Annotated in this window: 59 protein-coding genes and 1 tRNA gene (2 of these 60 only partly in view); 21 read left to right on the forward strand and 39 right to left on the reverse strand. The window is 68.1% G+C overall.

What is annotated here, in order from left to right; translation table 11 throughout:
- Positions 1 to 28: the end of a 16S rRNA (cytidine(1402)-2'-O)-methyltransferase gene (gene rsmI / locus ASD34_RS09840; RefSeq protein ID WP_056576391.1), read on the forward strand. Its footprint begins 932 nt before the window's first position; the window shows 28 of its 960 coding nt (coding positions 933-960); the start codon falls outside the window, past its left edge; it ends in the stop codon at positions 26 to 28.
- Between the two features lie 3 nt (positions 29 to 31).
- Here the strand turns inward: rsmI and ASD34_RS09845 are convergent, their stop codons facing one another.
- The 4 genes from ASD34_RS09845 to ASD34_RS09860 form a co-directional block, all read right to left on the reverse strand.
- Complete coding sequence (locus ASD34_RS09845) at positions 32 to 760, reverse strand: glutathione S-transferase (protein ID WP_056576394.1); 729 nt, start codon at positions 758 to 760, stop codon at positions 32 to 34.
- 95 nt (positions 761 to 855) lie between these two features.
- Positions 856 to 1,080, reverse strand: coding sequence for a hypothetical protein (locus tag ASD34_RS09850; RefSeq protein ID WP_056576397.1), 225 nt, complete (start codon positions 1,078 to 1,080; stop codon positions 856 to 858).
- A 163-nt stretch (positions 1,081 to 1,243) separates the two neighbouring features.
- Positions 1,244 to 1,318 (reverse strand) — tRNA-Arg (locus ASD34_RS09855).
- Between the two features lie 42 nt (positions 1,319 to 1,360).
- Positions 1,361 to 2,035: a TetR family transcriptional regulator gene (locus tag ASD34_RS09860; protein WP_082548571.1), complete on the reverse strand. Its 675-nt coding sequence runs from the start codon at positions 2,033 to 2,035 to the stop codon at positions 1,361 to 1,363.
- A gap of 179 nt (positions 2,036 to 2,214) precedes the next feature.
- Here ASD34_RS09860 and ASD34_RS09865 point away from each other — a divergent pair, with 179 nt between their 5' ends.
- The 4 genes from ASD34_RS09865 to ASD34_RS09880 all read left to right on the forward strand — a co-directional run bounded on the left by ASD34_RS09865 (position 2,215) and on the right by ASD34_RS09880 (position 8,870).
- Positions 2,215 to 3,528, forward strand: a complete 1,314-nt coding sequence (locus ASD34_RS09865; protein WP_056576399.1) for an efflux RND transporter periplasmic adaptor subunit — start codon at positions 2,215 to 2,217, stop codon at positions 3,526 to 3,528.
- Positions 3,529 to 3,543: 15 nt separating this feature from the next.
- Complete coding sequence (locus ASD34_RS09870) at positions 3,544 to 6,708, forward strand: efflux RND transporter permease subunit (RefSeq protein ID WP_056576402.1); 3,165 nt, start codon at positions 3,544 to 3,546, stop codon at positions 6,706 to 6,708.
- Positions 6,701 to 8,125, forward strand: a complete 1,425-nt coding sequence (locus tag ASD34_RS09875; protein WP_056576404.1) for an efflux transporter outer membrane subunit — start codon at positions 6,701 to 6,703, stop codon at positions 8,123 to 8,125. The genes ASD34_RS09870 and ASD34_RS09875 overlap by 8 nt, the downstream gene beginning before the upstream one ends.
- A 115-nt stretch (positions 8,126 to 8,240) precedes the next feature.
- Positions 8,241 to 8,870, forward strand: a complete 630-nt coding sequence (locus ASD34_RS09880) for a c-type cytochrome (protein WP_056576407.1) — start codon at positions 8,241 to 8,243, stop codon at positions 8,868 to 8,870.
- Positions 8,871 to 8,969: 99 nt separating this feature from the next.
- Here the strand turns inward: ASD34_RS09880 and ASD34_RS09885 are convergent, their stop codons facing one another.
- The 4 genes from ASD34_RS09885 to ASD34_RS09900 form a co-directional block, all read right to left on the reverse strand.
- Complete coding sequence (locus tag ASD34_RS09885; RefSeq protein ID WP_056576409.1) at positions 8,970 to 9,518, reverse strand: DUF2946 family protein; 549 nt, start codon at positions 9,516 to 9,518, stop codon at positions 8,970 to 8,972.
- Positions 9,511 to 10,527: a YheT family hydrolase gene (locus ASD34_RS09890; protein WP_056576412.1), complete on the reverse strand. Its 1,017-nt coding sequence runs from the start codon at positions 10,525 to 10,527 to the stop codon at positions 9,511 to 9,513. Before ASD34_RS09890 ends, ASD34_RS09885 begins: the two co-directional genes overlap by 8 nt.
- 81 nt (positions 10,528 to 10,608) lie before the next feature.
- Positions 10,609 to 11,061: a YybH family protein gene (locus ASD34_RS09895; RefSeq protein WP_056577215.1), complete on the reverse strand. Its 453-nt coding sequence runs from the start codon at positions 11,059 to 11,061 to the stop codon at positions 10,609 to 10,611.
- Positions 11,062 to 11,113: 52 nt separating this feature from the next.
- Positions 11,114 to 11,917 carry a hypothetical protein gene (locus ASD34_RS09900; protein ID WP_056576416.1) on the reverse strand — a complete coding sequence of 268 codons (804 nt, stop codon included), beginning with the start codon at positions 11,915 to 11,917 and terminating at the stop codon, positions 11,114 to 11,116.
- Between the two features lie 47 nt (positions 11,918 to 11,964).
- Here ASD34_RS09900 and ASD34_RS09905 point away from each other — a divergent pair, with 47 nt between their 5' ends.
- The 3 genes from ASD34_RS09905 to ASD34_RS09915 are packed head-to-tail and all read left to right on the forward strand — an operon-like array spanning position 11,965 to position 14,037.
- Complete coding sequence (locus ASD34_RS09905; protein WP_200937565.1) at positions 11,965 to 12,564, forward strand: LemA family protein; 600 nt, start codon at positions 11,965 to 11,967, stop codon at positions 12,562 to 12,564.
- 13 nt (positions 12,565 to 12,577) lie between these two features.
- Complete coding sequence (locus tag ASD34_RS09910) at positions 12,578 to 13,501, forward strand: TPM domain-containing protein (protein WP_056576419.1); 924 nt, start codon at positions 12,578 to 12,580, stop codon at positions 13,499 to 13,501.
- A 5-nt stretch (positions 13,502 to 13,506) separates the two neighbouring features.
- Positions 13,507 to 14,037 carry a TPM domain-containing protein gene (locus ASD34_RS09915; protein WP_056576422.1) on the forward strand — a complete coding sequence of 177 codons (531 nt, stop codon included), beginning with the start codon at positions 13,507 to 13,509 and terminating at the stop codon, positions 14,035 to 14,037.
- 38 nt (positions 14,038 to 14,075) lie between these two features.
- Here ASD34_RS09915 and pdeM read toward each other — a convergent pair whose 3' ends face one another.
- Complete coding sequence (gene pdeM, locus ASD34_RS09920) at positions 14,076 to 14,753, reverse strand: ligase-associated DNA damage response endonuclease PdeM (protein ID WP_056576424.1); 678 nt, start codon at positions 14,751 to 14,753, stop codon at positions 14,076 to 14,078.
- Positions 14,754 to 14,830: 77 nt separating this feature from the next.
- On the opposite strand from pdeM, the gene trxC reads away from it, so the two are divergent.
- Positions 14,831 to 15,277 carry a thioredoxin TrxC gene (gene trxC / locus ASD34_RS09925; RefSeq protein ID WP_056576427.1) on the forward strand — a complete coding sequence of 149 codons (447 nt, stop codon included), beginning with the start codon at positions 14,831 to 14,833 and terminating at the stop codon, positions 15,275 to 15,277.
- A 5-nt stretch (positions 15,278 to 15,282) separates the two neighbouring features.
- Here the strand turns inward: trxC and ASD34_RS09930 are convergent, their stop codons facing one another.
- The 19 genes from ASD34_RS09930 to ASD34_RS10020 all read right to left on the reverse strand — a co-directional run bounded on the left by ASD34_RS09930 (position 15,283) and on the right by ASD34_RS10020 (position 35,421).
- Positions 15,283 to 17,895, reverse strand: coding sequence for a ligase-associated DNA damage response DEXH box helicase (locus ASD34_RS09930; protein WP_082548572.1), 2,613 nt, complete (start codon positions 17,893 to 17,895; stop codon positions 15,283 to 15,285).
- Entirely contained in the window at positions 17,892 to 19,547 is a 1,656-nt protein-coding gene (locus ASD34_RS09935) for an ATP-dependent DNA ligase (RefSeq protein WP_056576430.1), read from the reverse strand. Before ASD34_RS09935 ends, ASD34_RS09930 begins: the two co-directional genes overlap by 4 nt.
- Complete coding sequence (locus ASD34_RS09940; protein ID WP_056576432.1) at positions 19,544 to 20,593, reverse strand: ligase-associated DNA damage response exonuclease; 1,050 nt, start codon at positions 20,591 to 20,593, stop codon at positions 19,544 to 19,546. The genes ASD34_RS09935 and ASD34_RS09940 overlap by 4 nt, the downstream gene beginning before the upstream one ends.
- An 86-nt stretch (positions 20,594 to 20,679) precedes the next feature.
- Positions 20,680 to 21,204: a DUF3617 domain-containing protein gene (locus tag ASD34_RS09945; RefSeq protein ID WP_056576435.1), complete on the reverse strand. Its 525-nt coding sequence runs from the start codon at positions 21,202 to 21,204 to the stop codon at positions 20,680 to 20,682.
- Between the two features lie 69 nt (positions 21,205 to 21,273).
- A complete protein-coding gene (locus tag ASD34_RS09950) occupies positions 21,274 to 21,963 on the reverse strand; it encodes a phosphatase PAP2 family protein (RefSeq protein WP_056576438.1) in 690 nt (229 codons plus the stop codon).
- Between the two features lie 55 nt (positions 21,964 to 22,018).
- Positions 22,019 to 23,149, reverse strand: coding sequence for a Gfo/Idh/MocA family protein (locus ASD34_RS09955; RefSeq protein ID WP_414929869.1), 1,131 nt, complete (start codon positions 23,147 to 23,149; stop codon positions 22,019 to 22,021).
- 37 nt (positions 23,150 to 23,186) lie between these two features.
- Positions 23,187 to 24,152, reverse strand: coding sequence for a substrate-binding domain-containing protein (locus ASD34_RS09960; RefSeq protein ID WP_056576445.1), 966 nt, complete (start codon positions 24,150 to 24,152; stop codon positions 23,187 to 23,189).
- A 44-nt stretch (positions 24,153 to 24,196) separates the two neighbouring features.
- Positions 24,197 to 25,234 carry an ABC transporter permease gene (locus ASD34_RS09965; protein ID WP_056576448.1) on the reverse strand — a complete coding sequence of 346 codons (1,038 nt, stop codon included), beginning with the start codon at positions 25,232 to 25,234 and terminating at the stop codon, positions 24,197 to 24,199.
- Positions 25,200 to 26,735, reverse strand: a complete 1,536-nt coding sequence (locus ASD34_RS09970) for a sugar ABC transporter ATP-binding protein (protein WP_056576450.1) — start codon at positions 26,733 to 26,735, stop codon at positions 25,200 to 25,202. The genes ASD34_RS09965 and ASD34_RS09970 overlap by 35 nt, the downstream gene beginning before the upstream one ends.
- Entirely contained in the window at positions 26,732 to 27,901 is a 1,170-nt protein-coding gene (locus ASD34_RS09975; RefSeq protein ID WP_056577220.1) for an ROK family protein, read from the reverse strand. The genes ASD34_RS09970 and ASD34_RS09975 overlap by 4 nt, the downstream gene beginning before the upstream one ends.
- A 316-nt stretch (positions 27,902 to 28,217) precedes the next feature.
- The gene (locus tag ASD34_RS09980) at positions 28,218 to 28,637 is read right to left on the reverse strand and encodes a F0F1 ATP synthase subunit epsilon (RefSeq protein WP_056576453.1); all 420 of its coding nucleotides are present in this window, start codon (positions 28,635 to 28,637) and stop codon (positions 28,218 to 28,220) included.
- An 18-nt stretch (positions 28,638 to 28,655) separates the two neighbouring features.
- Positions 28,656 to 30,071 (reverse strand): F0F1 ATP synthase subunit beta, encoded by a 1,416-nt coding sequence (atpD, locus tag ASD34_RS09985; protein ID WP_056576456.1) that lies wholly within the window; start codon positions 30,069 to 30,071, stop codon positions 28,656 to 28,658.
- A gap of 43 nt (positions 30,072 to 30,114) precedes the next feature.
- Entirely contained in the window at positions 30,115 to 30,990 is an 876-nt protein-coding gene (atpG, locus tag ASD34_RS09990) for a F0F1 ATP synthase subunit gamma (protein WP_056576459.1), read from the reverse strand.
- A gap of 33 nt (positions 30,991 to 31,023) precedes the next feature.
- Positions 31,024 to 32,637: a F0F1 ATP synthase subunit alpha gene (gene atpA / locus ASD34_RS09995; protein ID WP_056576462.1), complete on the reverse strand. Its 1,614-nt coding sequence runs from the start codon at positions 32,635 to 32,637 to the stop codon at positions 31,024 to 31,026.
- Positions 32,638 to 32,684: 47 nt separating this feature from the next.
- Positions 32,685 to 33,215: a F0F1 ATP synthase subunit delta gene (locus ASD34_RS10000; RefSeq protein WP_056576465.1), complete on the reverse strand. Its 531-nt coding sequence runs from the start codon at positions 33,213 to 33,215 to the stop codon at positions 32,685 to 32,687.
- Positions 33,216 to 33,222: 7 nt separating this feature from the next.
- Positions 33,223 to 33,693 carry a F0F1 ATP synthase subunit B gene (locus ASD34_RS10005; protein ID WP_056576467.1) on the reverse strand — a complete coding sequence of 157 codons (471 nt, stop codon included), beginning with the start codon at positions 33,691 to 33,693 and terminating at the stop codon, positions 33,223 to 33,225.
- A 33-nt stretch (positions 33,694 to 33,726) separates the two neighbouring features.
- Entirely contained in the window at positions 33,727 to 33,996 is a 270-nt protein-coding gene (atpE, locus tag ASD34_RS10010; protein ID WP_056576471.1) for a F0F1 ATP synthase subunit C, read from the reverse strand.
- Positions 33,997 to 34,045: 49 nt separating this feature from the next.
- Entirely contained in the window at positions 34,046 to 34,924 is an 879-nt protein-coding gene (gene atpB / locus ASD34_RS10015) for a F0F1 ATP synthase subunit A (RefSeq protein WP_056576474.1), read from the reverse strand.
- 26 nt (positions 34,925 to 34,950) lie between these two features.
- Positions 34,951 to 35,421: an ATP synthase subunit I gene (locus ASD34_RS10020; protein WP_056576477.1), complete on the reverse strand. Its 471-nt coding sequence runs from the start codon at positions 35,419 to 35,421 to the stop codon at positions 34,951 to 34,953.
- Positions 35,422 to 35,558: 137 nt separating this feature from the next.
- On the opposite strand from ASD34_RS10020, the gene ASD34_RS10025 reads away from it, so the two are divergent.
- The 9 genes from ASD34_RS10025 (at position 35,559) to ASD34_RS10065 (ending at position 43,381) form a co-directional block, all read left to right on the forward strand.
- Positions 35,559 to 36,452 (forward strand): D-amino acid aminotransferase, encoded by an 894-nt coding sequence (locus ASD34_RS10025; RefSeq protein ID WP_056576479.1) that lies wholly within the window; start codon positions 35,559 to 35,561, stop codon positions 36,450 to 36,452.
- Positions 36,449 to 36,757 (forward strand): YbeD family protein, encoded by a 309-nt coding sequence (locus ASD34_RS10030; protein ID WP_056576482.1) that lies wholly within the window; start codon positions 36,449 to 36,451, stop codon positions 36,755 to 36,757. The genes ASD34_RS10025 and ASD34_RS10030 overlap by 4 nt, the downstream gene beginning before the upstream one ends.
- A gap of 53 nt (positions 36,758 to 36,810) precedes the next feature.
- The gene (gene lipB, locus ASD34_RS10035; protein ID WP_235510033.1) at positions 36,811 to 37,428 is read left to right on the forward strand and encodes a lipoyl(octanoyl) transferase LipB; all 618 of its coding nucleotides are present in this window, start codon (positions 36,811 to 36,813) and stop codon (positions 37,426 to 37,428) included.
- A gap of 7 nt (positions 37,429 to 37,435) precedes the next feature.
- Positions 37,436 to 38,419 carry a lipoyl synthase gene (lipA, locus tag ASD34_RS10040; RefSeq protein WP_042577540.1) on the forward strand — a complete coding sequence of 328 codons (984 nt, stop codon included), beginning with the start codon at positions 37,436 to 37,438 and terminating at the stop codon, positions 38,417 to 38,419.
- 249 nt (positions 38,420 to 38,668) lie between these two features.
- On the forward strand, positions 38,669 to 40,198 hold the full coding sequence (locus ASD34_RS10045; protein ID WP_082548581.1) for a class I adenylate-forming enzyme family protein: 1,530 nt from the start codon (positions 38,669 to 38,671) through the stop codon (positions 40,196 to 40,198).
- Complete coding sequence (locus ASD34_RS10050; RefSeq protein ID WP_056576491.1) at positions 40,199 to 41,332, forward strand: SLC13 family permease; 1,134 nt, start codon at positions 40,199 to 40,201, stop codon at positions 41,330 to 41,332. It begins immediately after the preceding gene.
- 38 nt (positions 41,333 to 41,370) lie between these two features.
- Positions 41,371 to 42,060: a helix-turn-helix domain-containing protein gene (locus ASD34_RS10055; RefSeq protein ID WP_056576493.1), complete on the forward strand. Its 690-nt coding sequence runs from the start codon at positions 41,371 to 41,373 to the stop codon at positions 42,058 to 42,060.
- Positions 42,061 to 42,124: 64 nt separating this feature from the next.
- The gene (locus tag ASD34_RS10060) at positions 42,125 to 42,976 is read left to right on the forward strand and encodes a DMT family transporter (RefSeq protein ID WP_056576495.1); all 852 of its coding nucleotides are present in this window, start codon (positions 42,125 to 42,127) and stop codon (positions 42,974 to 42,976) included.
- A gap of 78 nt (positions 42,977 to 43,054) precedes the next feature.
- Positions 43,055 to 43,381, forward strand: a complete 327-nt coding sequence (locus ASD34_RS10065) for a hypothetical protein (protein WP_056576498.1) — start codon at positions 43,055 to 43,057, stop codon at positions 43,379 to 43,381.
- Between the two features lie 142 nt (positions 43,382 to 43,523).
- Here ASD34_RS10065 and ASD34_RS10070 read toward each other — a convergent pair whose 3' ends face one another.
- The 10 genes from ASD34_RS10070 to ASD34_RS10115 all read right to left on the reverse strand — a co-directional run bounded on the left by ASD34_RS10070 (position 43,524) and on the right by ASD34_RS10115 (position 51,809).
- Entirely contained in the window at positions 43,524 to 44,567 is a 1,044-nt protein-coding gene (locus ASD34_RS10070) for an NADP-dependent oxidoreductase (RefSeq protein WP_056576501.1), read from the reverse strand.
- Between the two features lie 158 nt (positions 44,568 to 44,725).
- The gene (locus ASD34_RS10075; RefSeq protein ID WP_414929870.1) at positions 44,726 to 46,033 is read right to left on the reverse strand and encodes a sensor histidine kinase; all 1,308 of its coding nucleotides are present in this window, start codon (positions 46,031 to 46,033) and stop codon (positions 44,726 to 44,728) included.
- A gap of 89 nt (positions 46,034 to 46,122) precedes the next feature.
- Complete coding sequence (locus ASD34_RS10080; RefSeq protein ID WP_056576506.1) at positions 46,123 to 46,821, reverse strand: response regulator transcription factor; 699 nt, start codon at positions 46,819 to 46,821, stop codon at positions 46,123 to 46,125.
- A gap of 115 nt (positions 46,822 to 46,936) precedes the next feature.
- Positions 46,937 to 47,329, reverse strand: coding sequence for a DUF4260 domain-containing protein (locus ASD34_RS10085; protein WP_235510025.1), 393 nt, complete (start codon positions 47,327 to 47,329; stop codon positions 46,937 to 46,939).
- Between the two features lie 94 nt (positions 47,330 to 47,423).
- Entirely contained in the window at positions 47,424 to 47,888 is a 465-nt protein-coding gene (locus ASD34_RS10090) for a Spy/CpxP family protein refolding chaperone (protein ID WP_056576513.1), read from the reverse strand.
- An 83-nt stretch (positions 47,889 to 47,971) separates the two neighbouring features.
- Positions 47,972 to 48,355 (reverse strand): hypothetical protein, encoded by a 384-nt coding sequence (locus ASD34_RS10095; RefSeq protein ID WP_056576516.1) that lies wholly within the window; start codon positions 48,353 to 48,355, stop codon positions 47,972 to 47,974.
- Between the two features lie 169 nt (positions 48,356 to 48,524).
- Positions 48,525 to 50,330 carry a phosphoenolpyruvate--protein phosphotransferase gene (gene ptsP, locus ASD34_RS10100; RefSeq protein WP_056576519.1) on the reverse strand — a complete coding sequence of 602 codons (1,806 nt, stop codon included), beginning with the start codon at positions 50,328 to 50,330 and terminating at the stop codon, positions 48,525 to 48,527.
- Positions 50,331 to 50,433: 103 nt separating this feature from the next.
- Complete coding sequence (locus ASD34_RS10105) at positions 50,434 to 50,703, reverse strand: HPr family phosphocarrier protein (protein WP_056576523.1); 270 nt, start codon at positions 50,701 to 50,703, stop codon at positions 50,434 to 50,436.
- A complete protein-coding gene (locus ASD34_RS10110) occupies positions 50,672 to 51,127 on the reverse strand; it encodes a PTS sugar transporter subunit IIA (protein ID WP_056576526.1) in 456 nt (151 codons plus the stop codon). The genes ASD34_RS10105 and ASD34_RS10110 overlap by 32 nt, the downstream gene beginning before the upstream one ends.
- 145 nt (positions 51,128 to 51,272) lie before the next feature.
- Positions 51,273 to 51,809: a hypothetical protein gene (locus ASD34_RS10115; RefSeq protein ID WP_056576529.1), complete on the reverse strand. Its 537-nt coding sequence runs from the start codon at positions 51,807 to 51,809 to the stop codon at positions 51,273 to 51,275.
- Positions 51,810 to 51,912: 103 nt separating this feature from the next.
- On the opposite strand from ASD34_RS10115, the gene ASD34_RS10120 reads away from it, so the two are divergent.
- On the forward strand, positions 51,913 to 52,410 hold the full coding sequence (locus ASD34_RS10120; protein ID WP_056576533.1) for a TlpA disulfide reductase family protein: 498 nt from the start codon (positions 51,913 to 51,915) through the stop codon (positions 52,408 to 52,410).
- A 152-nt stretch (positions 52,411 to 52,562) separates the two neighbouring features.
- On the opposite strand, the gene ASD34_RS10125 is transcribed toward ASD34_RS10120, so the two are convergent.
- Positions 52,563 to 53,009 (reverse strand): c-type cytochrome, encoded by a 447-nt coding sequence (locus tag ASD34_RS10125; RefSeq protein ID WP_056576536.1) that lies wholly within the window; start codon positions 53,007 to 53,009, stop codon positions 52,563 to 52,565.
- Between the two features lie 167 nt (positions 53,010 to 53,176).
- On the opposite strand from ASD34_RS10125, the gene ASD34_RS10130 reads away from it, so the two are divergent.
- Positions 53,177 to 53,884, forward strand: a complete 708-nt coding sequence (locus ASD34_RS10130) for a cytochrome b/b6 domain-containing protein (protein WP_056576540.1) — start codon at positions 53,177 to 53,179, stop codon at positions 53,882 to 53,884.
- On the forward strand, positions 53,881 to 54,106 hold the beginning of the coding sequence (locus ASD34_RS10135; protein WP_056576542.1) for a GNAT family N-acetyltransferase. 365 nt of this gene lie beyond the right edge of the window; the window shows 226 of its 591 coding nt (coding positions 1-226); the start codon lies at positions 53,881 to 53,883; its stop codon lies off the right edge, out of view. Before ASD34_RS10130 ends, ASD34_RS10135 begins: the two co-directional genes overlap by 4 nt.

The following is a 54,106-nucleotide window of genomic DNA, read 5'->3' on the forward strand; positions in this document are numbered from 1 at the left end:
CAACGAAGCCGACAGCGACAGCGCGTAGCCCTCAGCCATCCAGTTCGGCATAGCGCCGAAAGATCCCGTCCTCGTTGAACGCAATGCGGCGCGGGCTCTGCAGATAGTCGTGCACGCGCTGGCGCCGCCGGATGTTGGCGTGCAGCTTCACGACCGCAGGCACATCGGCCAGTGCCCGCGCGGCGGCTCTCGGAAAGGCGTACTGCAGGCCGTCCACCAGCTGGAACAGCGACAGGTCGGCGTAGGTGAGCACGTCGCCGACGAGGTGCAGGTCGCCCGCAGGGTTGCGCTGCAGCACCTGCTCGAACCAGTTCAGGAACTTCGGGATGCGTGCTTCGCGGAAGGCACGTGCACGCTGCACGGCCGCGTCGCGCTGGTCTTCGTAATAGTCACCGGTCGAGATCGGGTGGTGGGTGTCGTGCGCCTCGGCCACGGCATCGGCGATGGTCAGTTGGAGCTGATGGGTCCACAGGCCGTCCGATTCGCCGATGCCGGCCAGTCCGAGCTTGGGTCCAAGGTACAGCAGGATCGCCGCGGTCTGGCCGACCACGATGTCGCCATCGATGAGGAACGGCGGCGCGAATGCGGCGCGCGGGTTGTCGGGATCGCCGAGGCGCTGCCCCAGCGCGGACTCGCCACCGCCTTGCGACGCGGGCAACCGCGCGACGTCGACGTAGTCGGCGCCCGCGGCCTCGAGTGCGAGCCGCACGAATTCGCCGCGGCCCTGGATCGTGGGCCAGTAATGAAGTTGGTATGCCATGCGGTCATGGTGTCAGGGCCGACGGGCGCCCGCAACCGACGACCAGCCATGAGCGGTGTCGGATCAGGCCGCGCCGGCCCGCGACCGCAACCGGATCACCAGAACTTCCACCACGGGCGCGGCGGCTGCCGCAGGGCCAGGGGGCGGGTGTCCAGGTCGGCGCTCTGGCTTGGGGGAATCGAATCGCCAAAGCGGCGCCGCATTTCGGTCTCGAGGGCATGTGCGATGCCGCGGGCCTGTTTCTCGCCGCGCAGCGCGCGCCGACGCCATTCGGCGGCGTGTGCTGCGAGGCTGGTTTCGTCCAGTTCGGTGAGCTCCATATGCGAGGAATTTTTACATGCGTGCGACTGGGTGACGGGGTGCAACGGCGTGTCACGGCCCGGTCGCGCGGATCTCCGGATCGGCCTTGTCTGGCAAGGCCGGGCCGGGTCGGGGAAGAAGTGAAAAAACCGGAAGCCCTTGCGGAATTTCCGGTCTTGAAGGTGGTCCCGCCGCCAGGAATCGAACCTGGATCTCAGCCTTCGGAGGGCCGAATTCTATCCGTTGAAATACAGCGAGAGGGGTGCTCCGAAAAGCACTGGAGCCGCACATTATGGCCTATCAGGCCTCGGCGGTTTCTGCGTCCTGTGCCGTGGGAACGGCTCCGCCCGACGTGCGCGGGAAACCGAGCCCGAACAGGTAGACGCGGAAGGTGCGCCGTCCGGTCGGCACGAGGTCGAAGGCAGTGGGGTCGAGCAGCCAGTTCTGGATCAGCCCGCCGATGAGCGCGTGCATGCCCTGCGCCGCCATCGCGCCGGGGATCGGCAGCTTGATGCGGGCGCGCCGCGCGGCCAGCCGCAGGGCTTTTTCGAAATCGACCACGCAGGCGTTGCGGGCGTCGAGGTGGCGTTGCTGCACCGAGGCCATGTCGTGCGTGTATTCGACCTTGTGGGTCGCGATGTCGAAGACGCGCCGCACCTGCAGGTCGGTGACCATGAGCGTCAGCGCATGGACCATGCCCTCCTCGATCTCGGCCAGCGGGTCGTCGCTGCCGCCGGGCGCCTCACTCTTGGGCGGCGTTTCCAGCGGCAGGATCACGCGCTCCATCATGGCGTTGAACAGGTCGGCCTTGTCCTTGAAGTGCCAGTAGATGGCGCCGCGCGTCGCGCCGGCCTGCTGCGCAATCTGCTGCAGCGTGGTCTGCGAAACACCTTGCGCCTGAAACAACAGCTCCGCGGCATCGAGCAATCGATTCCGCGTTGCCAGTGCTTCTTCCTTCGTACGACGTGCCACCAAGTCTCCTGATTTGTAAAGCGAACGCCCTTTGCGTATCGTGGGGCCATTGCATGGCTGTCACTATACATCCATGAATGTATGTAAACTAGCGCGCTTCCCGGATGGCCCACCTGCTCGTGCTGGTTTACGGATCTCTCCCGCAAACGCGCCATCTCCCGTCTTCGCATCAAAGGAATCACATGCCTCTTCTGCATGTCTCGCGTCAACCGTCCTTGTCGTTTTCGCCGCGTCTCGCGACCGTGGCCCTCGTCTCCCTCCTGTTCCTGGCCGCCTGCGGCAAGGGCGAGGCCCCGGCCGGACCGGGCGGTGGCGGCGGTGGCGCCCGTCCGGCGCCTGAAGTCGGCGTGGTGGTGGTCAAGCCCACCGACGTGGGCCTGGTGACCGAACTGCCCGGCCGCCTCGAAGCCTCGCGCATCGCCCAGGTGCGCGCCCGCACGCCGGGCATCCTGCTCAAGCGCGAGTTCCGCGAAGGCAGCGACGTGAAGGCCGGCCAGCTGCTGTTCCGCATCGACCCGGCACCGCTGGTGGCCGCCACGCAGAACGCCCAGGCCGCGCTGGCCCGCGCCGAAGCCAACGCCGTGCAGGCCAAGGCGCTGGCCGACCGATACAAGCCGCTGGTCGAGGCCAACGCCGTGAGCAAGCAGGAATACGCGACGGCCGTGGCCTCCGCCAAGACGGCCGAAGCCGACGTGGCCGCCAACCGCGCGCTGCTGCAGACCGCCAAGATCAACCAGGGCTATGCCGATGTCACCTCGCCCATCGCGGGCCGCATCGGCCGCGCGCTGGTCACCGAAGGCGCTCTGGTCGGCCAGGGTGACGCCACCGAGCTGGCCGTGGTGCAGCAGATCAACCCGCTGTACGTGAACTTCACGCAGTCGGCCTCCGACGTGCTCAAGCTGCGCCGCGCCGTGGCCGCCGGCCAGTACAAGCGTGCCAGCGGCGAAGAAGCCGCGAGCATCCGCGTGGTGCTCGAAGACGGCACCGACTACGCGCAGGACGGCAAGCTGCTGTTCTCCGACCTCACGGTCGACCCGACCACGGGCCAGGTCACGCTGCGCGCGGAGATCCCGAACCCCAAGGGCGAGCTGCTGCCTGGCCTGTACGTGCGCGTGAAGCTCGAGCAGGCGCAGGTGACGAACGCGATCACGGTGCCGCAACAGGCCGTCACGCGCACCCAGCAGGGTGACCACGTGACGGTGGTCGGCGCCGACGGCAAGCTGAGCCAGCGCACTGTGAAGATCAGCGCCGCCAAGGACAACCAGTGGGTGGTGCTCGACGGCCTGAAGGCCGGCGAACAGGTGATGGTCGACGGCTTCCAGCGCCTGCAGATGATGCCGCCCGGCACGCCCGTGAAGGCGGTGCCGTGGCAAAAGCCGGCGCCGAACGGCGCGGCTGCCCCAGCGGCGGCTGCACCCGCGGCGCCGGCAGCGTCTGCTGCCGCGGCGCCCGCCGCCAGCCCGGCTTCGGCCTCGGCCTCGGCTGACAAGAAGTAATCAGGAGCGCCTCGCATGGCCAAATTCTTTATCGACCGACCGATCTTCGCGTGGGTGATCGCACTGTTCATCATCGTGCTGGGCGGCGTCTCCATCACGCAGTTGCCGATCTCGCAGTACCCGCCAGTGGCCCCGCCGGCCATCGTGATCAACGTCGCCTACCCCGGGGCCTCCGCGCAAACGCTCGAGGACAGCGTGCTGTCCGTGATCGAGCGCGAAATGAACGGTTCGCCCGGCCTGATCTACATGGAATCGGTGGCCCAGGCCGACGGCACCGGCGCCATTACCATCAGCTTCGAGGCCGGCACCAACGAAGACCTCGCGCAGGTGGACGTGCAGAACCGGCTCTCGCGCGCCACGCCGCGGTTGCCCTCGGCCGTGACGCAGCAGGGCGTGCGCGTGGACAAGTCGCGCAACAACTTCCTGCTGTTCGCGATGCTGTCCTCGGACAACCCCGACTTCGACCCGGTGGCGCTCGGTGACTATGCCGCGCGCAACATCGTGCCGGAACTGCAGCGGATCGACGGCGTGGGCCAGGCCCAGCTGTTCGGCTCCGAGAACGCGATGCGCATCTGGATCGACCCGGCGAAGCTGCAAGGCTTCAACCTGTCGTCCAACGACGTCAACACCGCGATCCGCGCGCAAAACGCCCAGGTGGCGTCGGGCACGCTCGGCGACCTGCCGAACATTCCCGGCCAGGCGATCTCCGCCACGGTCACGGTGAACGGCCAGCTCAACAGCGTCGAGCAGTTCCAGAACATCGTGCTGCGTGCCAACACCGACGGCTCGACCGTGCGCCTGAAGGACGTGGCGCGCGTCGAACTCGGTGGCCAGAACTACGCCACCTCCGCGCGCCTGAACGGCGTACCGGCGGTCGGTATCGGCGTGCAGCCCACGCCGACCGGCAACGCGCTGAAGTCGGCCAAGGCCGTGCGCGCCAAGATGGCCGAACTGGAGCGCTACTTCCCCAAGGGCGTGAAGTGGGACATTCCGTACGACAGCTCGCGCTTCGTGCAGATCTCGATCACCGAAGTGGTGAAGACGCTGTTCGAAGCCATCGCGCTGGTGTTCCTGGTGATGTTCCTGTTCCTGCAGAACTGGCGCTACACGATCATCCCGACCATCGTGGTGCCCATTGCACTGCTGGGCACCTTTGCCACGCTGCTCGCGCTGGGCTTCTCGATCAACGTGCTCACCATGTTCGGCATGGTGCTGGTGATCGGTATCGTGGTGGACGACGCCATCGTGGTGGTGGAGAACGTCGAGCGCATCATGAGCGAAGAGGGGCTGTCGCCGCTCGAGGCCACGCGCAAGGCGATGCAGCAGATCTCGGGCGCCATCATCGGCGTGACCGTGGTGCTGATCTCGGTGTTCGTGCCGCTGGCTTTCTTTGCGGGCTCGACCGGCAACATCTACCGCCAGTTCTCGGCGGTGATGGTGGCCTCGATCGGCTTCTCGGCCTTCATGGCGCTGTCGCTCACGCCGGCGCTGTGCGCCACGCTGCTCAAGCCGGTAGAAGCGGGCCACCACCACGAGAAGCGCGGCTTCTTCGGCTGGTTCAACCGCGGCTTCTCGCGCACGGCCAAGGGCTACGAAGGCGTGGTCGCGCGCATCCTGCGCCGCGCCGCACGCTACCTCGTGATCTACGCCGCGATCATCGGCGCCGTCGCGTACTTCTACACGCACCTGCCGAGCTCGTTCCTGCCCGAGGAAGACCAGGGCAACATCATCGTGAACGTGCAGCTGCCCCCGGGCGCCACGCAGGAGCGCTCGCTGTCGGTGATGCAGCAGGTCGAAGGCTTCATCCTGAAGCAGCCTGAAGTGCAGAGCATCGTGAGCGTGATGGGCTTCAGCTTCTCGGGCCAGGGCCAGAACGCGGGCCTTGCCTTCGTGACGCTGAAGGACTGGGAAGAACGCAAGGACCCGGCCCACTCGGCCAGCGCGCTGGCCGGCCGTGCCTTCGGTGCGCTGTCGGGCATCCGCGACGCCTTCATCTACCCGCTGAGCCCGCCGCCGATTCCCGAGCTGGGCAACGCCAGCGGCTTCAGCTTCCGGCTGCAGGACCGTTCCGGCGCAGGCCACGAGGCGCTGATCAACGCACGCAACCAGCTGCTGGGCATGGCCTCGCAAAGCAAGATCCTCGCGCAAGTGCGCCCGGACGGCCTGGAAGACGCGCCGCAGCTGGAGATCGACATCGACCGCGACAAGGCCAACGCCCTGGGCGTGAGCTTCGATGCGATCAACAGTGCGCTGTCGACCTCGCTGGGTTCGAGCTACATCAACGACTTCCCGAACCGCGGCCGCCTGCAGCGCGTGGTGGTGCAGGCCGACGCGCCGGCACGGATGCAACCCGACGACCTGCTGCGTCTGAACGCCGTCAACACCAAGGGCCAGCCGGTGCCGCTGTCGGCTTTCGCGACCACCAAGTGGGTCTCGGGCGCCACGCAGACGGTGCGCTACAACGGCTACCCCGCCATCCGCATCAGCGGTGACGCGGCGCCGGGCCAGAGCACGGGCGCGGCCATGGCCGAGATGGAAAAGCTCGCCGGCCAGCTGCCGCAAGGCTTCGGCTTCGAGTGGACCGGCCAGTCGCGCGAGGAAAAGCTCGCCGGCTCGCAGGCCATGATCCTGTACGGCTTCGCGATCCTGGCGGTGTTCCTCTGCCTGGCCGCGCTGTACGAGAGCTGGTCGATCCCGCTGTCGGTGATCCTGGTGGTGCCGCTGGGCGTGCTGGGTGTGCTGGTGGCGACGATGCTGCGCGCCTATTCCAACGACGTGTACTTCCAGGTGGGCCTGATCACCATCATCGGCCTGTCGGCGAAGAACGCGATTCTGATCATCGAGTTCGCGAAAGACCTGCAGGCACAGGGCCGCGGCGTGGTCGAGGCCGCGCTCGAAGCCGCGCACCTGCGGTTCCGTCCCATCATCATGACCTCGCTGGCCTTCGGCCTGGGCGTGCTGCCGCTGGTCCTGGCGTCGGGCGCAGGCTCGGCGAGCCAGCGTGCCATCGGCACCGGCGTGCTCGGCGGCATGGTGACCGGCACGATCCTGGCCGTGATCTTCGTGCCGGTGTTCTTCGTGGTGGTGCGCACGCTGTTCAAGGGCAGCGCGCGCCAGCACGAGGCCGACAAGCGGCACGCCGCAGCGGCCGGCATCACGGGAGACCACACACATGACTAAGAAACCTCTGATTCCCACCGTGCTGGCCGCCGCGATGCTGCTGGCAGGCTGCTCGCTGATCCCGACCTACGAGCGCCCTGCGGCGCCGGTGCCGACGACCTATCCGGGCGACCCGGCGCAGCCCTCGGGCCCCGCCGCGGCCGCCCTGCCCTGGCAGGACTTCTTCACCGACCCGCGCCTGGCGGGCCTGATCCAGACGGCGCTGGCAAACAACCGCGACCTGCGCGTATCGGTGCTCAACATCGAGCAGGCGCGTGCGCAGTTCCAGATCGAACGCTCGGCGCTGTTCCCGGCGCTCGGCCTCACGGGTGCGGGCTCGCGCTCGAGCCCCAACGCCTACCAGGCGATCGATCCCAGCCAGGGCAGCGTGGCGTCGCAGTACAGCGTCAACTTCGGATTCACCGCGTGGGAGCTCGACTTCTTCGGCCGCGTGCGCGCGCTGAAGGACCAGGCGCTGTCGCAGTACCTGGCCACCGAAGAGTCGCGCAAGGCCGCGCAGATCAGCCTGATCGCGGCCGTGGCCACCGGCTGGCTCACGCTGCTGGCCGACGACGAGCTGCTCGAGATCACGCGCCAGACCATGGTCACGCGCGACGAATCGGTGCGCCTGACCAAGCTGCGCTTCGACAACGGCGTGTCGTCCGAGATCGACTTCCAGGCTGCGAACTCGCAGGCCGAGACCGCGCGCGCCGCCTATGCGCAGCAGCAGCGCGCGCGCATGCAGGACGAGAACGCGCTCGCCCTGTTGCTCGGCGCGCCGGTACCGGCCGAGGCCACCGCCGGTGGCACCAAGGGACTCGCGGGCATCCGCCCGATGCCCGACGTGCCGGCCGGCCTGCCCTCCGACCTGCTGACCGAGCGGCCCGACATCCGCGCGGCCGAGCAGCAGTTGATTGCGGCCAACGCCAACATCGGCGCGGCGCGTGCGAACTTCTTCCCGCGCGTGTCGCTCACGAGTTCGATCGGCACCGCGAGCAGCGAGTTCTCTAACCTGTTCGATCGCGGCACCAAGGCCTGGAGCTTCGCGCCCACGGTCACGCTGCCGATCTTCGATGCGGGCCGCAACATCGCGGGGCTCAACTCGGCCAAGGCCGGGCGTGAGATCGCAGTGGCGCAGTACGAGAAGTCGGTCCAGACCGCCTTCCGCGAAGTGGCCGACGCGCTCGCGGGCCGCGCCACGCTGGGCGAGCAGGCGCGTGCGCAAACCGCGCAGGCCGACGCCGAGGCGGTGCGCTACAAGCTGTCTGACCTGCGCTATCGCAACGGCATTGCCAGCGCGCTCGACCTGCTCGACGCACAGCGTTCGCTGTTCACGGCGCAGCAATCGGCCGTCGCCACGCGCCTGCTGCAGCTGCAGAACCAGGTCACGCTGTACAAGACGCTGGGTGGCGGCTGGGCCACACGCAACAACGGTTGAGACACCTGCGCGTCCAATATGGAGAGGTCAATTGCCCGCGCGGGCAAAGGGCCTCTCTATAATCGCCGGTTGGTTAGAAAAAGCCCCCGACGAGCCCCCCGATATTGAGGACGCCATGAGCGCAGACCCGCACTACCAGGCCACAGAAGAAGCCCATACCGGCCCGATCAAGAACCCGAAGCAACTGCTGCTCGCGGTATTTTTTTCTTTCATCGTTCCGATCCTGATCATCGTGGGCCTTGTGTCCTATGTGGTCTCGGGCACCAAGCCCGCCGGTACCGCGGAGGGCGACAACATGGCGCTCTACGGCGTGACTCAGGAATCGCGTGACCGTGAAGTGGCCGAGCGCCTGAAGAAGGTCGGCTCCATCGAGATCCGTGACGCCAACCGGCCCCTGGCCGCCGGCGAAGCCGTGTTCAAGGCCCAGTGCGTGGCCTGCCACGGCGCTCCCGGCATCCCCGGCGCCCCGCACCTGAACGACGCTGCAGCCTGGGGCCCGCGCATCGGCCAAGGCTACGCCACGCTGCTCGAGCACGCGCTCAAGGGCAAGGGCGCAATGCCCGCCCAGGGCGGTGGCGACTTCGAAGACATCGAAATCGGCCGTGCCGTGGTGTACCTGGCCAACGCCGGTGGCGCCAAGTTCCCGGTGCCGGACCGTCCGGCAGCGGCTGCCGCGCCGGCCGAAGGCGCTTCGGCAGCGGCCAGCGCACCTGCCGCCGCTGCGGCCAGTGCGCCTGCCAAGTAAGCAGGCCATTGATCGACAGCGCCTCGCGCCCATGAAAAAACCGGCTTCGAGGCCGGTTTTTTCATGTCCCGGCGAACCGAGTTGCTATCTTTTCAATAGCTATTCAGCCGCACCGGCATGGCGTTGTGCCGGACTCAGTACATGCCCGAAGCGCCGCGGCAGGTCGACCGCCTGCACCGGCTCCGGGGTCCAGAGTCCCTGCTCGATCGCTTCGGCGGCGATGCCCACATCCTGCGTGTGCACGAGGCCCAGCCCCGCTGGCGCGACCAGATAGAGCCGCCCGGCTTCGTCGAGCAGGCAACCCGTCACCTCGGTGGGGGCGCCCGTGTGGGCCGTGACCGTAAACACGCTTGCGCTGTCTTGCGCCACGCGCCACACCAGCGGCGCCGCCTCCAGTTCGACATACACGCGCTGCGGCCCGTTCTGGAAGAACCACTGGCCGTCGGCGTCGTGCTCGTAGTTGCGGTGAATGAATTCGATCAGCTTGTCGTGCCGAAGCATCGAGCCCTTGGCGCTGTGGAACGGGCCCTGCGCCTGCGTGCGGTCGTCGCGCATGTACCAGTTGCCGCGCGCATCCAGGCCCAGCCAGCCGTAGCAGTGCGGCACGTTCGGCCACTTGGCCAGTGCCTGTTTGACGATGTCATCCATAGGCCGTATTTTGCGCGCGGGCCGACGAGAGGTGGTCTGCCAACCACCCTCCCACACACTCAGGCATTCCGCCCACATGACCCGGGGGCAGGCCGAGCGGAAAGCCCACGTGCCCGCCGCCTTCGGGCTGCCACAGCGTGACGTGCGAGCCGACCTCGTTCGGCCCGGGCAGGCTGCGGGCCGGAATGAAGGGATCGTTGCGGGCGTTCACCACCAGCGCGGGCACGCGGATCGCGCCCAGCAGCGGCTTGGACGAGCCACGCGCCCAGTAGTCGTCGGTGCCGCGAAAGCCGTGCAGCGGCGCCGTGAAAACGTCGTCGAAGTCGTAGAGATTGCGCGCCGCCATCAGCCGGTCGCGGTCGAACAGGCCCGGGAACTGCGCCAGCTTGGCCAGCGCCTTGGGCTTCATGGTCGCGAGGAACATGCGCGTGTAGACCAGCCGGTTGAAGCCGCGCCCGATCGCCTCGCCGCCCGCCGCCAGGTCGAGCGGCGCGCACACCGACGCCACCGCATCGACGCAGGCGCGCGCGGTGTCGCCCGCTTCGCAGGCCCAGCGCAGCAGCGCGTTGCCGCCCAGCGAGACGCCAACGGCCAGCACCGACCCGCCGCCGCCCTGCACCACGTGCTGCGCGTGCATGCGCCGCAGGATCCAGTCGATCTCCTCGTGATCGCCCGAGTGGTAGGCGCGCGGCGCGAGGTTCAGTTCGCCGCTGCAGCCGCGAAAGTGCGGGACCGCGAACGCCATGCCGCGCGACGCGGCAAAGGCCGCGAAGGCCTCGGCGTAGTGGCTGCGCGACGAGCCCTCGAGCCCGTGGAAGAGCACCAGCAGCGGCCGGGGGCCGGGCTGCGGTGCATCGGCGAAGTCGACATCGACGAAATCGCCGTCCGGCGCGGTCCAGCGCTCGCGGCGGTACACCGGAGCCGGCCCGTCGAAACGGCGCGACCACAGCGCGGGCCAGATGGTCTGCAGGTTGCCGCCGGGCAGCCAGCGGGGCGCGACGTAGCCCATGGCTTCGTGTGCGTCGGGCGGCGCGGACGTCGGTGAGAAAGAGGAAGAAGGAAACGCAGAGGCCATCGCTCGGGGCAGGACTCAATGAAGAACCTGCGGGGGATCGTTCGCATCGTCCGGCTCGCGCGCGCTGCCCGGGCTTGCGTGGTGCGCCACCAGGCGCCAGCCCTGCGCGGTCTTGTGATAGACGTTGGTGGCCAGCACGAAGGCATGGCGCGGCCCCTCGGCCGTGAGCACCTCGATGCGCTCCAGCACGTTGTGCACGGCGCTCGCGAGCGACTCGATCTTGCGCACGCGCGCCGGCGTCGCATGGATGGCGCCGTTGCCGAACATCTGCTCGAAGGCCGCGCGGATCGCCACCGCGCCCACCAGCCGCGGACCGCCGGGGTGGACGCAGAACACCTCGTCCTCGTCGGCCCAGCAGGCCATCAGCGCATCGACATCGCCGCGTTGCAGCGCTTCGTAGAAGGCGGCCTCGACATCGTCGGCAGTGCCGCCGATGGCCGCGGCGGCGCGGAAAGGGGTCTTGGGCATGGCGGTGAAGGGCAAGAGCGAAGGGGGTAGGCCCGATTTTGCCCTGCCCATGTCACGGCCATGTGGCAGCGGGTGACGGGGCAGCAGGCGCCTCGGAAACGGACGCGGGAATCAGCCACGCGCGCGCCGCTGCCTCCGTGGCACCCTGCGCGGCCTGCCACACCATCTCGGGCGCGGCGACGTGCACGCCGGGCGGTGCCACGCGCAGCGCGAGGTCGACCAGCTCGGCCATCTTGGGTGCGCGCACCGGCTGCTCGTTGGCCGGCACCATGAACCGCATGATCGACAGCATCCAGGCCGCCAGCCGCTCGCCCACGTTGGCCAGGCGCACGGCCACAGGCTTGCGCGCCGAGCGCAGCAGGATCACGCGCTCGAAACCGCAGGCGACCACGGCTTGCTCGTCGAGGCTGGCCAGCCCGCGCTTGAGCGCCTCGGGCAGCCGGCCGCGGTCGTGCGGCTGCACGATGGCCAGCGTGCGCACACCGCTGGCGCGCAGCCAGCGCGCCAGCTCGGGCAGATCGGCGGGGTCGGGATGCCACAGCGCACGTTCGCGGCCGTGGTGCAGGCGCGGCGGATCGAAGGCGACCACCGCGACATCGGCCGCGACCAACGGCCACTGCGCAATCGGCAACACCGGGCACTGTACGGTCTCGACGCCGGCCAGCCCGTCGTGCATGGGCTCGCGAGCCAGCACGCGCGTGTGCCGGAAGCGGTGGCGGCCCGCGAGCCGGTGCAGCAGCTCCTGCCCGAGCGCGCCGGTCGCGCCCGCAATCAGCAGCGTGCCGGCGGGCGATGCGGCAGCGTGGGGCACCGCGCGGTTCGCGGCTTGCAGGGCGTGGAAGGGATCGAGGGCCATGACCCCGTCTATGCTAACTTCGGCCTTCTTCTGCGGAGGTAATGCAAATGATGATGAAGCGCTGGTTCCTGATTCTCGCGGCCGTCCTGTCCCTCAGCGGATGCGGCTACAACCAGTTCCAGTCCCTCGACGAGGCCAGCAAGTCGGCCTGGAGCGAGGTCCTCAACCAGTACCAGCGGCGTGCCGACCTCGTGCCGAACATCGTCGCCACCGTGAAGGGCGAGGCCAGCTTCGAGCAGGACACGCTCACCAAGGTGATCGAGGCACGCGCCAAGGCCACCTCGATCCAGGTCACGCCCGAAACGCTCAACAACCCCGAGGCCTTCAACAAGTTCCAGCAGGCGCAGGGCGAACTCTCGTCGGCGCTGTCGCGGCTGATGGTGGTGTCGGAGCGCTACCCCGAGCTCAAGGCCAACCAGGCGTTCCGCGACCTGCGCGTGACGCTCGAGGGCACCGAGAACCGCATCACCGTGGCGCGCAACCGCTACATCGAGAGCGTGCAGGAGTACAACGTGCTCTCGCGCAGCTTCCCGACCAACCTCACGGCCATGGTCTTCGGCTACAAGCCCAAGGCGAATTTCTCGGTGCAGAACGAAGCCCAGATCTCGACGCCGCCCACGGTCGATTTCGGCACCCCGAAGAAGTAAGAAGCGGCGCCCGATGGCCGCCCTGATTCGCCGCGCACTGGCTGCGATCGTTGTCGCAGCCCTTGCATGGGCCGGCCTGCCCGCGCTGGCGCAAGGCCTGCTGCCGATCCCCGCCCTCACGGCGCGCGTGATCGACCAGACCGCCACGCTCGACGCCGCGCAGCGCTCGGGCCTCGAAACCAAGCTCGCGGCCTTCGAGCAGCGCAAGGGCTCGCAGATCGTGGTGCTCATGGTGCCGAGCACGGCGCCCGAAGACATCGCGAGCTATACGCAGCGCGTGGGTGACACCTGGAAAATCGGACGCAAGGGCGTGGGCGACGGCCTCCTCGTGATCGTCGCCAAGGATGATCGCAAGATGCGCATCGCCACCGCCAAGGCGCTCGAAGGCGCGGTGCCCGACCTCGCGGCGGTGCGCATCATCGACGAAGAGATGAAGCCGCGCTTTCGCAACAACGACTTCGCGGGCGGCCTCAACGCCGCGGTCGACCGGCTCATCGGCCTGGTCGACGGCGAGCCGCTGCCGGAGCCTTCGCGCGACATCGGCAGCGGCGGCAGCAACAGCGATGATTTCGACTGGGAAAACCTCGCGATCTTCCTGTTCGTCGGTGTCTTCGTCGGCGCCCCGATCGCGCGCGCCATCCTGGGCAAGACCATGGGCTCGGTCGCCATGGGCGGCGGCATCGGCGTGGTCGCGTTTCTCCTCACGACCAGCACCGTGATCGCGGTGATCGCCGGGATGCTCGCGCTCATGGTGTCGCTGTTCTCCGGTCTTGCCGGCTTCGGCCCGGGCCGTGGCGGCAGAGGCGGCGGCGGGGGGGGCTGGAGCAGCGGCGGCGGTGGCGGCAGCTGGGGCGGCGGAGGCGGAGGGGGCGGCGGCGGTTTCAGCTCCGGCGGCGGTGGCAATTTTGGCGGCGGCGGCGCTTCGGGAGACTGGTGAAACACATGGCAACTACAGATCCCACGTTCTTCTCGAAGCTGGGCCGCATCTGGCGGCATCTCTGGACCGACGAAGCCACCGTGCGCCGCGTGCTGCCGGCCGACGCGATGGAGCGCCTGGCCGGTCGCGTGGCCGCGAGCGAGCGGCGCCACAGCGGCGAGGTTCGCATCTGCGTCGAAGCAGGGCTGCCGATGTCGTACCTGTGGCGCCACGCGTCGCCCCGCGAGCGCGCCGTTGCGATGTTCGGCAAGCTGCGCGTGTGGGACACCGCACACAACAACGGCGTGCTGATCTACCTGCTGCTGGCCGAGCATGCCATCGAGATCGTGGCCGACCGCGGCATCGACGCCCACGTGGGCAGCGCCGAATGGGCCGCGATGACGCAGCGCATGGCCGTGGCGTTCCGCGAAGGCCGCTTCGAAGACGGCATCACGCTGGCGCTGGAAGAAGTGTCGGCGCTGCTGGTGGCCCACTTCCGGCTGGCCGACGACCAGCCCGACACCAACGAGCTGCCCGACGCACCCGTGGTGCTCTGAATTTCTGCGCTTCCCCCTTCCAGAGGGAACGGCGTCCGTCAATCCGACGAGGGCAGCGCCCATACGGTCTCGCCGCCCACCGCGTAGAAACGCCGCTGCGGCGCCGCGTCCATCAGCCAGCCGCCCGTGAACTCGCCGAAGGCAGGCAGCACCGCCTGGCGCGCCTCGCTCACGAAACATGGCAACCGCACGCTGTCGCGCCCCGGGCCGTAGAGCCGGCACACCGGATGCAGGTGCCCCGCGAGCACGAAGTGCGTGGCGTGCGCTTGCGGGTGATGGCAGCAGGCGAATGGCCCCAGCAGGAAGGGCTCGTCGACCACCTCGATGCCGAGCGCCGCCGGCGGATCGCCGGCGCGGCTGTCGTGGTTGCCGCGCACCAGCGTCATCGCCACGCCGGCGTGCCGCACGCGCCAGTCGCTCACGGCAGCGAGCACGGTGCGCGCCTGCGCCGCATGCAGGAAATCGCCGAGGAACACGAGGCGTTGCGGCGCGAGGCAGGCGATGAGTGCGTCGAGCCGTGCAAGGTTCCGCTGCGTGGTGCCGCCCGGCACGGGCTGGCCCAGCGCCCGGTAGGTCGCGGCCTTGCCCAGGTGCAGGTCCGCGATGAGCAGCACGCGCGCGGCGGGCCACCAGAGCGCGCGCTCGGGCAGCAGGTGCAGCAGCTCGCCGGCCCACTGGACAGCGAGCGTCGACGCGGTAAGGTGCGGGGCAGTCACGGCCGCTGAGTGTCGCAAAAGGCGCACGACCCGGCGGCCGTCTTGCAATTCAACCGCGCGAGCCCCAATTCTTCCGCATGACCGAATCGCCTCCGAAGCTCATCGTCTGCCCGCACTGCCATACAACCAACCGCGTGCGCGCGGAGCAACTGGGCAGCGCGCCCGACTGCGGCAGCTGCCACAAGGCGCTGTTCACCGGCCATTCGACGGCACTGCCGGACGCGGCCACCTTCGAGCGCCACATCACGCGCAACGAGATCCCGGTGCTGGTCGACTTCTGGGCGCCCTGGTGCGGCCCCTGCCGCCAGATGGCGCCGGGCTACGAACAGGCCGCGGCCCAGCTTGAACCCCACGTGCGACTGGCCAAGGTCGACACCGAGGCCGTGCCCGCGCTCGGCGCGCGCTTCAACATCCGCAGCATCCCGACGCTGGCCCTGTTCAAGAGCGGGCGCGAAGTGGCGCGGCAGGCCGGCGCGATGGGCGTGGCCGACATCGTGCGGTGGGTGAAGGCACACGGCGGCTGACCCGCTCACAGCGGCGGCAGCGGCTTTGACGGCCGCCTGCGTTCGCGCCGTGGCGTGGGCGGCTTGCCCGACCCCTCCTGCCCGAACGCCAGCGTGTTCTTCACACGCTCCACGCCGCCGGCCGTGACCATGCCGCCCGCGGCTTTCTCCAGCTGCTCGACCATGCGCGCGATGCGGTCGGCCACGTTCTCGTTCGACAGCTTCTCGCGGAAAAGCTCGACCATGAGCGGAAACGAAAACGGCGTCGGCCGTTCGAGCAGCTTCAGCACGAGCTGCTGCGTGGCCATGCGTTCCAGGCTCGCGCGCAGGCGCCCGATCTCCAGTTCCTGCGAGAGCAGTTCCTGCTCCGCCTGCTGCAGCAGCTTGTTCTGCGGGTCGTACTTGTGGAACACCTCCCAGAACAGCGACGACGAGGCCTGCAATTGCCGGCTGCTGCGCTTCTCGCCCGGATAGCCCTGGAAGATCAGTCCCGAGACGCGTGCGATCTCGCGAAAGCGCCGCTGCGCGAGTTCGCCCGCGTTGAGCGAGGCCAGCACCTCGTGCAGCAGCACGGTGCGCGCATCGGCGTCGGCAGTGCCCTCCGGCAGGCGCAGCACCTGCGGCAGCAGCGCGGGCCAGTCGACCTCGGTCGCGCTCAACAACTCGAAGCCGTAGTCGTTGACCGCGATCGAGAAGGTGCGCGCCGCGTGCTGCGCCACGCGCCAGGCCAGCAGGCTCGCCAGTCCCAGGTGCACATGCCGGCCCGCGAACGGATAGAGGAACAGGTGCGAGCCTTCGCGCGTCGTCAGCGTCTCGGCGAGCAGCGTCTGCGGTGTCGGCAGCGCGGACCACTGCTGCTGGATTTCGAGCAGCGGCCACACGCAGCGCAGTTCGGGCGAGTTGTACTGCCCCTCGTCCGCGAGCGCGAGCTGCTGCACCACCGCATCGGCCAGCGTGTTCGACAGCGGCATGCGCCCGCCGTTCCAGCGCGGCACCGCGGCGCGCTTGCCGGTCGCCCGCCGCACCCAGGCCGTCATGTCGTGGATGCGCACGAGCTCGAGCAGCCGGCCGCCGAACAGGAAGCAGTCGCCCGGCTTCATGCGCGCGACAAAACCTTCTTCGACGTTGCCGATCTTCGATCCGCCCAGGTACTGCACCGCCATGCTCGCGTCGCTCACGATGGTGCCGATGTTCATGCGGTGGCGCCGCGCGAGCCGCGCATCGGGCACGCGCCACACGCCTTCTGCATCGGGCACGGCGCGCTTGTAGTCCGGGTACACGGCGAGCGACGGGCCGCCCTGCGAGACGAAGTCCAGGCACCATTGCCAGCTCTCGCGCGAGAGCGATGCGTAGGCGGCCGTGCCTCGCACCTCTTCGTAGAGATCGTCGGGCATGAAACCGCCGCCGAGCGCCACCGTCACGAGGTGCTGCACCAGCACGTCGAGCGGTTGGTCGGGCGAATGGCGTGCCTCGATGTGCCCTTCCGCAATCGCCGTGCGTGCCGCAGCGCCCTCCACCATCTCGATGCTGTGCGTGGGCACGAGCGTGATGCGCGACGGCCGCCCCGGCGCATGGCCCGAACGCCCGGCGCGCTGCAGCAGCCGCGCCACCCCCTTCGGCGAACCAATCTGCAGCACGCGCTCGACCGGCAGGAAGTCCACGCCCAGGTCCAGGCTCGAGGTGCAGACCACCGCCTTGAGCTGGCCGCTCTTCAGCCCGAGTTCGACCCACTCGCGCACCTCGCGATCGAGCGAGCCGTGGTGCAGTGCGATGAGACCCGCCCACTCGGGCTTCGCCTCGAGCATTGCCTGGTACCAGATCTCGGCCTGCGAGCGCGTGTTGGTGAAGACCAGCGTGGTGCTGCTCGCGGCGATCTCGTCGATCACCTGCGGCAGCATCGTGAGGCCCAGGTGCCCGCCCCACGGAAAGCGTTCGGCGCGGCCGGGCAACAGCGAATCGATGACGAGCTTCTTCGGCACCTGGCCCTGCACGAGCACGCCGTCGTCGTGGCCCAGCAGCGAGTGCATCGCCTCTTGCAGGTTGCCCAGCGTGGCCGACATGCCCCAGACCGCAAGGCGCGGGTTCCATCGCCGGAGCCGCGCGAGCGCGAGCTGCACCTGCACGCCGCGCTTGTTCCCGAGCAGCTCATGCCACTCGTCGACCACGACCATCTTCACGCGGCCCAGCACCTGGTTCGCATCAGCACGTGCGAGCAGCAGCGAGAGGCTTTCGGGCGTGGTGACGAGCACGCTGGGCAGGCGCGTGTTCTGTGCGCTGCGCTCGGCCGACGAGGTGTCGCCGCTGCGCGCACCCGCGCTCCACGGATGCACCGCGGCGCCGAGCGCTTCGAGCGGCTGCTTCAGCGCGCGCAGTGTGTCGGCCGCGAGCGCGCGCATGGGCGTGAGCCACAGCACGGTGAGCGGCGGGGCCGAAGGGCGAGCGGTTGCCTTGCGCGCCTGCGAGAAGACCTGCAGCGCGCCGAGCCACACCGCATACGTCTTGCCTGCGCCGGTGGTGGCATGCAGCATGCCGGACTTGCCAGCCGCGATGGCCTTCCACACATCGCGTTGAAACTTGAACGGCTTCCACCCGCGCGCGGCGAACCACGCATCGAGCGCCGTCTTGACCGCCTTGTTCATGACGGCAGCAACGCAGCCAGCGTCTGCAGCGTGTCGGCTTCCGCCACCGGCTTGTCCTCGCGCCAGCGCAGCATGCGCGGAAAGCGCACCGCGATGCCGCTCTTGTGCCGGGTGCTGCGCGCGATGCCCTCGAAGCCGAGTTCGAACACCAGCGTCGGCTTGACGCTCTTCACGGGGCCGAAGCTCTCGACCGTGGTCTTGCGGATGATCGCGTCCACGCGCGCCATCTCCGCGTCGGTGAGCCCCGAGTAGGCCTTGGCGAAGGGCATGAGCTTGCGGTCTTCCTGCTCGGGCGGACCATCCCACACTGCGAAGGTGTAGTCGCTGAAGAGGCTCGCGCGGCGGCCATGGCCGCGCTGCGCGTAGATGAGCACCGCGTCGATGCTCAGCGGATCGATTTTCCACTTCCACCACACGCCCACGTCCTTCGTGCGGCCCACACCGTACTGCGCGTCGCGGCGCTTGAGCATCATTCCTTCGACGCCCATGGTGCGCGCGGCTTCGCGCTGGCGTGCAAGGTCGGTCCAGTCGAGTCCTGTGAGCATCGGGCTCGGCAGCAGCGAGGGGTGCTGCATGCGCGTGACGAGTTCGTCGAGCAGCGCGCGGCGCGCCGACTGCGGCTCTGCGCGCAGGTCGCGCCCTTCCCATTCGAGCAGGTCATAGGCCAGCAGCACCACGGGAATGTCGCGCAGCAGCTTGGCGCCCAGCGTCTTGCGGCCGATGCGTTTCTGCAGTTCGGCGAAGGGCTGCACCTTGTCTTCACGCCACACGGCGATCTCGCCATCGAGCACCGTGCCGTCGGGCAAGGCGTCGCCGAGCGTCGCGAGTTCGGGGAAGCGGTCGGTCACCAGCTCTTCGCCGCGCGACCACACCCACACCGCACCCGCCCGCTTGACGATCTGCGCGCGGATGCCGTCCCACTTCCACTCGACGATCCAGTCGGCCGGCGGACCCAGCACCGCATCGAACTGATCGAGCGGGATGTTGAAAGGATGCGCGAGGAAGAAGGGGTATGGCTGCCCGCTGGTCTTCTGTACCTGCTCGGCATCGGACTCTGGCGCGACCAGCGTCGCGTAGTCGCCCGCCTGCGGACGTGCGCCGAGGTGCGTGTAGCCCATGAGCCGCTGCGCGACGCGCTTGGCATCGATCCCGCCGACCGCAGCGAGCGCCTGCGTGACCTGCAGCTTCGACACGCCCACGCGGAACGCGCCCGTGATGAGCTTGAAGTACACCAGCCGCTCCTCGGCCGCGAGCTGCCGCCACTGCGCGCGCAGGCGGTCCGCCAGTTCGGGGGGCGCGCGCTTCGCGGTCTCGCGCAGCGGCAGCAGGTGCTGCTCGACCCAGGCCGCGAGGCCGAGGTCATTTTCTTCGGTCGGTGGGGGCAGCAACAGCGCGATGGTCTCGGCAAGGTCGCCCACCGCGTCGTAGCTTTCGTCGAACAGCCACTCGGGCAGGCCGGCCGCTTCCTGCGCGAGCAGGCGCAGCAGCTTGGTGGGCACGAGCTGGCGCGGCTTGCCACCGGCCAGAAAGTAGACGGCCCATGCGGCATCGGCCGCGTCGGCCTCGCGCAGGTAGCGCTGCAACGCGGCCTGCTTGGCAAGGCTCGACGTGCTGGCGTCGAGTTCGCGGTAGAGCGCGGCGAAGTCCTTCACTTCGCTTCCTCTTCGGCGGCGGGCGCTGCGGCCGGCGTTTCCTGGTCGTCTTCATCGCCGTACTCGGTCTTGAAGCCCTGCGCATCGAGCCCGTTCTCCGTCAGCCACCGCATCATCACCTGCACGCTGCCGTGCGTGACGAACACGCGCTCGGCGCCGGTGCCCGCGATCGCCTGCTGCAGGCCGGGCCAGTCGGCATGGTCCGACATGACGAAGCCCCGGTCCACGCCGCGCCGGCGGCGCGTGCCGCGCAGCTGCATCCAGCCGCTCGCGAAGGCATCGGCGTAGTTGCCGAAACGCTTCATCCACGGCGTCCCCTGCGCGGACGGCGGTGCGAGCACGAGCGCGCGCTTCAGCAGCGCCGCATCGACGTCCGCATCGGTGGCGCGCAGCGTCCGCGGCAGCGCCACGCCGGCCGCGCGGTACACGGCGTTGAGCGGCTCGACCGCACCGTGCACGACGATGGGCCCGATCGACGCATCCACGCCGTGCAGGATGCGCTGCGCCTTGCCGAAGGCATAGCAGAACAGCACCGAGGCGCGGCCCGCTTCGGCATTGGCGCGCCACCACGCATCGATCTCCGCGAACAGCACCGCCTGCGTGGGCCAGCGGTAGATCGGCAGGCCGAAGGTCGATTCGGTGATGAAGGTGTCGCAGGGCACGGGTTCGAACGGCGTGCAGGTGCCGTCGGCCTCGGTCTTGTAGTCACCCGAGGCGACCCACACGCGCCCGCCGTGTTCGAGCCGCACCTGCGCCGAGCCCAGCACATGGCCGGCCGGATGCAACGACAGGCGCACGCCGTGGTGTTCGATGGCCTCGCCGTACGCCAGGGTCTGCAGGTGGATGTCGGCACCGAGCCGCGTGCGCAGCGTGCCGGCGCTGTCGGTGTGCGCCAGGTAGTGCGCATGGCCGATGCGGGCGTGGTCGGAATGCGTGTGCGTGATGACGGCGCGCGCCGCCGGCCGCCACGGATCGATGTAGAAATCGCCGGGCGGACAGTACAGGCCTTCGGGCCGGGCGACGACGAGATCCACCGTGTCTGGCATGGCACGTCATCGTAGGGCCGCCGGGGCCGGCGCGCTGCCGACCGCTTGCCGCGAGCCACTGTGGGCCTGGGCCTACTTGCCGGGATTCACTTGCGCGCGGGCATCTTCGCCATCGCGTCGAGCAGGTTCATCTTCATGCCGTTGGCCATGACCATGTCACCCGGCTTCTGGCCCGGCTTGCAGGGACCGACCCATTTGGCCTCGATGAGGCCCGTGCCTTCGGTGCGGCCCATGAGCGGCGGGCTGTAGGTCGACTTGCTCTCCATGCGGTAGGCGCTGCTGAAGTCGCCGCTCATCACGGCGCGCGAGGTCGCGGTGGTGGGGCCGATCCTGCAGACCGAATCGATGACGAGCTTCACGCCTTCGAGGCGCAGGTCCTGCTTCGAGCACATGTCCTTGCCCATGCCCTGGCCCATCTCGCGCATCGCCTTGTCGGTGGCGGCGTCGATGCATTGCTGGATTGTCTGGCCCGGCGCCGTGCCTGTGGACGCGCCGCCCTCGCCGGTCTTGATTTCCCACAGGCCCGGCTTGCGTGCCGGATAGTCGATGGCGAACGCGGGGCCGACCAGGAGGCAGGCGGCGGCGGCGATGAAGCGCAGGCGAAAGGTCATGGCGTGCTCGGTGAACGGCGATGCCGCTTTGTACCGTCGGCGCCCGCGCGGCGGAATACCGCGATCGGTCTACGCCGCGACCGGCACAGGGGCAGTCGATGGCCGCTCGCGCAACGCGAAGCCCATCGCCAGGCCGAGCCCGAGACCGCCGAGCACATCGATCAGCACATGCTGGCGCACGGCCATCGTCGAGTACACGATGGCCACGGCCCACACGACGTTGAGCAGCCGCAGCCACAGGGGCGTGCCAGCCTCGCGCAGCTGCCGCGCCAGCACGAGGCAGGCGAACACCGAGAACGACACGTGCAACGACGGAAAGGCATTCCCCGCCGCGTCGAAGGTCTTGAGGAAGTGCAGCGACGAGCCGGGCACGGCGTTGATCGCGAAGTTCGGGATCGCCGTCGGCATCCACCAGAACACAGCGAGCGCAATTGCCGTCATCACCGCGCAGCCGATGGCGATGGTGTTCAGCTCGCGCCGGTCCATGGCCAGCAGCACCGGCAGCGCGATGTAGGCCCACAGCGTGAGGTACACGGGCAGCATCGCCGGCCAGAACGCGATCAGCCGGTCGACGGCCGTGAGTGGCAGCACCCACACCGGTCCGGCGTTCTGCATGACCCAGAAGTACAGCGGGAAGAAGCCCAGCGTGGCGACGGTGTTGCCGGCCAGCTTGAGCAGCCACAGCGTCCGGCAGCGCTGCCAGAGGGCGCGCGGCCATGTCTGCGGTGAAAGAGCGTCGGAAGAGATGGAATGCGTCATGGCGGCCTCTGGTGCCACGGCCTGCCCCGCATGGATCAGCGGGGCCGACGCGCAGCTACCAGGGCGTCCACTTTAATTCGCTGGCGGCCGATGCCACCGTGCGTTCGATGAAACGCACGCCGCGCGCACCGTCTTCCACGCGCGGATAGTCGGCCGCGAGCGGATCGGCCGGCTGCCCCGCGAGTCGCGCGCGGATGTCCGCCACCACGCCCGCGTAGACGTTCGCAAAGGCCTCGATGAAACCTTCGGGATGGCCGGCCGGCAGGCGGCTCGCGCGCCGCGCCGACTCGCACAGCCAGGGCGCGCCGCGCGTGAGCACGCGCCGGGGCCCGTCGTGCGGCAGGTGCACGAGCTGGCTCGGCTGCTCCTGGCGCCATTCGAGCGTGCCCAGGGTGCCGGAGACGCGCAGATGCAGGTCGTTCTCCAGCCCGGTGTTGATCTGCGAGGCCACGAGCACGCCGCGCGCGCCGCCCTGGAAGCGCAGCAGCAGGCTGCCGTCGTCGTCGAGCAGGCGGCCCGGCACCAGCGCGCCGAGGTCGGCGCACAGGCTCTCGATCTCCAGGCCGGTGACGGTGGCCACGAGGTTCTCGGCGTGCGAGCCGATGTCGCCGATGGCGCCGGCCGCGCCGCTGCGTGCGGGGTCGGTGCGCCAGTCGGCCTGCTTGTTGCCGCCCGTGGCTTCGACATGGCTGGCGAGCCAGCCCTGGTTGTATTCGACGACGACCTTGCGGACCTCGCCGATCTGGCCCGTGCGCACCATCTCGCGCGCTTGCCGCACCATCGGGTAGCCGGTGTAGTTGTAGGTCACGCCGAAGACCGTGCCCTGCTTTGCCACGGTGGCGACCAGTGCATCGGCCTGTGTGCGCGTGTGCACCAGCGGCTTGTCGCACACCACGTGGAAGCCCGCCTCCGCGAAGGCTTGCGCCACGGGGTAGTGCACGTGGTTGGGCGTGACGATCGAGACGAAGTCGATGCGCTCATCGGCCGGGCGCTTCAGCTCGTCGGCCAGCAGCGCCTGCCAGTCGCCGTGGTTGCGGTCGTCGGCCAGGCCGAGGTCGCGGCCCGAGGCGCGCGCCTTGTCCGGGCTCGACGACAGCGCGCCGGCGACCAGCGCGATCTGGCCGTCGAGCGCCATGGCCTTGCGGTGCACGGCGCCGATGAAGGCGTCGCGACCGCCGCCGACCATGGCGCAGCGCAGGGGACGTGCAGCGATCTCGGTCACCTTAGAACGGCGAGTTCGGGTGGTAGAAGTCCTTGGCGTTTTCCTTGGTGATCAGCACCGAAGGAATGATCGTGGTCGCCGGCAGCTTCTCGCCCTTCAGGCGCGCCTCGGCCGTGAGCTTGATCGCGTCGTAGATGAACTTGGGCGAATAGCTCACGTCGGCGCCGATGCGCTTGTCCTTGCCGTCCATGATGGTCTTGACCATGTCCTTGGCGCCGGCGCCGCCGAACACGATCTTGATGTCGTCGCGCTTGGCCTGCTCGATGGCCTTGAGCACGCCCACCGCCATGTCGTCGTCTGCCGCCCAGATGGCGTCGATCTGCTTGAAGCGCGTCAGGTAGTCCTGCGTGACCTTGAAGGCGTCGTCGCGGTTCCAGTTGGCGTACTTGGCGTCCAGCAGCTTGATGTCGGGGCTGCCCTTGAGCACGGCGTTGAAGGCGTCCATGCGCTCGTTGTCGAGCGTGGTGGCAATGCCGCGCAGGGCGACCACGTTGCCCTTGCCGCCGAGCTGCTTCACGATGTATTCGGCCGGGATCTTGCCGAAAGCGGTGTTGTCGCCGGCCACGTACGCATCCTGCGCGCTGGTGTCGGTCAGGCCGCGGTCGACCACGGTGACGTACGCACCCTTGGCCTTGACCTGCGCGACAGGCTTGGTCAGCGCCGCCGATTCAAACGGGAACACGACGAGCGCATTGATCTTGGTGACCGTCGACAGGTCTTGCAGCTGGTTGGCCTGCTCGGGCGCGTTGGCTGCGGTCTTGATCGTGATCTTCAGGTCCTTGTGCTGCTTCTCGAGGTCCTTCTTCGCCTGGTTGGCCCAGTAGTTGATGCCGCCCATGAAGCTGTGCGTGGCCGCGGGAATCGACACGCCGAGGTTGACCTTGTCCGCGGCAAGCGCGGGCAGGCTGGCGGCGAACGCTGCGGTGGCAACCGCCGTGAGCGCGAGGCGTCGGGTGAAAGTCGTCATGCTGGATGTCTCCTCTTTGGTGGTGGAACGGAACGAACGGAAAACTAGCGCCGGCCTCTTTGGAGGAACGCGACGACGATGATCACGAAGCCCTGCACCGCCGCGTTCAGGTACACGCTGATGATGCTGGTGAGATTCAGGATGTTGCTGATGACCGAGAGCAGGATCGCGCCGACCACCGTGCCGGTGATGCTGCCCGCGCCGCCCTTCAATGCGGTGCCGCCGACGATCACCGCGGCAATGGCCTCGAGCTCCCACAGCAGGCCCGTGGTCGGCGAGGCCGAGCCCAGGCGCGGCACGTACAGCAGCGTGGCAATGCCCACGCACACGCCGAGCAGCACGTAGGTGAGGATCTTCACGCGGTCGACGTCCACGGCCGCGTAGCGTGCAACCTGTTCGTTGGAGCCGATGGCCTGGACATAGCGTCCGTAAGCCGTGCGGTTGAGGATCACGCCGCCCACGATCGCCACGAACACGAACACCCACACCGGCACCGGAATGCCCGCGAGGCTCGCGTAGTAGACCGGCGCGTAGAGGTCCGACAGCTCGTTGTCGAGCGTGAGCGCGCCACCGTCGGCGAAGTACGTGAGGTAGGCGCGGAAGATGCCGAGCGTGCCCAGCGTGACAATGAAGGGCTCGATGCGCCCCTTGGTGATGAGCAGGCCATGCGCCAGGCCGAACAGCGCGCCCAGCACCACGGCGAGCACCGCCCCCATCATCACCGCCATCAGCGGCGAGCCCGAGGCAGGCCCGGCCCAGTTGATGAACATGATCACGCTGCCCGCGATGAGCGCAGCCATCGAGCCCACCGATAGGTCGATGCCGCCCGAGATGATCACGAAGCACATGCCCACCGCGATGATGCCGATGAAGGCCGTGCGCGTGAGCACGTTCATCGCGTTGTCGACGGTCGCGAAGTCGCTGTTGAGCAGCGTGCCCGCGATGCACAGCAGCACGAGGCCGATGACCGGGCCAAGGCCGTGCAGGCGCTCGGTCCATCGCGGCTTGGCTTCGCTGCGGTGTTGCTGCTGCGGCTGCGGTGCGGCGTCAGGTGACATGGGTGTCTGCGGTTCCGGTGGCATGAGCGATGAGCTCCTCTTCGGTCAGGTGGGTCGCATCCAGCGTGGCAACGAGCCGGCCCGCGCGCATCACCGCAACGCGGTGGCACAGGCCGATCAATTCCATCAGCTCGGACGAGACGACGATCACCGCGAGGCCTTCGCGGGCGAGTCGCTGGATCAGGAAATAGATGTCGCGCTTGGCGCCCACGTCGACACCGCGCGTGGGCTCGTCGAGCACCACCACCTTGGGCTGCGGCTGCAGCACCTTGGCGAGCGCGAGCTTCTGCTGGTTGCCGCCCGACAGCGACGAGGCGCGCACGTCGAGCGAACCGGTGCGGATGCCGTAGTCCTTCACCGCCTCGGCGAGCGCGTCGCGTTCCGCATCGGGCTTCAGCCAGGGTTGCGCGTAGCGCTCGAGTGCCATCAGCGTGAGGTTCTGGCGCAGGCCGAAGTGCACGTGCAGGCCCTTGCCCTTGCGGTCTTCGCTGAGGTAGGTGAGGCCGTGCCTGGCCGCATCGCGCGGGTTGCGCCAGCCCTTGCCATGCGGCACGGGCTCGCCGCGCATCTCGACCGTGCCGCTCGCGGGACGCAGCCCGAGCAGGCCTTCGAACAGCTCGGTGCGGCCCGCGCCGACGAGGCCCGCAAAGCCGAGGATCTCGCCGGGGCGCACCTCGAAGCTCGCGTCCTGCGCCCAGCCGGGCACGCTGAAATTGCGCACGCGCAGGGCGGGTTTGTCGGCCGCCACGACGAGGTCGCGCGGCGGGTACAGGTCGGCCAGCTCGCGGCCCACCATCAGGTTGGCCATCTGCTGGCGCGAGACCTCGGGCGTGGGCGCGCGCGCCACGAAGCGGCCGTCGCGCATCACGATCACCTCGTCGCTGACCTGCTCCACCTCATCGAGCTTGTGCGAGATGTAGACGATGGTCACGTCATCGGCGCGCAGCTGCGCGATGAGCTTGAACAGGCGCTCGGTCTCGCCGGGCGTGAGCGTGGCGGTGGGCTCGTCCATGACGAGCAGGCGCGCACGGCGGGCGATGGCCTTCGCGATCTCGACGAGTTGCTTCTCGGCCACGATGAGGCGGCGCACCTTGGTGCGCGGATCGATGGCCAGGCCGACGGCGGCGAGCGCGGCGGCGGCATCGCGCTCCATCGCGGCGTCGTCGAGCAGGAACCCCTTTTTCTTTTCGTGGCCCAGGAAGATGTTCTGCGCCACGCTGAGGTCGTCGGCGAGGTTGAACTCCTGGTGGATCAGCACGATGCCCAGCGCCTCGGCATCGCGCGAGCTCGTGAACTGCTGCGGCTGGCCGTTGATGCGCAACGTGCCGCCGGTGAGCGACTCGTAGCCCGACAGGATCTTCATCAGCGTGGACTTGCCCGCGCCGTTCTCGCCAAGCAGGCCGTAGACGCGACCCGGCGCGAGCGCAAAGCTCACGCCGTGCAGCACCTGCACCGGGCCGAAGGCCTTCACCACGCCGTCGAACTCGACGGCCACGCTGCCTTTGCTGGTTTCCACGGCGGTCATGGCGCCACTCCTCGGGCCTTGAGTGTTTCCTGCATCGCCAGCACGCCCGCGCCCACGAGGCCACCCTGCGTGCCCAGCGGCGTGTATTGAATCTCCAGGTGCCGCGTCGACAGCGCGAGCGAGCGCTGGTAGACGCTCTGGCGCACGGCCGCGAGGAACAGTGGCCCGATGCGAGTGATGCCGCCGCCGATGAACACGTGCGACGGATTGAAGAAGTTGACGACCGAAGCAAGCATCTGTCCGATGAGGCTGCCCGCGCGCTGGATGATGGCATTGGCCGCCGGGTCGCCGCCGCGGCTGGCCTGCCCGACATCGAAGGCGTCGATGCGCCCGCGCGTGCGCAGGCATTCGGCGAGCGTCGCGCTCTCGCCGGCTTCGGCCGCCTGCATCGCCATGCGCGTGATCGCGGGGCCGGCCGCCATCGCCTCGACGCACCCGAGGTTGCCGCAATGGCAGCGCGGGCCTTCCTGGTCGACGCAGATGTGGCCCACGTCGCCGGCCGAGCCGGCCGCGCCGCGGTACACCTCGCCGTGGCAGACGATGCCGCAGCCGATGCCCGTGCCGATCTTGATCACGAGGAAATTCGAGAGCGAGCGCCGCAGGCGCCACAGTTCGCCGAGCGCCATCAGGTTGACGTCGTTGTCCACGAACACCGGCGCGGCGTAGTCCTCGCGCAGGTAGTCGCGGATCGAGAAACTGTCCCAGGCCGGCATGAGCGGCGGGTTCACGAGCTGGCCGATCTCGAAATTGACCGGACCAGGCACGCCGATGCCGATGCCCAGGACATTTCTGGCGCCCTGCCCGCAACGCGCGAGCAGTTCGCGCATGAGCACGCGCACACGCGCCAGCACCACGGCCGGGCCTTCGCGCACATCGGCGGCTTCTTCATGCTGGGCCAGCACCGTGAGGTCGGGGCGCAGCACCGCGACGTCGAGGCTGGTGGCGCCGATGTCGATGCCGACGAGCACGCCGAGTTCGCCATTGAGTTGGAGGTTTTCGGCGCGACGGCCGCCCGAGGAGCGTTGCAGGCCGGCCTCGGCGAGCAGACCCTGGTCGACCAGGCCGGCGATCAGGCCGTTGGCCTTGCTCTTGGAGAAGCCGAGCTGTTCGGCCATGGCATGGCGCGAGCCGCCGGCCGACCAGAAGGTCGATTCCAGCAACCGCATTTCGTCGGTCGTGATGCCGCTCCAGGGTGCCACGCGTTGTGTCTCCGCTCTTTTTAGAAAAAGCGCCGGTCGCAGATCGAAGGGATCGGTCGTCGGGCGAAGGCGAATACTAGAAGGGCATCTTCAGCCGGACAAGGCTTAACTTCGACCTATTTCAAACCAAAGAAGTGGGCCACTGAAGAGCAGACGAAAAAAAGCCACCCTCAGGTGGCTTGATTCAACGAACACCGCGGAACCGGCTTTGCCGGGCCGCTGGTGTTGCCCCCTGCAAGGGGTTGGCGTAGCGACACGAAGTGCGCGCAGCCTGGGGGTTTGCTTATTTCTTCTGGCGGTACTTGCGCAGCGCAGCGATCTGCGCTGCCATCACGGCCAGTTCCGACTGCGCCATCGCGATGTCGATGTCGCTCTTCGCGTTCTTCAGCGCCTCCTCGGCGGCCGCCTTGGCCTGGTTGGCCTTCTCGTCGTCGAGGTCCTTGCCGCGGATCGCGGTGTCGGACAACACGGTGACGGCATCGGGCTGCACTTCGAGGATGCCGCCGGCCACGAAGACGAACTCTTCGCCGCCGTCAGCCGTCTCGATGCGCACGGCACCGGGGCGGATGCGCGTGATCAGCGGCGTGTGACGCGGATAGATGCCGAGCTCACCGGCTTCACCGGGCAGCGCGACGAACGTGGCTTCGCCCGAGAAGATTGACTCTTCCGCGCTGACCACATCGACGTGAATGGTGTTGGCCATCTGAGTTCCCATGCCGCCTTAGGCGACCTTCTTGGCTTTTTCGAACGCTTCGTCGATGGTGCCGACCATGTAGAACGCTTGTTCCGGCAGGTGGTCGGCTTCGCCGTTGACGATCATCTTGAAGCCGCGGATGGTTTCCGACAGCGGCACGTACTTGCCCGGCGAACCCGTGAACACTTCGGCCACGTGGAACGGCTGCGACAGGAAACGCTGGATCTTGCGGGCGCGGGCCACGGCGAGCTTGTCGTCGGGCGCCAGTTCGTCCATGCCCAGAATCGCGATGATGTCGCGCAGTTCCTTGTAGCGCTGCAGCGTGCCTTGCACGGCGCGGGCCACGTTGTAGTGCTCTTCGCCGACCACGTTCGGGTCGAGCTGGCGCGAGGTCGAGTCCAGCGGGTCCACGGCGGGGTAGATACCCAGCGAAGCGATGTCACGCGACAGCACCACGGTCGAGTCCAGGTGGGCGAAGGTGGTTGCGGGCGACGGGTCGGTCAAGTCGTCGGCAGGGACGTACACGGCCTGGATCGAGGTGATCGAGCCGACCTTGGTCGACGTGATGCGCTCTTGCAGGCGGCCCATTTCCTCGGCCAGCGTCGGCTGGTAGCCCACGGCGGAAGGCATGCGGCCCAGCAGAGCCGACACTTCGGTACCGGCCAGCGTGTAGCGGTAGATGTTGTCCACGAAGAACAGCACGTCGCGGCCTTCGTCGCGGAACGACTCGGCGATGGTCAGGCCGGTCAGGGCCACGCGCAGGCGGTTGCCCGGGGGCTCGTTCATCTGGCCGTAGACCATGGCGACCTTGGAGTCTTCGAGCTTCTCGAGGTTCACGACGCCGGAGTCGGCCATCTCGTGATAGAAGTCGTTGCCTTCACGGGTACGTTCGCCCACACCCGCGAACACCGACAGACCCGAGTGAGCCTTGGCGATGTTGTTGATGAGTTCCATCATGTTCACGGTCTTGCCCACGCCGGCGCCACCGAACAGGCCCACCTTGCCGCCCTTGGCGAACGGGCACACCAAGTCGATCACCTTGATGCCGGTTTCCAGCAGGTCTTGCGACGGCGACAGTTCGTCGTACGCGGGAGCCTTGCGGTGGATGGAGGCGGTCAGCGCCTGGTCGACCGGACCCCGCTCGTCGATGGGCGCGCCCAGCACGTCCATGATGCGGCCCAGCGTCGCCTTGCCCACGGGCACGGTGATGGGGGCTTGCGTGTTGGTCACGATCAGGCCGCGGCGCAGGCCGTCGGAAGAACCCAGCGCAATCGTGCGGACCACGCCGTCGCCGAGCTGCTGCTGGACTTCGAGCGTCAGTGCGCTGCCTTCGAACTTGAGGGCGTCGTAGATCTTGGGCATCTTGTCGCGCGGGAACTCCACGTCGACCACAGCGCCAATACACTGAACGATCTTGCCTTGAACTGCTTCTGCTTGAGCCATGTCTGCTCCGATAAAAATTTAAATCTGTTGAGGTCCGAAGGGCTCAGACACCGGCGGCCGCCGCAGCGCCCGAAACGATTTCCGAGAGCTCCTTGGTGATGCCGGCCTGGCGGGTCTTGTTGTAGACCAGCTTCAGCTCGCTGATCACATTGCCTGCGTTGTCGGTGGCGGCCTTCATGGCGACCATCCGCGCCGAATGCTCGGACGCCATGTTCTCTGCCACGCCCTGGTAGACCAGCGACTCCACATAGCGAACCAGCAGCTCGTCGATCACGCTTTGCGCATCGGGCTCGTAGATGTAATCCCACGAATGCTGGCCTTCCTCGACTTGCAGCGAGTCTGCGGCCAGCGGCAGCAGCTGCTCGACGAGCGGCTCCTGCTTGATCGTGTTGATGAACTTCGTGTAGCACAGGTACACGGCCGAGAGCTTGCCTTCCGCGTAAGCGTCGAGCAGCGTCTTGACCGGACCGATGAGCTTGTCCAGGTGCGGCGTGTCACCCAGGTGGGTGACGTGCGCCACCACGCGGGCGCCGATGCGGTTCAGGAAGCCGAGGCCCTTGCTGCCGATGGCGACCGACTCGATCGCCACGCCAGCGGCCTGCGCTTCACGCAGCCTGGTCGTCACGGCGCGCAGCAGGTTGGTGTTCAAGCCACCGCACAGACCCTTGTCGCTCGTCACGATGATGAAGCCGATCGCCTTGGCGTCGTTCTTCTTCATGAAGGCGTGCGTGTACTCGGGATTCGCCTTGCCAAGGTTCGCCGCGATGGTGCGGATCTTCTCGCTGTAGGGGCGGGCGGCACGCATGCGCTCTTGCGCCTTGCGCATCTTGGAAACCGAGACCATTTCCATGGCCTTGGTGATCTTCTTGGTGTTTTCCACCGATTTGATCTTGCCGCGGATTTCCTTACCAGCTGCCATATGAGCTCCTTCTTGCGTCGGTCAAAAGGCCGCTCAGGCGAACGACTTCTTGAACGAGGTGGCTGCAGCGAGCAGTTCGGCTTCGGCGTCCTGGCACACCTTCTTGAAGGCCTGCTTTTCGGCGCTGTCGTCCGGCTTGGCCGGCTTGGCATCCCACTTGGCACCATGCTTTTCCATGGTCTCGAGCAGGGCGGCGTGGCTGGTCTTCAGCAGCTGATGGAAGCCGTGTTCGAACGGGAGCACCTTCTTGACGTCGATGTCGTCCATGAAGCCCTTGTTCACTGCGAACAGCGTGGCATTCATCAGCGAGATCGGCAGCGGGCTGTACTGGGTCTGCTTGAGCAGTTCCGTCACGCGCGCACCGCGGTCGAGTTGCTTGCGGGTCGCTTCGTCGAGGTCGGAAGCGAACTGCGCGAACGCGGCCAGTTCACGGTACTGGGCCAGGTCGGTACGAATGCCGCCCGACTGGTTCTTGATCAGGTTGGTCTGCGCCGACGAACCCACGCGCGACACCGAGATACCGGCGTTGATGGCGGGGCGGATGCCGGCGTTGAACAGGCTGGTTTCCAGGAAGATCTGGCCGTCGGTGATCGAGATCACGTTGGTCGGAACGAAGGCGGACACGTCGCCGGCTTGCGTTTCGATGATCGGCAGCGCGGTCAGCGAACCGGTCTTGCCCTTGACTTCACCCTTGGTGAAGGCTTCGACGTAGTCGGCGTTCACGCGGGCCGCGCGCTCGAGCAGGCGGCTGTGGAGATAGAACACGTCGCCGGGGTAGGCTTCGCGGCCTGGCGGGCGGCGCAGCAGCAGCGACACCTGGCGGTAGGCCACGGCTTGCTTGGACAGGTCGTCATAGACGATCAGGGCGTCCTGGCCGCGGTCGCGGAAGTACTCGCCCATCGTGCAGCCCGAGTAGGCCGACACGTACTGCATGGCAGCCGATTCGGAGGCCGACGCAGCCACGACGATGGTGTAGTCCATCGCGCCGGCTTGTTCCAGCGAGCGCACCACGTTCTTGATCGACGAAGCCTTCTGGCCGATCGCAACGTAGACGCAGGTCATGTTCTGACCCTTCTGGTTGATGATCGCGTCGATCGCCACGGCGGTCTTGCCGGTCTGGCGGTCGCCGATGATCAGCTCGCGCTGGCCACGGCCGACGGGCACCATCGAGTCGATCGACTTCAGGCCGGTCTGCATCGGCTGGTCGACGGACTTGCGTGCGATCACGCCGGGAGCGACCTTTTCGATCACGTCGGTCATCTTGGCGTTGATCGGACCCTTGCCATCGATCGGCTGGCCCAGTGCGTTCACCACGCGGCCGATGAGCTCGGGACCCACGGGCACTTCCAGGATGCGGCCCGTGCACTTGACGGTGTCGCCTTCGGAGATGTGCTCGTACTCGCCCAGAATCACGGCGCCGACCGAGTCGCGCTCGAGGTTCAGCGCCAGGCCGAACGACGGCGTGCCGTCAGCCGTGGGCGGGAATTCCAGCATTTCGCCTTGCATCGCGTCCGACAGGCCGTGCACGCGCACGATGCCGTCGGTCACCGAGACCACGGTGCCCTGGTTGCGGATGTCGGCGCTGACGCCAAGGCCTTCGATGCGGCTCTTGATCAGTTCGGAAATTTCTGCGGGATTGAGTTGCATGACTCTTTCCTTCTTTCAATAAATAGGGCCAACCGCGGCTCGCCGCCTCAGGCGGTGAGCGCTGCTTTCATTTGTTCGAGACGCGCCTTGACGGAGGTGTCGAGGACTTCGTCCCCCACCACCACACGGATGCCGCCGATCAGCGAAGGATCGGATTCCACACGCGTGTTCAGCGGACGACCGAAACGGCGCTGCAGCGCCGCGCCGACTTCGGCAAGGCTCGCCGCGTCGATCGGGAAGGCGCTGTAGATCACCGCGTCGGACGTGCCGCCCTTGGCGTTCTTGAGCTCGCGGTACTGGGCCGCGACTTCGGGCAATGCAGCGAGCCGGCCGTTGTCGATCACCGTGCGCAGGAAGTTCTTGCCGGCGTCCGGCAGAGCTTGCGGCAGGAGGCCGGAGATCAGGTCGAAGACCTGTTCCTGCGACACCTTCGGGTCGGCAGCGAACTGCAGGAGCTGCGGATCGGCAGCGAGGGCGGCCAGCTGGCCGATCCAGCCGGCCGTGCCTTCGAGGTCACTCGAAGTAGCCTCGAAGAGCGCGTCCGCGTAGGGGCGGGCAATGGTCGCAAGTTCGGCCATATCGTCCTCAGAGCTCGGTCTTCAGGCGCTGGAGCAGGTCGGCGTGGACACCGGCGTTGACTTCCTTGCGCAGAATCTGCTCGGCACCCTTGACGGCCAGTGCAGCGACCTGCTCACGCAGGGCTTCACGGGCACGCACGGACTGCTGTTGGGCTTCGGCGTGCGCGTCGGCCACGATCTTGTTGGCCTCCACCGTTGCACGGCCCTTGGCCTCTTCGATGATCTGCTGGGCGCGGCGCTCGGCATCGGCCAGGCGGCTGGTGGTCTCGTTGCGAGACTGAACCAGTTCCTGCTCGACGCGCTGGTTGGCGGAAGCGAGTTCAGCCTTGGCCTTCTCGGCGGCCGCCAGGCCCGCAGCGATCTTTTGTGCGCGTTCATCCAATGCCTTCGCGATGGGCGGCCACACGAATTTCATCGTGAACAGCACCAGCAGCAGGAAGACGATGGCCTGAACGAACAGGGTCGCGTTGATACTCACGGCAACACCTTTCTGGAGTGGCGTTGAACCGGCTTACTTGGGCAGGTTGGCCAGCAGGGTCGCGGCGAACGGGTTGGCGAAGGCGAACAGCAGGGCGATGGCCACGCCAATCAGGAAAGCCGCGTCGATCAGACCAGCCAAGATGAACATCTTGGTCTGCAGGTCGTTCATGAGCTCAGGTTGACGGGCCGACGATTCCAGGAACTTGCCACCCATCAGCGCGATGCCGATGGAAGCACCGATGGCGCCGAGACCGACGATCAGACCACAAGCGAGAGCGACGAGACCGAGAATGTTTTCCATGATGACTCCTTAGAACAGATTTAAAGCAAACGAAAAGAAAAAGGGAAACTCAATGCGCCTCATGCGCCTGGCCCAGATAGATCAGGGTCAGCATCATGAAGATGAAAGCCTGCAGCGTGATCACCAGGATGTGGAAGATCGCCCAGACGGTGCCGGCAATGATGTGCCCGATGGGCAGCATCACACCGGAGAACGAGGCCGCCATGGCACCGCCCATGAGGGCGATGAGCATGAAGACGAGTTCGCCCGCATACATGTTGCCGAACAACCGCATGCCGTGCGAGACCGTCTTGGCCAGGTACTCGATGACCTGCATCAGCAGGTTGATGGGCCACAACAGCGGGTGGGCACCGAAAGGCGCGGTGATCAGCTCATGGCCCCAGCCGCCCAGGCCCTTGACCTTGACGCTGTAGAAGAGGCACAGGAGCAGCACGGAGGTGGAAAGACCGAGCGTGGTCGAGAGGTCGGCGGTCGGCACGACGCGCATGTAGGCGTGGTGCGGATCGTGGCCCATGGCCGAGTAGACCTGGGTCCAGACGGCCGGCAGGAGGTCGACCGGCAGCATGTCCATCGCGTTCAGCAGGAAGATCCAGACGAACACGGTGAGCGCCAGCGGGGCAATGAACTTGCGGCTCGCGGCGTTGTGCACGTTGGCCTTGGCCTGGTTGTCGACCATCTCGACCAGGATTTCGACCGCCGCCTGGAAGCGGCCGGGCACGCCGGGCGTTGCCTTGCGGGCAGCCAGCCACAGCACGAAGCAGCCCAAGGCGCCGATGATCAGCGCGTAGAGCACCGAGTCGAGGTTGATGACGTTGAAGTCAACAATGGCGGATTGAACGACGGGCTTGAGGCTCCAGTCGACTTGCCAGTGCTGGAGGTGGTGAACGATGTATTCACTCGCGGTCGGGGCGTGTCCTTCGGCGGCCATCTTTCAGCGTCTCTTTTCCAAAACAGTCAAATCCGGTTCAAAAATTTGGGCCGCACCAGCAGTGCCACCCAGTACATCTTCATGGCGACCACCACGCCAGCCACCATGGCCAGCCAGACGAGCCCCCCGATCAGCCACGGCGCCGCAGCCAGCAAGGCAACGGTGAGCGCGATCTTGATCATCTCCCATACAAAAAACCTCAACATGACAGCCTGCGACGGCATGCCCGGCTTGCGCCGGACACCGCGGACAAACAAGGCCGCGGGAATCGCCACTGTCATGGCTCCGTAAAACGCCGAGATTGCAGCCTCGGATCGCGCCGTCCAGATCCACGCCAGGCAAGCTACCACCACGCCTGCAGCCACTTGGGCTGCGATCACCCACCAGGGTGACAGCTCGGGGTTTTGCTCGCGCAACTTCTGGGCCTCTTCGGCCGTCAGTGGCTTGAAATCGGATTCTTCGGCGTCAACCTCAGGGACAGGGGCGTTGGTTGTCATTCGAATGCACCCCGTGTTTGTCCCCGGAGAATTTTACAAAGCCATTGATTATAAGTAAAACCTAGCGGGGTCCCGCCATAACGTGACACTTCGTCGACAGTTCTGCGCCGAGTGTGGCGTCCGCCCATAATTTGCGGATGCAAGACATCACCTCGGCACTGCCCGACACGCCGTGCTTTCTCAACGGCGAATTCACCCCCCTGCGCGACGCGAAGATCAGCGTCCTCGACCGCGGCTTCATCTTCGGCGACGGCATCTATGAAGTGATCCCCGTCTACTTCGGCGCGCCCTTCTGCTTCGACGAACACATCGCGCGCCTCGAGCGTTCGCTGGCCGAACTGCAGATCGACAACCCCTGCACCCGCGACGAATGGCGCGCCATCGCGATGCAGCTTGCGGCACCGCAGGGCAACGCACCGCAGGCCATCTACTTCCAGGTCTCGCGCGGCGTGGCACCGCGCGACCACGTGATGGTGCGTGGCCTGCGTCCCACGGTGTTCGCGATGGTGAACCCCTTGCCGCCCGTGGCCGACGCGGTGCGCGCCAGGGGCGTGACCTGCGTCACGGCCGACGATTTCCGCTGGCAGAAGGCCCACATCAAGAGCACCAGCCTGCTGGGCGCGGTGCTCGCACGACAGATCAGCGTCGAGGCCGGCGCGACCGAAACCGTGATGTTCCGTGGCGATTCGCTCAGCGAGGCTTCGTCGAGCAACGTGTGGATCGTGAAGGACGGCACGCTCATCGGCCCGCCGAAAGACAACCTCGTGCTGACCGGCATCCGCTACGGCCTGCTCGAGCGCCTGTGCCAGGACAGCGGCATTCCCTTCGCGCTGCGGCGTGTGTCGCGTGAGGAGGTGTTCAGCGCCGACGAGTTGCTGCTGTCTTCCGCCACCAAGGAAGTGTTGCCCGTTGTCACACTCGATGGCCAGACCATTGGCAATGGCCGTCCCGGCCCCATCTACCAGAGCTTGTATGCCGCCTACCAACAGGCCAAGCAACGCAACGCCGACGCGCCAGGAGCCACCGCATGACCGACACCCCGACCCCCACCGACACCGCATCGATCCCCGATCCACGCAAGGAATCGCTGATCGAGTACCCCTCGCAGTTCCCCATCAAGGTGATGGGCGCGAAGGTCGACGGCTTCGTGCACGCCATCACGCAGATCGCCGAGCGCTTCGACCCGACCTTCGACGCCACCACCGTCGAGCTGCGCGACAGCAAGGCCGGCAACTACCTGGGCGTGACCATCACCGTCACAGCCACCAGCCGCGAGCAGCTCGACGACCTGTATCGCGCGCTGTCGTCGCACCCCTCGGTCAAGGTCGTTCTTTGACCATCGAAGCGCAGTGGCTCGGCCGGGCCGACTACCTCGCCACCTATGCGGCGATGCAGCGCTTCACGCAGGAGCGCACGCCCGAGAGCCCCGACGCGCTATGGATCTGCGAGCACGACCCCGTGTTCACCCAGGGACTGGCGGGCAAGACCGATCACCTCCTGGCGCCCGGCCCGATCCCGGTCGTGCAGACGGACCGCGGCGGACAGGTCACCTTCCACGGCCCGGGCCAGGTGGTGGCCTACCCGCTCATCGACTTGCGGCGCGCCGGCTACTACGTCAAGGAATACGTCTACCGCATCGAGGAATCGGTGCTGCGCACGCTGGCCCATTTCGGCGTGACCGGCCACCGCGTGGCCGGCGCCCCGGGCATCTACGTGCGCCTGGGCGACCCGTTCTCGCACGCCGCGCTCGCCGGTCCCATGCCCGGCGCCGACCCGTTCCGGGGCCTGGGCAAGATCGCCGCACTGGGCATCAAGGTGAGCCGCCACGCCACCTACCACGGTGTGTCGCTCAATGTCGCGATGGACCTTGAACCCTTCTCGCGCATCAACCCTTGCGGCTACGCAGGGCTGAAAACGGTCGACCTTTCTACAATCGGCGTCCAAACCACATGGGAAGAAGCCGCCAAGGTGCTGGGCCAGAAGCTCGGCGCCTTCCTTGCGCCTTGACACACCAATGAGCACCACAGAAGTCGTCCGCGACGCGCAAAGCGCCGAAACCTACAACCCCCTGGCCAAGCAGAAGGCCGCGGCCAAGCTGTCGCGCATCCCCGTCAAGGTGGTGCAGACCGGCGAAGTGCTCAAGAAGCCCGAGTGGATCCGCGTCAAGGCCGGCAGCCCGACCACGCGCTTCTACGAGATCAAGCAGATCCTGCGCGAGAGCAACCTGCACACGGTCTGCGAAGAAGCCTCGTGCCCGAACATCGGCGAATGCTTCGGCAACGGCACCGCCACCTTCATGATCATGGGCGACAAGTGCACGCGCCGCTGCCCGTTCTGCGACGTGGGCCACGGCCGCCCCGACCCGCTGGACAAGGACGAGCCGCTCAACCTGGCCAAGACCATCGCCAAGCTGCGCCTGAAGTACGTGGTGATCACCAGCGTCGACCGCGACGACCTGCGCGACGGCGGCAGCCAGCACTTCGTCGACTGCATCCGCAACATCCGCGAACTCTCGCCGATGACGCAGATCGAGATCCTCGTGCCCGACTTCCGCGGCCGCGACGACCGCGCGCTGGAAATCCTCAAGGCCGCGCCGCCCGACGTGATGAACCACAACCTGGAAACCGCGCCGCGCCTGTACAAGGAGGCGCGTCCCGGCAGCGACTACCAGTTCAGCCTGAACCTGCTGAAGAAGTTCAAGGCGCTGCACCCGAACGTGCCGACCAAGAGCGGCATCATGGTCGGCCTGGGCGAGACCGACGAAGAGATCCTGCAGGTCATGCGCGACATGCGTGCCCACGACATCGACATGCTGACCATCGGCCAGTACCTGTCGCCGTCGGGCTCGCACCTGCCGGTGCGCCGCTACGTGCACCCCGACACCTTCAAGATGTTCGAGGAAGAGGCCTACAAGATGGGCTTCAGCCACGCCGCGGTGGGTGCGATGGTGCGTTCCAGCTACCACGCCGACCAGCAGGCGCACGCCGCCGGCGTGTAAGCCGACCAGCGCGAGGCTGGGCTGCGGTCCGACCTGCGCTGTGATCTCGGCCGGTCACATACCAATCGATGCAGGCTGCGTGACCTGCGCGATGGAGGCGGGTGGAACCATGCGTCCAGGTCCACCACCCTGAACACCCACTGACGCACGACGTCGCCAACGTGCTGGCTGGCGGCGACCAGTCCGCTATCCTGCCGGCTCGCCCCGACAAAGGACTTTCCGCCCATGCATCCCGCTCTCGAAGCCGCCATGAACCAGGAGTTCGGCGCGATCGCCGACCTCGTTCGCCTGCACGCGCAGCACACCCCCGACCGCCCTGCCCTCGCGGACGCACAACACACGCTCGACTACCGCGCGCTCGACGCGCTGATGGACCGCGTCGCGGCCGCACTGCAACGCGACGGCCTGCGCGCCGGCGACGCCATCGCGGTCTGCGCCGCCTCGTCGGTCCACTACGCCGCCGTGTTTCTCGGCGCGCTGCGCGCGGGCGTGGCGGTGGCCCCGCTGGCCCCCGGCTCCGCGCCCGCCAGCCTGGCGCGCATGATCACCGACGCCGACGCGCGCCTGCTGTTCACCGATGCCTCGGCGGCCGAGGTCATCAGCGCGGCAAAGGCCACCGGCCTGCCGCACATCGCGCTCGACGGCTCCGACGTCGGGCGTGCCCTCGACGACTGGCTCGCCGCACCCGGCGCCCGGCCGGAGCCCGTCCAGACGCAGCCCGGCTGGGCCTTCAACATCATCTATTCGTCGGGTACCACGGGCGAGCCCAAGGGCATCGTGCAGGGGCACGGCATGCGCTGGTCGCACATCCAGCGCGGTGCCAAGTACGAGTACGACAGCCACACCGTCACGCTGCTGTCGACGCCGCTGTACTCCAACACCACGCTGGTGGTGTTCTTTCCCACCATCGCCTTCGGCGGCTGCGTGGTGCTGATGCCCAAATTCGACGCGCTCGCCTACCTGCAGCTGGCCGAGAAGCACCGCGTGACGCACACCATGCTCGTGCCGGTGCAGTACCAGCGGCTGATGGCGCACCCGCGCTTCGATGCGCACGACCTGTCCTCGTTCCGTCACAAGTTCAGCACCAGCGCGCCCTTCAACGCGGCGCTCAAGGCCGACGTGCTCAAGCGCTGGCCCGGCGGGCTGGTCGAGTTCTACGGCATGACCGAAGGCGGCGGCACCTGCATCCTCGAGGCGCACCTGAACCCGACCAAGCTGCACACCGTGGGGCAGCCCGCGCCGGGCAGCGACATCCGCCTGATCGACGAGGAAGGCAACGAGCTGCCGCGCGACAACCTCGACGCCGCCGGCGAGGTGGTGGGCCACTCGGCCGGCATGATGACCGGCTACCACCGCCAGCCCGAAAAGACGCGCGAGGCCGAATGGTTCGACGCCACCGGCAAGCGCTTCATCCGCACGGGCGACGTGGGCCGCTTCGACGCCGACGGCTTCCTCACGCTGTTCGATCGCAAGAAGGACATGATCATCAGCGGCGGTTTCAACATCTATCCGAGCGACCTCGAAGGCGTGCTGCGCGGCCATGCGGCGGTGGCCGACGTGGCGGTGGTCGGCATTCCGTCCGAGCAATGGGGCGAGACACCGGTGGCCTTCGTGGTGCGGCGCGAGGGCGACGTCACCACCGAAGACGCGCTGCTGCAGTGGGCCAACGCGCAGGTCGGCAAGACGCAGCGCCTGGCGCGCCTGCGTTTCATCGACGAGCTGCCTCGCAGCGCGATCGGCAAGGTGCTCAAGCGCGAGCTGCGCGACCTGAGTGCCTGAGTGAGCACCGCCCCAGACGCTGCGAACGCCGACACCGCGCCGCCCGAACAGGGCGGTGGCAACGGCCTGCTGTGGGTGCTCGTCGCCGTGGCGGTGGTGTTCGCCTTCGTGCGTCCGCGCGCGCCCATGGACTGGCTGCAACTGGTCGACTGGCAGACCGTGGGCGCACTCGCGGGCCTGCTCGCCATCACGCAGGGCGTCGAGAAGAGCGGCATGCTGCAGGCCGCCGCGCGGCGCCTGCTGGCGCACACGCACAGTCAGCGCGGCCTGGCCCTGGCACTCACGGCCACGGCCGCATTGCTGTCGGCGCTGCTCACCAACGACGTGAGCCTGTTCCTGCTGGTGCCGCTCACGCGCGTGCTGGCCGTGCAGGCGCACCTGCCACTGGCGCGGCTGGTGGTGCTGCAGGCGCTGGCCGTCAACGCGGGCTCGGCGCTCACGCCCATCGGCAACCCGCAGAACCTGTACCTGTGGCACCGCTCGGGCGAGAGCTTCTTCGGCTTCATGGCCATGATGGGCCCGACCGTGGCGATCATGCTGTTCTGGCTCTTCGTCGCCGCATGGTGGCTGGTGCCGCGCACGCCGATCGCGCTGCGCGGGGAAACCGAAGCCGCGCCCGGGCAGCCGCGCCTGCTGGCGCTGGCCGGCGTGCTGTTCGTCGGCTTCGTGGTCGCGCTCGATCGCCAGTGGCTGCTGCCTGGCCTGGCCGTGGTGTTCGGTGTGTTCCTCGTCACCTACCCGCGCGTGCTGCGCGGCATCGACTGGGCGCTGCTGGCGATCATCGCGCTGATGTTCGTCGACCTGCGTCAGCTCGCCGAGCTGCCCGCCGTGGCGGCGCTGCTGGGGCACTGGCCGATCGACACCGGCTGGCGCACCTACCTGGCGGCCATCGTCACCTCGCAGTTCATCAGCAACGTGCCGGCGGCGATCCTGCTCGACCGCTACGTGCACGACCTGCCCGCGCTCGCGGCCGGTGTGAGCGTGGGCGGCTTCGGCTGCGTGCTGGGCTCGCTGGCCAACCTGATCGCGCTGCGGCTGGCCAAGCTGCCGAACGGGCTGCGCGAGTTCCATCGCATCAGCATTCCCTTCTTGCTGGTGTGCGCGGCCTCGGCGCTGCTGCTGCAGCTGGGGTGATGACGGGCGGCGGCAGGGCGCGGACAATCGTTCGAGCCATGCACACGCCCGCCCCCATCCTCTCGTTGCGCGACTACACGCAGTCGCGCGGCAGCCATGCGCATGACCACTTCCAGGTGCTGCTGGGGCTCGACGGCGTGCTCGATGTCGAAGTCGAGGGCCGGGGCCGTGGCATCGCAACGGGCGAAGCCCACGTCGTCGCGCCTGGAGACCGGCACGACTTCGAGGCCCGGCGCGGCGGCAGCGTCTGCCTCGTGCTCGACACCCCGCATGCCCCGTGGGCGCGTTGCGTCGAACAGCCGCCGGCCGACGCACCCCGGCTGCATGCGCTGGCCCGTTACCTCGCGCACTGCCTGCAGCAGCCGCAGCACGCGACGCTCGCCCTGCAACACGGCCCTGCGCTGCTGCTCGAAACCTGGGGCGTTTCCCCGTCCGTCGCGGACGCGCGCCGCCGCCGCATCGACTGGCCGGCCCTCGCGGCATGGGCGCAGGCGAACTGGCACCGGCCGCTGGGCGTGGCCGACCTGGCCGAGGTCGCCTGCCTGAGCCCCAGCCAGTTCGCGCAGCGCTGCCGCGCGGAGCAGGGCCAGAGCGCGATGCTCTGGCTGCGCACGCTGCGGCTGGCCCATGCGCGCGAACTGCGGCTCGAAGGCCTGAGCGTGGCCGAGACGGCGCGCCGCACAGGCTACCGGTCGCCGTCGGCGCTGACTGCCGCGCTGCGTCGCTGAAACCGTCGTTGTGCGACGACGCACCGTGGACCCGCGACGACCGCATCGCGTAGCCTCGGCGCCCATGTCCGCCACCTTCTATGCCCTGCTCGCCATCGCCCTGTGGGCCACGCTTGCCACGCTCGGCACGGCGCTGTCGCACCTGCCGCCGTTCCTCCTGACCGGGTTGGCGCTGATCATCGGCAGCGTGCCGAGCTGGCCGCTGGTGCTGCGCGACCGCCGTGCCTGGCGCGTGCCGCCGCGCACGCTGGCGCTCGGGGTGTACGGCCTCTTCGGTTTTCATTTCCTGCTCTTCATCGCACTGCGGCATGCACCGCCGGTCGAGGCCAATCTCGTCAACTATCTTTGGCCGCTGCTCATGGTGGTGTTGGCGCCGGTGCTGCTGCCGGGCGTGTCGCTGCGCCCGCTGCACGTGGTGGCAGCATTGCTGGGCTTCGCGGGCGCGGCCATCGCGATCCTCGGTGCGCGCGGCAGCGGTGCCGCACTGCCCGGCGCGCCCGCCACCTACTGGGGCTTCCTGCCCGCGGCCGGCTCGGCCTTCATCTGGGCCAGCTACTCGCTGTGGACGAAGCGCGTCACACCCTTCCCGACCTCGGCCATCGGCCTGTTCGGCCTGGTGTCGGGCGTACTGTCGCTGGCCTGCCATGCATTGCTGGAGCCCTCGGTCGTGCTGTCGGCGAAAGACGGGCTGCTGGTCGCGCTGTGCGGATTGGGCCCATTGGGCGCGGCGTTCTTCGTGTGGGACATGGCGCTCAAGCGCGGCGACGCGCGGCAGATCGGCATCCTCAGCTACCTCACGCCATTGGCCTCCACGGCGCTGTTGCTGGCCGTGACCGGTCGCGCGCTCACCGCCAGCATCGCGCTCGCGGCGGCGCTCATCATCTCGGCCGCGGTGATGGGCACGCGTGCGAAATGAGACAAATCAGGGCGATGCCCGACAAAGCCTGACGTTTTTTGTGGCTAGAGTGGAGGCTCAGGAAAAAGGAGTCACCCCATGGATCACAAGAACAGCAAGACCGAGGATTTCGAGATCACACCCAAGCTGGTGTTCGACATGAACCTGGCGCTGTATCTCGACCTGGTGGCCGCGCTGGAAGGTGCCGGGGCCGTCACCTACCGGCAGATGGCGGCGCGCGTCCTGAACATCAGCATGGACGCCCGCGCCGACGGCGACGCCGGCCTGTCGACCGTGCTGGAAGGCATCGCCCAGGGCTTTGCCGGCCACGGCGACGGTCTCTCGATCGAACTGCTGAAGGCCGCGCGCGGCCTGCGCGAGGACGATGCGATGGGCGACATTCCGATGCGGCCCATCGGCGATTGAGGTCGCTGGGACACCCGATCAGAAGGCGTGAAGAAACCGTAGCGAGCGCTCCGAGGTCGCGTCGAGGACCGGAACCGTACACCCGTACGGTGAGGACCGCAGATGCGAGATCGGAGCGCGCAGTAGGTTTATTCGTGCCTTCTCAGTCTTCGGCGACCTGCAGCACCAGCTTGCCGAAGTTCTCCCCCGCGAACAGCTTGTTCAGCGACTCGGGGAAGGTGTCGAGCCCCTTCACGACGTCTTCCTTGCTCTTCATGCGGCCGTCCTTCAGGTAGCCGGCCATCTCGGCGATAGCGATGGGATACCGGTCGGCGTAGTCGAACACCACGATGCCTTCCATGCGCGCGCGGTTCACGAGCAGGCTCAGGTAGTTCTTCGGGCCGGCGGCCGGCATGCTGTTGGCGTTGTTGTACTGGCTGATGGCGCCGCAGATGATCACGCGGGCCTTGCGCGCCAGACGTGCCAGCACCGCATCGAGAATGTCGCCGCCAACGTTGTCGAAGTAGATGTCCACGCCCTTCGGGCAATGGGTCTTGAGGCCTTCGCGCACGGCGCCTGCGCCGGCCTTGTAGTCGATGCAGGCGTCGAAGCCCAGTTCCTTCACCACCCAGTCGCACTTGGCGGCGCCGCCGGCGATGCCGACCACACGGCAGCCCTTGATCTTGGCCAGCTGGCCCACGGTCTGGCCCACGGCGCCGGCCGCGCCCGAGACGACGACGGTTTCGCCCGCCTGGGGCATGCCCACGTCCATCAGGCCGAAGTAGCCGGTCATGCCGGGCATGCCCAGCACGTTGAGCCACTGGGTGATGGTGCCCACGCGCAGGTCGACCTTCACGAGGCCGTTGCGCTTGACCTGGTCTTGCGGCACCAGCATGTATTCCTGCACGCCCAGCGTGCCGTACACGGTGTCGCCCACGGCGAACTGCGGGTTCTTCGAGGCCACCACGCGGCCGATGCCGCCGGCGCGCATCACCTCGTCGATGGCCACGGGCGGGATGTAGCTCTTGGCGTCGTTGAGCCAGCCGCGCATGGCGGGGTCGAGCGACAGCGACAGCGTCTTGACCAGCACGCCGCCCTCGTCGGGCTGGGCCACGGGCTCGGTGCTGAAGCGCCAGTGCTCGCGCGTGGCCGTGCCCTCGGGGCGCTTGGCAAGACGGACCTGATGGTTGTTGAGGGGGCTGCTCATGGTGTCTGTCTCCTTGACGTGGGTGTGCCGGGCGTCGGCGATGCAGGCGCATCGTAGTCGCGGGTCCGGGCCTCGCGCGTAGCGCAGGCGACACCCGTGCGGCGCGTGCTATCGAGGCAGGAGCAGCCTGCGCAGCGCCGACGCGACCGCCACGTGCCTCAGCCGAAACGCACGCTGATCTGCAGGCCCGGGTGCGCGTTGCGCACCGTGAGGCGGCCGCCATGCGCTTCGACGATGAGCCGGCACAGGTACATGCCGAGGCCGACACCGCCCGTCGCGCGCGCCCGCGCGCCGTCGGTGCGATAGAAGGGCTCGGTCAGGCGTTCGAGCTGCGCGTCGTCCACGCCCGGCCCGAAGTCGCGCACCTCCAGCTCGACGCCGCCTTCCACCGGCGCGCGCAAGCCCACGGTCGGTGACTGCGGCGCGCCGGCGCTGTAGCGCAGCGCGTTGTCCAGCAGGTTGCGCACCATCAGGCGCACGCGCATGCGGTCGACGGCCTGCGGCGCCAGGCCCTCCGCCAGGTCAAGCTGCACCGCCTGCGCGCCGGGCATCTCGGCCACGGTCTCGCGCACCAGCGCGGCGAGGTCGACGGGCTCGCGCTGCAACGCGGCATGCGGGCTCGCAAGGCGTTCGCTTTCGAGCAGGTCGCTGATCAGGTCGCGCATCTCGTTGAGGTCGCGCAACAGCGCCTCGCGCTCGGCCTCGCCCTCGGGCGTGGCGGGCAGCAGCTCGGCGTTGAGGCGGGCGCGCGTGAGCGGCGAGCGCAGCTCGTGGCTCAGCGCCAGCAGCAGCCCGCGCTTGGCGTCGAGCATGGCCTGGATGTCGCTGGCCATGGTGTTGACGCGCTGCGCGAGATCACCCAGGTCGTCGTTGCGGCGGATCGGAATGGGCTGCGTGAACTCGCCGCGGCCGAAGCGCTGCGCGCCCTCGCGAATGTCGATCAGCGGACGCAGCAGCCGGCTCACGAGCCCGTAGGCGACCACCACGAGCAGCAGCAGCACGCACAGCGTGGTCCAGCCGGCTGCGCGCGGCGCGAACTGCCACAGCCGGGGCGCCCAGCCGAAGATGACCTTGTGCCCGTCGGCCGTGGGTCGCACGAACCAGCGCTCGGTGGAGAACATCGACTCCTCGCGGTCGCGGTCGTGAAACCAGCCGCCGCGCGCGTGCATGTCGTTGCCCGGGTTCGATTCCCAGTTCACGGTGGGCCCGGTGATGCGGATCGTGATCGGCAGCCGGTCGACCAGCGCCTGCGCGCGCGCCGTGTCGGGCGGCGTGCCGAGCTCGGCGACGAGGCGGTCGGCGTAGTCCATGAGCATCGGCTGCGCGGCCTCGGCCCAGGTGCTGGAGAACGAGCGCTTCATGCCGCCCACGAAGACCATGGCCATCACGAGCGCGAGCACGACGAACATCATCACGATGCGCACGCGCACCGAGCTGCGCCAGCGCTGCTGCATGTGGGCATGCATGCGCGCATGCCAGTGCCGGCGCCGTTCCGCGCCGGGGCAACGGCCCTCGCCGTCCGCAGGCACAGCGCCTTCGCGCCCTCGGGACAATCTCATGAAGCGGGCTCGCCCGGCGCCACGGCCAGCGCATAGCCGGCGTTGCGCAGCGTCTTGATGCAATCGAGCGGCTCGAGCTTCTTGCGCAGCCGGCTCACCACGATGTCGACAGCCCGCGTGAAGAGCTCGGCCTCGTGGCCGCGCAGGCGGTTCAGGATGTCGTCGCGGCTGAACACCTTGCCGGGCTCGCCAGCCAGCAGTGCGAGCAGGTCGAATTCGGTGCCGGTGAGCTCCACGCGCTCGCCGCGGCGCGTGACCTGGCGCCGGTCGAGATCGATCGAGAGGCCGTCGAACACGCGCAGCTGCGCGTTGGCCGCCGCCGCTGCCGGCGTGCTGCGCTGGCGGCGCAGGATGGTCTGCACGCGTGCCACGAGTTCGCGCGGCTCGAAGGGCTTGGGCACGTAGTCGTCGGCGCCGAGTTCGAGGCCGACCACGCGGTCCATCACCTCGCCGCGCGCGGTGAGCATCACGATGGGGATGTCGCTTTCCTTGCGGATCTCGCGGCACAGTTCGAAGCCGTCCATCTCGGGCAGCATGACGTCGAGGATGGCCGCGTCGTAGTGCCCGGCGCGCAGCTTGGCGATGCCTTCGCTCGGGCGCTTGGCGCTGTCGAGCGTGCAGCCAAAGCGTGCGAAGTAGGTGGTCAGCGGCGCGGCGAGGTGTTCGTCGTCGTCGATCAGCAGGATGCGCGGCATGGCGGGATTGTGCCTCCTGGCAAAGAGAGCGCGGATGGCGAAGCTGGCAATCAATCCGGACGGCATGGCACCGCCCGGGGCGTGCCCGCCGTCAGAAAAAACCGCACGCTCGCGATCACCATGGATCGGCGCGGCCGATGCGCCCGAGGTGGGTGGACGCAAAACCGGTCGCGTACTTGAGGCCGAAGCCCAGCGCATGGTCGAGCCCGACGCGGGCCAGCCAGATCAGGCCGCCGGCCACTGCCCATGGCTGCGCCGCGAACACGCCGAACGCCAGCAGCAGCACCGGCCCGATCAGCGCATGCGCCGCGTTGTACAGCGCCGCACCGACACGCGGCCCCGCGAGGTACCCCAGCAGCGAAAGATCAGGCGCGAACAGCCACAGCGCAAACACACCCCAGCCCACGCCGAACTGGGCGTAGGCTGCAAGTGCCACGCCGAGCACGACGGCGCCTTCGAGCCGCAACACCGCACGCACGCCACCTTCAGTGGCGTTTTCGTGGGGCACCGCGGAACCGGCTTCGCCGGGCCGCAGGCGCCGCCCCCGGAGAGGGGGTAGGCGCAGCGACACGAAGTGCGCGAAGCCTGGGGGTGAGCCCAGTTCAGCCATGGCGAGACCAGCGACGGCCGCCGCGCTCCATGAAGTCGCGCACCTTCTGCTGCTGGGCGGCATTCAGGTGATCGAAGAAATCGGCCGCGGCGGCGATGACTTCGGGGCTGCCGGTGCGCACCGCGGCGGTCTTCTCTTCGATCAGGCGCGCGGCGCCGGCCTGGTCGAGCGTGTTGCCCGCGAACAGCGCCTTGAACTGCGAGCGCGGGTCGCCCGATCCGCCCGCACCGCGCATCGCCTGGCGCTGCGCCTGCAGCTTCTCGGCGAGCACGGTGAGCTTCTGCTTCTGCGCGGCGTCGAGTTCGAGCTTGCTGCCGACGCGCTCGACCATCTTGGCGCGGAACTCGGCGCTGTCGCCGCCCCAGCCGTGGCGGTGGCCGGCACAGCCGGCGATGCTGCCGGCCACGACGGCCAGGCCGGCGAATCCGAACAGGGTTCGTTTGATCCAGTGCTTCATAGGGGTGCTCCTTCATGCGCCCCTGCGCGGGGCGGCTTCGGTGATGGACGAGGCGACGGCGGCGATCCATGCGCCGCAGTGGCTCAGAGGCGGTTGCCGCTGTCGCGCGCGGCGGCGGCGCGCGCGTCGACGGGGTTCTGCATCGTCGAGATGACCTTGCTGTTCACGCGCGAGCCGGAGGTCACGTTCTGGTCGGGGGCGGCAGCGGTGCGCACGGCCTCGGCGATGACGCGGGCGCGGTCGGTCGACACGGCCACGGTCTCGGGACCGCGCGAACCCCGCACGACGTTCTGGTCGGGGGCGGTGGCCGTGCGCACGGCTTCGGCGGCGACGTCGGCGCGGCTCAGGGCCGACACGGGGGCGTGGACGCCTTGATAAGTTTCGGCCTTGGCGCCGGCGGCGGCGAGCATGGCGAAGGAACCGACAGCGATGAGCTGGGCGAGGGGCAGAGACGACTTGACGATCATGATGCAGGCCTTTCTTTCAGGGGGTTGGAAGAGGAGACCTGATGGTGCGCGTCGATGCCCGGCGAGTCCTTTCACGGCCGTATCGCCGTATTTCGGTTTGTTTCACTCGCCCCGCACCCCACCACTTTCACGGTGAATTACGAAGACAAAGGTATGCGAAAGCGCGGGCTCAGCCCGCCAGTGCGGCCGCGGGATCGTCCGCGTCGAGCACGCCCTGCGCCCAGGGTTCGAGCTTGCCGGTGTCGGCGCGCAGCACTTCCTGCTTCACGGCGAGGATGCGCGACGGGTGCATCGAGAAGCTGCGCAAGCCCAGGCCCAGCAGCAGGCGGGTGAAGGCGACATCGCCCGCCATCTCGCCGCACACCGACACCCCCTTGCCCTGGCGACGGCACTCGGTGATGGTGTCGGCCACAAGCTTGAGCACCGCGGGGTGCGCGGGGTCGTACAGGTGGGCGACGGCTTCGTCGGCGCGGTCGATGGCCAGCGTGTACTGGATCAGGTCGTTGGTGCCGATCGACAGAAAGTCGAAGTGCTTCAGGAAGGTCTTGAGGGTGAGCGCCGCGGCCGGGATCTCGATCATCGCGCCGAGCTTCACGTGGCCGTACACGGCACCGCGGTTGTCGAGTTCCGCGCGCGCGAAGTCGATCAGCGAGAGCGTCTGGCGGATCTCGCTGGCGTGCGCGAGCATCGGAATGAGCAGGTGGATCTCGCCGTGCGCCGCCGCGCGCAGGATGGCGCGCAGCTGCGTGAGGAACATCGCCGGATCGGCCAGGCTCCAGCGGATGGCGCGCAGCCCGAGCGCGGGGTTCAGGTGCTCCTGCTTGCTGGCGGACTTGCCATCGAGCGGCTTGTCGGCGCCGACGTCGATGGTGCGGATGGTGACGGGCATGCCCTGCATGCCCTCGACCGCGCGCTTGTAGGCCTGGTACTGCTCTTCTTCGTCGGGCAGGCGTGTCTGGCGCGCCGAGTTCTCGCGGCCCATGAAAAGGAATTCGGAGCGAAACAGTCCTACGCCCACGGCGCCGGCCTTCACGGCGCCGGCCGTGTCCTCGGGCATCTCGATGTTGGCCAGCAGCTCGACGCGCTGGCCGTCGAGCGTGACGGCGGGCTTGTGGCGCAGCCGCGCAAGCCGGCCGCGTTCGAGGTCGCCCTGGCGCTGCTTGAAGCCGTACTCGGCCAGGATGATCGGCGACGGGTCGACGATCATCACGCCGGCGTCGCCATCGATGATGACCCAGTCGTCCTGGCGCACCAGCTGGCTCGCGGAGCGTGCGCCGACGATGGCCGGGATGTCCATGCTGCGCGCGACGATGGCGGTGTGCGAGGTGCGCCCGCCCACGTCGGTGACAAAGCCGGCGAACACGCTCTTCTTGAACTGCAGCATGTCGGCCGGCGAGAGGTCGTGCGCGATGAGCACCAGCGGCACGTCGAAGCCGTCGCCCGCGGTGGGGTCGTCGTCTTCGTCGTCGTGGTGCGCGGCTGCGCGCTTGCGGCGCGGCGGGCTCGGCGCGAGCACGGCGGCCGTGCCCTTCATGCGATGCAGCATGCGCTCGACCACCTGTTCGAGGTCGGCCTTGCGCTCGCGCAGGTACGGGTCCTCCATCTCGTCGAACTGGCGCGCGATGACCTCGAGCTGCGTGGTCAGCGCCCATTCGGCGTTGTACAGCCGCTCGCTGATCCAGTGCTTCACGCCGCCGCTCAGGACCTCGTCCTGCAGCAGCATCTGGTGCACCTCGAGCAGCGCCGCGAGCTCGTGCGGGGCGTCGTTCGGGCCCATCTGCGCCACGCTGGCCTGCAGTTTCGTGAGCTCGTCGGCCACCGCGTTGCGCGCGGTGCGCACGCGGTCGATTTCGGTCTCGATCTCGTCGGGCTTGATGAAGTAGTGCGCCACGTCGATGCGGCTGGACACCACCAGCACCGCGCGGCCGATGGCAATGCCACGGGCGACGGGAAGACCGTGGACTGCGAAGGTCATGCGCGTGGACCGAAGGTCATCGGCCGCCGCCGGGCCGTCCCAAGGCGGCCGAGCCCCCTCGGGGGGCAGCGACGACACGCAGTGCGGAGCGTGGGGGCCACAGTCATTCGCCTTCGCCGAATTTGTCGTCCATGAGCTGGACGATGGCGTTCATGGCTTCTTCTTCCTGCGGGCCGTTGGTCTCGAGCTCGACGGTCACGCCGAGGCCGGCGGCCAGCATCATGACGCCCATGATGCTCTTGGCATTGATGCGGCGGTCGCCGCGCGACAGCCACACCTCGCACGGGTAGCTGCCGGCGAGCTTGGTCAGCTTGGCCGACGCGCGTGCGTGCAGGCCCAGCTTATTGCTGATGGTCACGGATTTCTTGATCACTGTGCTTTCTTTTCGCCTGGTTCTGGGGAGCCGCCACCGCCACCTGCATGACGCCGGCAGTGCCGCCCGCGAGCGCGCGCTGCACCAGCGTCTCGAGCGGTTCGTGGCGGTAGGTGACGGCGCGCAGCAGCATCGGCAGGTTGACACCGGCCACGAGCCGCGAGCGCACGCCGTCCACCAGCTTCTGCGCGACGTTGCAGGGTGTGGCACCGAACACGTCGGCCAGCACCAGCACCTGCGAGCGCGGCGCATGGAGTTGCTGCGCGAGCGTGATGCGCGCGGCGGCCAGCGTTTCCTCGGGCGACACGTTGGGCAGCACGTCGAGCGCCACGACCGCCTGCTCGCAGTCGGGGAACACATGCAGCGCGCATTGCCGCAGCGCCTGTGCGAACGGGGAATGGGCAATGATGAGGATGCTGTTCATGCGGCTCGGAGGACGACGCGTCGATTATGCGGGGGCGCCCAGAGGAAGTAGAGACATGGAGGACACAACGCGCCAGCCGGGGAATGCGGCCATTTGCGCCGCGGCAACAGCTACAAAAACGATAGCTGCGCCTCGCGGCCCGGACTCATGGCAGGCGCAGGCCCTCGAAGAAGGTCTTGGTCGCCTCGGGCGAGGACGGACGGCCGAGCACGGTGGCCTGGTAGAGCGACACGCTGCCGTCTTTCTGCGACTGCGCGAACCAGAGCACCTGGACCGGCGCCACGCCCTGCTGCGCCGATTGCCCGTCGAGCCGCCACGGTGCGGGAACGGCCGTGGCGCGCGGCAATGTGGCCGGTCCCTGGATCACCTGCGCCACGCCCAGTTGGCCGTGCGTGGCTGTGCGCCAGGCCGTGAGCCAGGCCTCCGCCTGCGCCGGGCTGGTGGCGGCGGCATGGGCCACGGCGAAGGTCGCGCCGCCGGCTTCGCAGCCGGTCATGTCGACCTGCACCGACTCGGCGCCCAACGGCAGCGCGCGCTGGGCGCGGTCGGCCTTGCAGGGCAGCAGCGCGACCAGGCCGGCGTCGGCGATCGGCACTTCGCGCCAGTTGAAGGTGGGGCTGCAGGCGCCCAGTGCGGCGGCCAGGGCCAGCACGGGCCAGGAAGGGGAAGGAAGCGATGGCATCGAAGGGCGATTATCGAACGGCCTTCGAGAGGATGAAGGCCGTATGCGGACGCGATCCGGCACGCGGAACTAAAATCGCCGCGCCTCTCTCATTCAGGTGCCCATGAAAAAATACCTCGCTGCCGCCGCCGTCGTGATCGCCCTGGCCGCCGGCGTGGGCGTGTACCTCGGTTCGGGCAGCACGGCCGCTCCGGCCTCGACCTTCGTGCTGCTCGACGGCACCACCAAGAGCACGGCCGACCTGAAGGGCAAGGTCACGCTGGTCAACTTCTGGGCCACGAGCTGCGTGACCTGCGTGGCCGAGATGCCCAAGGTGATCTCGACCTACGACAAGTACAAGGCCAAGGGCTACGACACGCTGGCCGTGGCCATGAGCTACGACCCGCCGAGCTACGTCGTCAACTTTGCCGAGACGCGCAAGCTGCCGTTCAAGGTGGCAATCGACAACACCGGCAGCGTGGCGCAGGCCTGGGGCGACGTGAAGCTCACGCCAACCACCTTCATCGTCAACAAGAAGGGCGAGATCGTGAAGCGCTATGTGGGTGAGCCCGACTTTGCCGAGCTGCACAAGCTGATCGAAAAACTGCTGGCGGAAGCTTGACTCGCCCCCAGGCTGCGCGCACTTCGTGTCGCGCGCGCCTTCCCCCTGCCCGGGGGCGATACCAGCGGCCCGGCAAAGCCGGTTCCGCGGTATCCCTGGAATGAAAAAGGCGCTCCTTGCGGAGCGCCTTTTTCATTGCGAAAGCCCGCGGCTTACTGGTTGCGGAAGCTGTCGTGGCAGGCCTTGCAGCTCGCGCCGGTCGGGCCGAACTGGGCCTTGAGCGCGTCGATATTGCCGGCCTTGGCGGCAACCACCAGCTTGCCGGTCTCGGCGATGACCTTGTCCTGGTGTTCCTTGAACTTCGCGGCTTCCTTCCAGACCTCGGGCTTGGCTTTGCCGCCCTCGGTGCCCGCGCCGAAGCCGGCCCAGGGCAGCTTGGCCATGTCGGCCACGACCTCGGCATTGGCGGCAGCGGCGGCGGCGTCGTAGGGCACGCGGCCGTTGGCCATGGCGCCGAGACGTCCGAAGTGCTGGCCCATCACGAAGAGCGCGCTCTGGCGGTACTTGATGGCGTCCTCGGGCTTGGCGAACTGTGCCGCGGCGGGCAGGGACATCACAGCGCAGGCGGCTGCGAGGGCGAGCGAAGCAAAACGGATCATCGTGGGTCCTTCCTTCAGGGTGTGGGGGTTTCGGCACCGTCGAACGCGGTGCTGCAGGCAGTGTAGGGGTTGCCCGTGTCGGGCGCATAGCAACAACCCGGTGCAACGACCGGGCCGGACTTTGCTAATCTGCGCCTTCCGCAGCCTCGCGCCCCGGCGCTTTTTCGATGACCGACACCCTCTCGGTGGCCCGCACACGCGTCTGGGACCTGCCGACCCGCCTCTTTCATTGGGCGCTCGCCTTCGCCGTGATCGGCCTGATCGTGACGGGCCTGAACGGCATCATGGAATGGCATTTCCGCCTCGGCTACACCGTGCTGGCGCTGCTGCTGTTTCGCCTGGTCTGGGGTTTCGTGGGCGGACGCTGGTCGCGGTTCGCGGCCTTCATCTACGCCCCGGGCTCGGTCATCGCCTACCTGCGTGGCAAATCACACCCCGACCACCTGATCGGCCACACGCCACTGGGCGCGCTGTCGGTGTTCGCCGTGCTGGCGCTGCTGATCCTGCAGGTTGCCACCGGGCTGATGGCCGACGACGAGATTTCCGCCTCCGGGCCACTGACCCGTTTTGTCTCGGGCGCCATGGTGAGCCTGGCAACCGGCTGGCACAAGGCGCAGGGCAAGTGGATCGTGATTGTCCTCGTGAGCCTGCATGTGCTGGCGGTGCTGTTCTATGTGCTGGTCAAGCGGCACCGGCTGGTCGGGCCCATGCTGTCGGGCGACAAGCTGGTGGTCGCGGGTGCCGCCTCCAACAGCCATCGGAATGGCAACGACGTGGCCTCGAGCCGGGACGATGCGGCATCGCGCACGCTGGCACTGGTGCTGTTCGCGCTGTGCGCGGGCGTGGCGTTCTGGGTGGCGTCGTTGCGCGTATGAGCGGCTTTTCCGTCTCTCGCCCGCTGCCGCTGTCGGACCTGCCGGCCGTGGTGCTCCTCACGCCCGAGGAACCGCATGAGTTCGAGGCCGTGCGCGCGATCTTTCGCGACTACGCGAGCTCGCTGGCCATCGACCTCGGCTTCCAGGACTTCGACGGTGAGTTGGCCGGCCTGCCCGGCGACTATGCCGAGCCGCGCGGCACCTTGCTGCTCGCGCTGGTCG

Origin of the sequence: Variovorax sp. Root473, assembly GCF_001426505.1 — a bacterium.
Classification (GTDB): domain Bacteria; phylum Pseudomonadota; class Gammaproteobacteria; order Burkholderiales; family Burkholderiaceae_C; genus Variovorax.

Coding starts and splice junctions, on each gene's coding strand:
- ASD34_RS09845 (WP_056576394.1), bottom strand. CDS start 760: ATGGCATACCAACTTCATTACTGGCCCACGATCCAGGGCCGCGGCGAA.
- ASD34_RS09850 (WP_056576397.1), bottom strand. CDS start 1,080: ATGGAGCTCACCGAACTGGACGAAACCAGCCTCGCAGCACACGCCGCC.
- ASD34_RS09865 (WP_056576399.1), top strand. CDS start 2,215: ATGCCTCTTCTGCATGTCTCGCGTCAACCGTCCTTGTCGTTTTCGCCG.
- ASD34_RS09870 (WP_056576402.1), top strand. CDS start 3,544: ATGGCCAAATTCTTTATCGACCGACCGATCTTCGCGTGGGTGATCGCA.
- ASD34_RS09875 (WP_056576404.1), top strand. CDS start 6,701: ATGACTAAGAAACCTCTGATTCCCACCGTGCTGGCCGCCGCGATGCTG.
- ASD34_RS09880 (WP_056576407.1), top strand. CDS start 8,241: ATGAGCGCAGACCCGCACTACCAGGCCACAGAAGAAGCCCATACCGGC.
- ASD34_RS09885 (WP_056576409.1), bottom strand. CDS start 9,518: ATGGATGACATCGTCAAACAGGCACTGGCCAAGTGGCCGAACGTGCCG.
- ASD34_RS09890 (WP_056576412.1), bottom strand. CDS start 10,527: ATGGGCTACGTCGCGCCCCGCTGGCTGCCCGGCGGCAACCTGCAGACC.
- ASD34_RS09895 (WP_056577215.1), bottom strand. CDS start 11,061: ATGCCCAAGACCCCTTTCCGCGCCGCCGCGGCCATCGGCGGCACTGCC.
- ASD34_RS09900 (WP_056576416.1), bottom strand. CDS start 11,917: ATGGCCCTCGATCCCTTCCACGCCCTGCAAGCCGCGAACCGCGCGGTG.
- ASD34_RS09905 (WP_200937565.1), top strand. CDS start 11,965: ATGATGATGAAGCGCTGGTTCCTGATTCTCGCGGCCGTCCTGTCCCTC.
- ASD34_RS09910 (WP_056576419.1), top strand. CDS start 12,578: ATGGCCGCCCTGATTCGCCGCGCACTGGCTGCGATCGTTGTCGCAGCC.
- ASD34_RS09915 (WP_056576422.1), top strand. CDS start 13,507: ATGGCAACTACAGATCCCACGTTCTTCTCGAAGCTGGGCCGCATCTGG.
- trxC (WP_056576427.1), top strand. CDS start 14,831: ATGACCGAATCGCCTCCGAAGCTCATCGTCTGCCCGCACTGCCATACA.
- ASD34_RS09930 (WP_082548572.1), bottom strand. CDS start 17,895: ATGAACAAGGCGGTCAAGACGGCGCTCGATGCGTGGTTCGCCGCGCGC.
- ASD34_RS09940 (WP_056576432.1), bottom strand. CDS start 20,593: ATGCCAGACACGGTGGATCTCGTCGTCGCCCGGCCCGAAGGCCTGTAC.
- ASD34_RS09945 (WP_056576435.1), bottom strand. CDS start 21,204: ATGACCTTTCGCCTGCGCTTCATCGCCGCCGCCGCCTGCCTCCTGGTC.
- ASD34_RS09950 (WP_056576438.1), bottom strand. CDS start 21,963: ATGACGCATTCCATCTCTTCCGACGCTCTTTCACCGCAGACATGGCCG.
- ASD34_RS09955 (WP_414929869.1), bottom strand. CDS start 23,149: ATGGTCGGCGGCGGTCGCGACGCCTTCATCGGCGCCGTGCACCGCAAG.
- ASD34_RS09960 (WP_056576445.1), bottom strand. CDS start 24,152: ATGACGACTTTCACCCGACGCCTCGCGCTCACGGCGGTTGCCACCGCA.
- ASD34_RS09965 (WP_056576448.1), bottom strand. CDS start 25,234: ATGCCACCGGAACCGCAGACACCCATGTCACCTGACGCCGCACCGCAG.
- ASD34_RS09970 (WP_056576450.1), bottom strand. CDS start 26,735: ATGACCGCCGTGGAAACCAGCAAAGGCAGCGTGGCCGTCGAGTTCGAC.
- ASD34_RS09975 (WP_056577220.1), bottom strand. CDS start 27,901: ATGCGGTTGCTGGAATCGACCTTCTGGTCGGCCGGCGGCTCGCGCCAT.
- ASD34_RS09980 (WP_056576453.1), bottom strand. CDS start 28,637: ATGGCCAACACCATTCACGTCGATGTGGTCAGCGCGGAAGAGTCAATC.
- atpD (WP_056576456.1), bottom strand. CDS start 30,071: ATGGCTCAAGCAGAAGCAGTTCAAGGCAAGATCGTTCAGTGTATTGGC.
- atpG (WP_056576459.1), bottom strand. CDS start 30,990: ATGGCAGCTGGTAAGGAAATCCGCGGCAAGATCAAATCGGTGGAAAAC.
- atpA (WP_056576462.1), bottom strand. CDS start 32,637: ATGCAACTCAATCCCGCAGAAATTTCCGAACTGATCAAGAGCCGCATC.
- ASD34_RS10000 (WP_056576465.1), bottom strand. CDS start 33,215: ATGGCCGAACTTGCGACCATTGCCCGCCCCTACGCGGACGCGCTCTTC.
- atpE (WP_056576471.1), bottom strand. CDS start 33,996: ATGGAAAACATTCTCGGTCTCGTCGCTCTCGCTTGTGGTCTGATCGTC.
- atpB (WP_056576474.1), bottom strand. CDS start 34,924: ATGGCCGCCGAAGGACACGCCCCGACCGCGAGTGAATACATCGTTCAC.
- ASD34_RS10020 (WP_056576477.1), bottom strand. CDS start 35,421: ATGACAACCAACGCCCCTGTCCCTGAGGTTGACGCCGAAGAATCCGAT.
- ASD34_RS10025 (WP_056576479.1), top strand. CDS start 35,559: ATGCAAGACATCACCTCGGCACTGCCCGACACGCCGTGCTTTCTCAAC.
- ASD34_RS10030 (WP_056576482.1), top strand. CDS start 36,449: ATGACCGACACCCCGACCCCCACCGACACCGCATCGATCCCCGATCCA.
- lipB (WP_235510033.1), top strand. CDS start 36,811: ATGCAGCGCTTCACGCAGGAGCGCACGCCCGAGAGCCCCGACGCGCTA.
- lipA (WP_042577540.1), top strand. CDS start 37,436: ATGAGCACCACAGAAGTCGTCCGCGACGCGCAAAGCGCCGAAACCTAC.
- ASD34_RS10045 (WP_082548581.1), top strand. CDS start 38,669: ATGAACCAGGAGTTCGGCGCGATCGCCGACCTCGTTCGCCTGCACGCG.
- ASD34_RS10055 (WP_056576493.1), top strand. CDS start 41,371: ATGCACACGCCCGCCCCCATCCTCTCGTTGCGCGACTACACGCAGTCG.
- ASD34_RS10060 (WP_056576495.1), top strand. CDS start 42,125: ATGTCCGCCACCTTCTATGCCCTGCTCGCCATCGCCCTGTGGGCCACG.
- ASD34_RS10065 (WP_056576498.1), top strand. CDS start 43,055: ATGGATCACAAGAACAGCAAGACCGAGGATTTCGAGATCACACCCAAG.
- ASD34_RS10070 (WP_056576501.1), bottom strand. CDS start 44,567: ATGAGCAGCCCCCTCAACAACCATCAGGTCCGTCTTGCCAAGCGCCCC.
- ASD34_RS10075 (WP_414929870.1), bottom strand. CDS start 46,033: ATGCATGCCCACATGCAGCAGCGCTGGCGCAGCTCGGTGCGCGTGCGC.
- ASD34_RS10080 (WP_056576506.1), bottom strand. CDS start 46,821: ATGCCGCGCATCCTGCTGATCGACGACGACGAACACCTCGCCGCGCCG.
- ASD34_RS10090 (WP_056576513.1), bottom strand. CDS start 47,888: ATGAAGCACTGGATCAAACGAACCCTGTTCGGATTCGCCGGCCTGGCC.
- ASD34_RS10095 (WP_056576516.1), bottom strand. CDS start 48,355: ATGATCGTCAAGTCGTCTCTGCCCCTCGCCCAGCTCATCGCTGTCGGT.
- ptsP (WP_056576519.1), bottom strand. CDS start 50,330: ATGACCTTCGCAGTCCACGGTCTTCCCGTCGCCCGTGGCATTGCCATC.
- ASD34_RS10110 (WP_056576526.1), bottom strand. CDS start 51,127: ATGAACAGCATCCTCATCATTGCCCATTCCCCGTTCGCACAGGCGCTG.
- ASD34_RS10115 (WP_056576529.1), bottom strand. CDS start 51,809: ATGCCATCGCTTCCTTCCCCTTCCTGGCCCGTGCTGGCCCTGGCCGCC.
- ASD34_RS10120 (WP_056576533.1), top strand. CDS start 51,913: ATGAAAAAATACCTCGCTGCCGCCGCCGTCGTGATCGCCCTGGCCGCC.
- ASD34_RS10125 (WP_056576536.1), bottom strand. CDS start 53,009: ATGATCCGTTTTGCTTCGCTCGCCCTCGCAGCCGCCTGCGCTGTGATG.
- ASD34_RS10130 (WP_056576540.1), top strand. CDS start 53,177: ATGACCGACACCCTCTCGGTGGCCCGCACACGCGTCTGGGACCTGCCG.